The organism is Mycobacterium kyorinense (genome assembly GCF_001672775.1).
Taxonomy (GTDB): Bacteria; Actinomycetota; Actinomycetes; order Mycobacteriales; family Mycobacteriaceae; genus Mycobacterium; species Mycobacterium kyorinense_A.
On sequence record NZ_LZKJ01000116.1, the window covers coordinates 56,083 to 112,388 of the forward strand.

Here is a 56,306-nt window from a genome sequence, read left to right on the forward strand (position 1 = left end):
CGGTTGTCCGGTGAGCAACCCCGCCGCCGTCGCGATGTAGGGCGCCCGGCCGCTAGACGTCTTTCGGTGCGCGTAGAGGCGGTTTGCGCGGCGAGACGGCCCATCGAGCCGGGGAGCCGGCAATGTGATCTATGGCACAATCGAGGATGTGCCGCATCCCGCGAGCCGGGGGCCCGGTCGCCCCCCTGCAGCGAAGGCGGCCGACACGCGTAGGCGCATCATGCTTGCGGCTCGGGACGTGTTCAGCGAACGCGGCTACGAGGCCGCCACCTTCCAGGCCATCGCGCTGCGTGCCGACCTCACCCGACCGGCGATCAATCACTACTTTTCGAGTAAACGAGCCCTGTATCACGAAGTCGTGGAGCAGACCAACGACCTGCTGATCCAAGCGGGCATTGCCCGGGCGCAGGGCGAGACGACGTTGATCGGTCAGCTCTCGGCGTTCCTTGCCGCCGCGCTCGAAGCCGACTCCCAAAACCGTTCGGCCGCGAGGTTTCTGGTGACATCCGCGCTGGAATCGCAGCGCCACCCGGATCTGAAAAGCAGCCAGAACGATTCGATGCGACGGACCCGCGAATTCCTGATCCAGGCAAGCCGCGACGCGATCGAACGCGGCGAACTCACCGCCGATACCGATGCCGAATCGTTGACCGAAGTGCTGCTGGCGGTGTTGTGCGGGGTGGGCTTCTACTCCGGCTTTGTGGAAAGCGCTCACGAGATGGAAGCGGTCATCACCGAATTGGCGCGCCTGCTGGCCGGCGCGCACTGGCGGCCGCAGTAGGTGTTCACCGGCAGTGAGATAAGGCACAGCGGCATATAGGTTGCCTAACTTATTAGGTAGCATGGGCCGCGGCATGACTGATCTGGACGAAGCGCACTGCGTACGAACCGCTGGCGATAGCTGGGACATCATCGAAAGTGTCGGCGCCACTGCGGTGATGGTTGCCGCCGCCCGCGCCGTCGAGACCGAATCGGCCGATCCGCTGATTCGCGACGAGTTCGCCCGTGTGCTGGTGACGGCAGCGGGTGCGGGCTGGACGCAGTTGGCCAACCCGGACCTGGAATGGATCGGCGACGACGAGCCCGGCCGACGAGCCCACCGCGTGGCCGTCGACTACCAGGCCGTGCGCACGCATTTCTTCGACGAATACTTCACCGAGGCGGCCCAGCGCGGTGTGCGACAGGCGGTGATCCTGGCCGCCGGGCTCGACTCGCGCGCCTACCGGCTGGACTGGCCGGCGGGCACCACCGTCTATGAGATCGATCAGCCCAAAGTGCTGCAGTACAAGTCAAGCGTCCTGGAATCGGCCGGCGCGGCTCCCCGTGCTGCGCGCCAGCCGGTCGCAGTGGACCTGCGGGACGACTGGCCGGCCGCACTGGATGCAGCCGGCTTCGACCGTACCCAGCCCACGGCATGGCTGGCCGAGGGTTTGCTGCCCTACCTGCCCTCCGATGCCCAGGACCGGCTTTTCGAGAAGATCAGTGCACTGAGCGCGCCCGGCAGCCAGTTCGCCGTCGAGGTCTTCAGCTTCGACGCCACCAACGAGCGGCGCCGAGCGGCCCGACGCGCACGGTGGGCGCGCATGCAGCGGCTCGGGTTGGACGTCAACGTGGAAAGCCTGACCTACCGCGAAGGCGACCGCGCCGACGCCGCGCGGTGGCTGACCGAGCACGGCTGGCAGATACATGCAGTGGGCAACCGCGACGAAATGACCCGGCTCGGCCGACCGATCCCCCACGACCTGCTCGAAGAGAGCATCGTCAGCACGTTGGTGCGCGCGCGACTCACGCCAACCAGCTGACCGGTCACTCGCATTGGCAGAAATGGAATCACGATGAGCACCCTGCGCAGCCACGACGACACCTGGGACATCACCACCAGCGTCGGCAGCACCGCCGTGATGGTGGCGGCCGCTCGAGCCGTCGAGACGGACAGCCCCGACCCACTGATTCGTGACCCCTACGCGAAACTCCTTGTCGCCGATGCGGCCACCGGGGTGTGGGAGGCCATGCTCGATGATTCGATGGTCGCCAAGATCGAGGCCGCCGACCCGGAGACGGCGGCGATCTTCCACCACATGCGCAGCTACCAAGCGGTGCGCACCCACTTTTTCGACGCCCACTTCGCCGGCGCCATGGCCGCCGGCATCCGGCAAGTCGTGATCCTGGCTTCCGGCCTGGATTCCCGCGCCTACCGGTCGGATTGGCCGGCCGGTACCACGCTCTACGAGATCGACCAGCCCAAGGTGCTGGCCTACAAGTCCGCGACGCTGGAGGCGCACGGCGTCACGCCGTCGGTTGACCGGCGGGAAGTGCCGATCGACCTGCGCCAGGACTGGCCGGCCGCGCTGCGCGGCCAAGGCTTCGACGCCGCGGCGCCGACCGCCTGGTTGGCCGAAGGGCTATTGATGTATTTGCCTGCCGACGCCCAAGACCGGCTGTTCGCGCAGATCACCGAGCTGAGTGCACCGGGAAGCCGTATCGCTGCCGAAACCGCCGCCAGCCATGCCGACGAGCGGCGCCAGGAAATGCGGGAGCGCTTCGAGCGGGTGGCCGAGGAGCTCGGCTTCCAGCAGACGGTCGACGTCGGCGACCTGATCTACCACGACCCGAATCGCGCCGACGTCGCCGAATGGCTCAACGGCCACGGCTGGCGGGCGACGTCGCAGCACTCGCTCGACGAGATGCAGCGGCTGGACCGCGCGGTGCCGGGCGTGCCGATGGCCGACGACAAGGACGCGTTCTCGCACTTCGTTACCGCGGAGCGCACGTAGCTCCGGCCTGACCGGGCATCTGTTGCCCAACCGGGTGGTTGATTAGGATTGGGCTTCCGCCGGTCAGGAAGGGGACCCCTGTGACCACCGAAGCCGCCGCAAACACCGCCACAACGCCCGGCAGCGACGTCGCGAAAACCGTCGCTCGGCTGCGGCAGACTTTCGCGACCGGAAGAACCCGAAGTCTGGAATGGCGGCGCAGCCAGTTGCGTGGCCTCGAGCGGATGATGACCGAAAACGAGTCGGCGATCGCCGCCGCGCTCGAAACCGACCTCGACCGCAAACCGTTCGAGGCGTGGCTGGCCGACAGCGCATCCACCGCCGGGGAAGCGCGCTACGCCGCCAAACACGTCAAAAAATGGATGCGTCGCAAGTACCGCCTCCTCGAGCTCGCGCAGCTGCCGGGGCGCGGCTGGGTGGAGTACGAGCCCTACGGCACGGTGTTGATCATCGGCGCATGGAACTACCCCTTCTACTTGACGCTCGGTCCGGCGGTAGGAGCGATCGCCGCCGGCAACGCGGTGGTGCTCAAGCCTTCGGAAATCGCACCGGCGTCGTCGGCGCTGATGGCCGAGCTGGTGCCCAAGTATCTGGACAGCGACGCGATCGCGGTGGTCGAGGGCGACGGCGCGGTCAGCCAGGAATTGATCGCCCAGGGCTTCGACCGGGTGTTGTTCACCGGGGGCACTGAGATCGGCCGCAAAGTCTATGAGGGCGCGGCGCCGCATCTGACGCCGGTCACGCTCGAGTTGGGCGGAAAGAGCCCGGTGATCGTGGCGGCCGACGCCGACGTCGACGTCGCGGCCAAGCGGATCGCCTGGATCAAACTGATGAACGCCGGGCAGACCTGCGTGGCACCCGATTACGTGCTGGCCGACACCACGATCCGCGACGAGCTGGTCGACAAGATCGGCGAGGCCATCACGAAGTTCCGGGCTGCGGAACCGGGCGGGATGCGCATTGTCAACCAACGTCAATTCGACCGGCTGACCGGCTATCTGTCCGACACGAAAGGAACGATCGCGTTGGGCGGCGAGTTCGATGCCGCGGCCCTGCGCCTGCAGCCCACCGTCGTCGTCGACCCTGACCCCGACGAGCCGCTGATGACCAGCGAGATCTTCGGCCCGATCTTGCCGATCATTTCGGTGCAATCACTCGACGACGCAATACGTTTCGTCAACTCGCGGCCCAAGCCGTTGTCGGCCTACCTGTTCACCAAGACCCGGGCCGTCCGGGAGCGGGTGATCTCCGAGGTGCCGGCGGGCGGCATGCTGGTCAACCATCTCGCCTTCCAGGTGACCACCGCCAAGCTGCCGTTCGGCGGAGTCGGTGCCTCGGGCATGGGCGCCTACCACGGCCGGTGGGGCTTCGAGGAATTCAGCCACCGCAAGACGGTGCTGACCAAGCCGACCCGACCCGACGTCTCGAGCATGATCTACCCGCCGTATACAGAGAAGGCGTGGAAGTTGGCACGCCGGCTGTTCTGAGGTACCAGCGTCCGAATTAGACCGCCTGGCGACGACGTGGGCCGTGCTGCGGCCTGAGAAGGAGTCGGGTAATCGATAACCGAAAGGAAGTCCATGCCTGGAGTGCAAGATCGTGTCGTCGTCGTCACCGGAGCCGGCGGGGGACTGGGGCGCGAGTACGCCCTGACTCTTGCGCGCGAAGGCGCCAGCGTCGTCGTCAACGACCTCGGCGGAGCGCGCGACGGTACCGGTGCAGGTTCGGCGATGGCCGACCAGGTGGTCGCCGAGATCAAAGACGCGGGCGGCCGCGCGGTCGCCAACTACGACAGCGTCGCGGATGAGAGCGGTGCGGCCAACATCGTCAAGACAGCGCTCGACGAATTCGGCGCCATCCACGGTGTGGTGAGCAACGCCGGGATTCTGCGGGACGGCACCTTCCACAAGATGTCGTTCGAGAACTGGGACGCCGTGCTCAAAGTGCACCTCTACGGCGGCTACAACGTAATCCGTGCCGCCTGGCCGCACTTCCGTGAGCAGAGCTACGGCCGGGTGGTGGTGGCAACGTCGACTAGCGGGTTGTTCGGCAACTTCGGCCAGGCCAACTACGGGGCGGCCAAGCTGGGCCTGGTGGGCTTGATCAACACGTTGGCGCAAGAGGGCGCCAAGTACAACATTCACGCCAACGCGCTGGCGCCGATCGCCGCCACGCGGATGACCCAGGACATCCTGCCGCCCGAGGTGTTTGAAAAGCTCACACCGGAATTCGTGGCGCCGGTGGTCGCCTACCTGTGCACCGAGGAATCGGACGACACCGGATCGGTGTTCATCGTCGGTGGCGGCAAAGTGCAGCGCACGGCGCTGTTCCAGAACGACGGCGTCACCTTCGAGAATCCGCCGTCCGTCGACGACATCGCCGGGCAGTGGTCGACGATCACCGACCTCTCCGGGGCGCAGCAGGCCAAGTTCTCGTTATAGCGGCATGCCGTGAAAGCCTGTGTAGTACAGGAACTCTCAGGCCCGTCGGGCATGGTGTACACCGACGTCGATGATGTCTGCGGTAACCAGGACACGGTGGTCGTCGACGTCTGCGCCGCCGGGGTGTGCTTTCCCGACCTGCTGTTAAGCAGAGGCGAATACCAACTGAAGCTGCCACCGCCGTTCATACCCGGCATGGAGGCCGCGGGCGTGGTGCGCTGGGCGCCTGAAGAATCCGGTGTCCGGGTAGGCGAGCGGGTATCGGCGTTCGGGGTGCTCGGCGGCTTCGCCGAGCAGGTGGTTGTGCCTGTCGACAACGTGATCCGCAGCCCCGCGGAACTCGATGACGCCGAGGCGGTGTCGCTGCTGGTCAACTACAACACGATGTATTTCGCACTGACCCGCCGGGCTGCGATGCGGCCGGGAGACACGGTTCTGGTGCTGGGCGCGGCCGGCGGGGTGGGCACCGCGGCGATTCAGGTGGCCAAAGCGATGGGTGCCTGTGAAGTGATCGCCGTGGTTCACCGATCGGGTGCAACGGAATTCGTCGAGTCGCTGGGCGCCGACGTGGTGCTGCCGTTGACCGAGGGCTGGGCGCAGGCGGTGCGTGACGTCACTTATGGCCGCGGCGTCGACATCGTCGTCGATCCCGTCGGCGGGGATGCGTTCGACGACGCCATCCGGGTGCTGGCCGTCGACGGCAAGCTACTGGTCATCGGCTTCGCTGCCGGCGGCATTCCTACCGTCAAAGTCAATCGGCTACTCCTGCGCAACGTCAGCGTGGTGGGCGTGGCTTGGGGCGAATACCTCAACAAGGTGCCGGGCTCGGCCAAGTTGTTCGCCTGGGGTCTTAGTGAACTGGTGGCGCTGGGGCTCAAACCACCGCCGCCGCAACGCTATCCGCTGTCGGATGGGCCCGCCGCGCTGCAGCGCCTGGCTGACGGCGGCGTGCTCGGCAAGGTGGTTTTGGAGCCGTAGTGAGCACCGGTGGGGTGGTCTTGGTCGCGCTCGCGATCGCCATCGGCCTCATCGGCGTCGTTGTACCGATGCTGCCAGGGTCGGCGCTGGTATTTGCGGCTATCGCGGTGTGGGCTGCCGTCGAGCGGACGGCCACGTCGTGGGTGACGCTTGGCGTCGCTGCCGCGCTGCTGGGCGCCGGCGTGGTGGTCAAGTATCTGTGGCCGGTGCGTCGGATGCGCCGTGCCGAGGTGGCGATGTCGAGTCTTGTCGTCGGTGGATTGCTCGGCATCGTCGGTTTTTTCGTGATTCCGGTACTGGGGTTGCCGATCGGCTTCGTGGGCGGCATCTATCTGGCTGAGTTGACACACGGGCGCGACCAGCGAAGCGCATGGGTAGCAACCGTGCACGCATTGAAAGGCGTGGCGCTGTCCGTGGGTGTAGAACTGACCGCCGCGCTGCTCGCCACTGTGGCGTGGATTATCGCCGTCGCTTTCTAGGGTATCGGCGGGCACCGAGACCAAGTGGAAGTAGCGTATGGCCTGCGGGTCGACCGACTCCGCATCGGAGGTGCTGTAGATGCTGGCGGCCGGGTCGATGGTGGCCGGATACCGTATCGAACGCATCCTTGGTGTCGGCGGGATGGGCGCGGTGTACCTGGCCGCCAATCCGACCCTGCCGCGATTCGACGCACTCAAGGTCCTGTCCCCCGAGCTGTCACGTGATCCCGATTTCCGGGCCCGCTTCACCCGCGAAGCCGATGTGGCCGCCGCGCTGCAACATCCGCAGATCGTCTCGGTGTACAACCGCGGGCACACCGATGACGGCCAGCTGTGGATTGCCATGCAATTCGTCGACGGCACCGACGCCGACGACGCGCTGCGCGCAGGGACCATGACACCGCAGCGCGCCGTGCACATCATCACCGAGGTAGCCAAAGCTTTGGACTTCGCCCATCAACGTCATGTCGTGCACCGCGACGTCAAGCCCGCGAATTTTTTGCTCTCCGGGCCCGTAGGCGTCCAAGAGCAAGTGCTGCTAGGCGATTTCGGCATCGCCCGCGCCCTCGACGACGTCGGTTTGACCGCAACCGGATCGGTGATGGCCACCATCGCCTATGCGGCACCGGAAGTGTTGTCCACCTCGCGGTTTGACGGCCGCGCCGACATCTACTCGTTGGGCTGCACACTGTTTCGGCTTCTGACCGGCAAGCCCCCGTTTTCCGGCCGCAATGGGCCGGCCGCCGTGATGCTGGCTCATCTGCAACAGCCCCCGCCACGCGTCACCGATCTCGTGCCCGGATTGCCGCCCGCGCTCGACTACGTGATCGCGACCGCGATGGCAAAGGATCCCGGCGCCCGGTTCGCCACCGCGTCCGACTTGGCCCACGCGGCCGCAGCCGCGCTGCGCGACCCCACCCTGAGGTTACGAGCGCCGATGCCGGCGGTGCCGACCACCGACGTCGTTTCCTACCCGCAGATGCAGGGCAGCGACAGCGCACCGTGGTGGCAAAACGAGGCACCGCGCACCATGGGCACCCCGGCCGCACCCCCGCCAGCGCCCCAGCGGCGCCGGCGGACCGTCATCGGTGCCGGCATCGGCGCGGCGGCGCTGGTTGTGGCAACAGCAGTCGCCGTGGCGGTATGGCCGGATGCGGCCGACAGCACCCCGCGTGGTCCCGCCGCACAATCCAATCCGACACCAGCGCTGTCATCAGTACCGGCCCCAAGCTTCCAATCCGCCGCCACCGACATCGCGCCGGACCAATTGCGCTCAATTCTGCTGACCGCCGCCGAGCTTCCCCAATCCGGTGGCGCACCGATGGCGCTCGAGCAAGACACCACCGGCCTGGCCGACGACGCCGGCACCGTCGCCCCGGCTGACCAGCAGTGCCTCAACGCCTGGGCACCTGCGCAACAGTCGGTGTACCACGCAACGCGGTCCGCGCCCAACGTCGTCGTCACCGGGGCCGCGATCCAAACCCTGCGCGGCCTCAACCAGAAACCGTGGCAGGATGGCCTGGTCCAGGCCGTGGTGTCATTCGCGACCGAAAATTCGGCCAACGGCTTTTATGTCCGCCAACGTGGCGCAGTGGAGCTGTGCGGCGGCAAGACAATCACCGTCCTCCCGTCCGGCTCGCCGCCGCAAACCTGGGAGTTCACCCACCCGGTCACCACCACCGGCGTTTACACCGTGACCGCCACCCTGCACGGCGAGAATGGAACCTGCCAACACGGGATAATGCCGCGCGGCAACGTGATGATCGACATCCGGCAATGCCGGGCCGGCGGCGGCGCCGACGTCGCCGCCTTGGTTCTCGCGACCGCAGCCAAGGTGCCACACCAGTGAGAAGGTGCCCAATGTCCATGAACGCCTTGAGGCTAACCGGAGTTCTGCTGTGCGCCGCTGCGATCTCTGCCGCATGCGCGCACACCACGGGCGGTACTCCCGTCTTGCCGGATGTCAGCACATCGGCGCATGCCGGCGCACCCGGCCCGACGACGTCGCCGGCGCCCGCACCTGTCCCCACTGATGAAGAGCAGATTCGCCGAACCGTCATGGCTTTCGGAGATGCGTACAACACCGAAAACTGGGACGCCTACACGGAATTGATGTGCGCGCCGATGCGGGCCCGATTCACCGGTACGGTGATGGATTACCTCAAGAAAGATCGGACCAACACCGGGGTCACGACGGTGTCCATCACGTCGGTATCCGTCGACGGCGACAACGCCATAGTCACCATGGATTCGCACAACGAAGCCCTGGGATCGGCATCGGCCAGCTTGCCGGTGAAGCGCGACGAGGACGGGTGGAAAATCTGCCAAACCTACTGATAACCGCCACACTTTCTGCACGCCTTGGCGTTTCGGTGCTATCCAGTGCACTCTTCGTCGCGCTGGTCGGCTGCAGCACGACCACTGGCGGTGTCGCTACCACACCGCCTGCTCCACCCGCTAGCTCGGTCAACGCGTCGCTGCTGGACCCGGGCCGGTTTCCGACGACACCGCAACCACCAGCCGGCACCGCCGGCTCAGAACAGGCGGGGCGCCTGGCAGAGGGTCACCGGATGGCCAACTACACAGTCGGACCCTGGCAAGTGGATCCTGCCCTGAACTCCCACCTCAGCGGAGACGCCGCCGTCATCGACACCTACGACCAACTGGGCCAGGTGCTGTGGGCGTGGGTTGTCGGCGGCGCCTGGGGACAACCCTTCCTCGTCGGATTCACCTCCGAGCGCCACAGCACTGCGGGGCCTCAAAAGTCACTGCGCAACGCCGTGCTGCGCTTCGCCGACGACCGCGCGGCATCGGCTGTTGCGCAAGGCTTTCACGACAAAGCCATGTCTTTTCCCCGCCTCGAGGACGTCATGCCCATCGTGACCGAACCCGAACAGTCCACCCCCATACCCGGCCATCCCGACGCCCACGGGGCACTCATCACTTACCAGCAAGGCGCCGAACGCCTCCAGGAGCTGATCGTAGCCACCGCACACGGTCCCTACGTCCTCGTCCAGGTCATCCACTGCGCAGCCACACCAGATTGCCCAGTACAACTCGCCGCACACACCCTCGACTTGCAACTTCCGCTGATCGACTCCTTCACGCCCACCGACCCCAGCCAGTTCGCCACGTTGCCTCTCGATCCCACCGGCCTCGTCGCTCGCACGCTTCCCATGCCACCTGACCAGGCCACCTCCACGACAGGGGCCGCCTACGAGCCGGCCGGTGCACTGCACTTCGAAAACGACCCGGCCGCCGTCGGGCCGGCTCTCAACTCCGCGAAGGTCGACGAGGTCTCCATCAACCGCGCGACGATCTATCGCGCCGCCACCCCCGAGGCGGCTCAGAAGCTGCTGCAGGCTTACAGCGACACGCTGTCGGCGACCAAAGGCGCCCAATCCGCCGACGGTGTGCCCGGCCTACCGCAGAGCCGCTGCACGCTGATACCAGGAGCCGGCGGACTCATTCCGCACCACTGGTGTCTAGCCACCGTCGAGAAGTACATGATCAAAACCGTTGCCCGCCAACTGGACACCGCACACCAGCAAGCAGCCGCCCAGTACCGCATCCTGGTCGGCAGTTAGATTCCGAATCAGCCCAGCAGCGCTTCGCGAAGCCGATCGACATCAGACTCCGTGATGCCCGCATCGCGCAGGTAGCCATCCAGCGATCCATAGGTTTCGTCGATCGTGCGGCGCGCCGCATCCAGGTATTCCTCGCGGACACCGAGGACCTCATCGGAAAGCCGCGCTTCGGTGAATGTCATTACCTCGGGCGTCAACTCGCTCTCCGAGCGTTGCTGGATCATTTCCAGGATCCGTTCCCGAAGCTGTGCCGCGGCGTCGTTGCTGCGCAGGTAGTCGGCCAGCACCGCGTCTCGGTCAATACCGATCGCTTCCAGCACTACCGCGACCATGAAGCCGGTGCGGTCCTTGCCGGCGAAGCAATGCGCCAGCACCGGGCGCCCGGCGGCCAGCAGCATGACGATCCGGCGCAGCGCCGGCTGCGCACCGTTGTAGGTGGGGAACCGGCGGTACTCGTCGACCATGTAACGGGCAGCTGCGTCGGCGACGGATTCTTCGTCCGGCTTCTCGGTCATCATGCGCTGCCACGCATGTTCGTGCGGCGCAGCGCCATCCGTCGAATCGGCGGCGAGGTCGGGGATCGGCAGCAGGTGAATGTCGACGTCGCCGGGCACCCGGCCCGGACCGCGGCGCTCGACCTCGCGCGGCGAACGTAAATCGGCGACATCGGTGATACCCAGCCGGCGCAGCGCGTCGCGCCCGTCATCGTCGAGTCGGCTCAGCTCACCGGAACGGAACAACCGGCCCGGCCGCAGGCCGGCCGACATGGCGACGTCACGAAAGTTGACTGCGCCGGACAACTCGCGAATCTCGGTGGTCACTATGTAACCGCCGCAGCGAAAACGCTTTTCGCGCGGCCGATTTCGGCCCGTGCGATCGATCGCATGTGCACCTCGTCGGGTCCGTCGAAGATCCGCATGGCGCGGTGCCACGCGTAGAGCCGGGCCAACGCCGTGTCCTCGCTGACCCCGGCTGCTCCGTGGACCTGGATAGCGCGGTCGATGACATTACAGGCCACTTGCGGGGCCACCGCCTTGATTTGCGACACCAACAGGTGGGCAGCCTTGTTGCCGTGTTGGTCGATGGTCCATGCCGCCTTCTCGCATAACAGCCTGGCTTGATCGATCTCGTTGCGGGACGCGGCAATTGCCTGCTGGACGAGCCCTTGGTCGGCCAGGGGACGGCCGAACGCAATTCGGCTGTTGGCGCGGTGCACCATGAGTGCCAGCGCACGTTCGGCGCCGCCCAGCGCACGCATGCAGTGGTGGATGCGGCCGGGCCCCAGCCGCGCTTGAGCGATCGCGAAGCCGCCGCCTTCTTCGCCGAGCAGGTTGGTGACGGGTACCCGGACGTTGTCATAGATGATCTCGCAGTGTCCGGGCTGGTCCTGGTAACCGAAAACCGATGTCGAGCGGACCACGGTCACACCAGGCGTGTCGATGGGCACCAGGACCATCGACTGTTGCTGGTGGCTGGCCGCCTCAGGGTTGGTGCGGCCCATCACAATCAGGATTTTGCAGCGCGGATCGGCCGCCCCGGATGTCCACCACTTGCGGCCGTTGATCACGTAGTCGCCGCCGTCGCGCACGATCGAGGTCTCGATGTTGCGAGCGTCGCTGCTGGCGACCGCCGGCTCGGTCATCGAAAAGGCGCTGCGGATCTCGCCGGCGAGCAACGGCTCCAGCCACTGTTGGCGTTGTTCCTCGGTGGCGAACAGGTGCAGGGTCTCCATATTGCCGGTATCGGGGGCCGCGCAGTTGAGCGCCTCGGGCGCGATCTCCAGGCTCCAGCCGGTCTGCTCGGCCAGCGGCGCGTACTCCAGGTTGGTCAGGCCCGACTCCGCGGGCAGGAACAAGTTCCACAGCCCGCGCTCTTTGGCCTTGGTCTTCAGTTCCTCGATGACCGGCGGCACCGTGTGATCGCCTGCGCCGGCTTCGCGGCGGTAGCGGTCATACTCAGCTTCGGCCGGAAAGACATGCTCGGCCATGAAGTCGGACAGCCGCTTGTGGTAGTCGCTCGCTTTGGCTGACATCGCGAAGTCCATGCCGTCACGATAAGCCACGGTGAATCGGGCGCAGGATGAACATCATGACCGAGACACGTCCACCGCTTCCGCCGTTCACTCTCGAGACGGCGATCCGAAAGGTTCAGTCCGCCGAAGACGCGTGGAACACCCGCGATCCGGAGAAGGTCGCGGCCGCCTACACCGTCGACTCGCAGTGGCGTAACCGCGACGAGCATGTCGCGGGCCGCGACGAGATCATTGCGTTCTTGACCCGCAAGTGGCAGCGCGAACTCGACTACGTGCTGCGTAAGAGCCTGTGGGCCTTTCAGGGCAACCGCATCGCGGTGCGGTTCCAATACGAGTGCCACGACCATGCCGGCCAGTGGTATCGCAGCTACGGCAACGAGCTGTGGGAGTTCACCGACACCGGTCTGATGGCCCGGCGGGAGGCCAGCATCAACGACGTCGCGATCGACGCCGCCGAGCGCCGCTACTTCGGTCCCCGCCCGGAAGCCGAGCACGGCCGCGACATCCCGCTGTGGTGACGCGGCTGCCGTCTGCTCGCGGCGGGTCAGCGACCGCCAGTTAGGGTGAGGGCCGATCCACTGGGGTAGGGAAAACACAAGGAAGCCGATGGCAGAAACGCAGACGACCGTCGGGGTGGTCGCCGAGTCCGGAGCCGACGAGCGGCGGGTAGCGCTCGTGCCCAAGGCGGTCGCACCGCTGGTCAAAAGCGGTGTAGCCGTCGTCGTCGAGTCGGGCGCCGGGGAGCGGGCGTTGCTTCCCGACGAGCTGTACACCGACGCCGGGGCCACCATCGGCGACGCCTGGGCCGCCGACATCGTCGTGAAGGTCGCACCGCCCAGCGCCGACGAGGTGCGCCGGCTCAAGAGCGGCCAGACCCTGATCGGCTTCCTCGCCCCGCGGAACGCGGACAACCAGGTGGACGCGCTGACCAAAGCCGGCGTCCAGGCGTTCGCGTTGGAATCGATCCCCCGGATCTCCCGGGCTCAAGTGATGGACGCGCTGTCGTCGCAAGCCAATGTGGCCGGCTACAAGGCGGTGCTGCTGGCGGCCTCGGAGTCGACCCGGTTTTTTCCGATGCTGACCACCGCGGCGGGGACGGTGAAGCCGGCCACCGTGCTGGTACTCGGGGTGGGCGTGGCCGGACTGCAGGCACTGGCAACGGCCAAGCGGCTGGGTGCCCGCACGTCGGGCTACGACGTTCGGCCCGAAGTGGCCGACCAGGTCCGCTCCGTGGGCGCGCAGTGGCTCGATGTCGGCATCGATGCCTCCGGTGAAGGTGGATACGCCCGTGAGCTCACCGACGAAGAGCGCGCCCAGCAGCAGAAGGCGTTGGAAGAGGCGATCAGCGGGTTCGACGTGGTCATCACCACCGCGCTGGTGCCGGGCAAACCCGCGCCACGGCTGGTGACCGCCGCGGCGGTGGAGGGGATGAAGCCCGGCAGCGTGGTCGTCGACCTCGCCGGGGAAACCGGCGGCAACTGCGAGCTGACCGAGCCCGGCCAAACCGTCGTCAAAGAGGACGTCACGATTGCGGCCCCGCTGAACTTGCCCGCGACGATGCCTGAGCACGCCAGCGAGCTCTACAGCAAGAACATCACCGCGCTGCTGGACCTGCTGATCACCGACGGCAAGCTGGCCCCCGACTTCGACGACGAAGTGGTGGCCGCCGCGTGTGTCACACGCGCCGGCGACGATGCAGTGGGGGTACCCCCAGCCGCGCAGCGGCGAGGGGGACGAAGCGATGGGGAGGAGCGGCGCTTGACTCAGAGGGAGGACGCCTAGATGTACGACGACCTTCTGGCCAACCTGGCGATCCTGGTGCTGTCCGGCTTCGTCGGTTTCGCCGTGATCTCCAAGGTGCCGAATACGCTGCACACCCCGCTGATGTCGGGCACCAACGCCATCCACGGCATCGTGGTGCTCGGCGCGCTGCTGGTGCTCGGGCGTATCGAACACCCGACGCTGGCCCAGCAGATCATCCTGTTCGTCGCGCTGGTGTTCGGGACCCTGAACGTCATCGGCGGCTTCATCGTCACCGACCGGATGCTGGGCATGTTCAAGGGCAAGAAACCGGTGCCGGTGAAAGCCGAGACGGACGGGCAAGGCCGATGAACTACCTCGTCACGGTCCTCTACCTCGTCGCGTTTTCTCTCTTCATCTACGGCCTGATGGGCCTGACCGGCCCCAAGACGGCGGTGCGCGGCAACTGGATCGCCGCGATCGGGATGGCCATCGCGGTAGCCGCCACGCTGATCCTCATCCGGCACACCGACCACTGGCCGCTGATCATTGCCGGCCTGGTGCTCGGCGTCGTGCTCGGCGTTCCGCCGGCCCGGCTGACCAAGATGACCGCGATGCCGCAGCTGGTGGCGTTCTTCAACGGCGTCGGCGGCGGCACGGTGGCGCTGATCGCGTTGTCGGAGTTCATTGACACCACCGGGTTTTCGGAGTTCCAGCACGGCGAGTCGCCGACCGTGCACATCGTGGTGGCATCGCTGTTCGCCGCGATCATCGGCTCGATCTCGTTCTGGGGGTCGATCATCGCGTTCGGCAAGCTGCAGGAGATCATCTCCGGCCGGCCGATCGGGGTGGGCAAGGCGCAGCAGCCGCTGAACCTGCTGCTGTTGGCCGCGGCCGTCGCCGCCGCGGTGGTGATCGGGCTGCACGCCCATCCGGGCAGCGGCGGGGTTTCGCTGTGGTGGATGATCGGCCTGCTGGCCGCCGCCGGCGTGCTGGGTCTGATGGTGGTGCTGCCGATCGGCGGCGCGGACATGCCCGTGGTGATCTCGATGCTGAACGCGATGACCGGCTTGTCCGCGGCGGCGGCCGGGCTGGCGTTGAACAACACCGCGATGATCGTGGCCGGCATGATCGTCGGCGCGTCCGGTTCGATCCTGACCAACCTGATGGCCAAGGCGATGAACCGCTCCATCCCGGCCATCGTTGCGGGCGGTTTCGGGGGCGGCGGGGTGGCCCCAGGCGGCGGCGACGGCGGCGACAAGCACGTCAGGTCCACCTCCGCCGCCGACGCGGCGATCCAGATGGCCTACGCCAACCAGGTGATCGTGGTGCCGGGCTATGGGCTGGCGGTCGCGCAGGCTCAGCACGCCGTCAAGGACATGGCCGCGTTGCTGGAAAACCGCGGCGTGCCGGTGAAATACGCGATCCACCCCGTCGCCGGCCGGATGCCCGGTCACATGAACGTGCTGCTGGCCGAGGCCGAGGTCGACTACGACGCGATGAAAGACATGGACGACATCAACGACGAGTTCGCCCGCACCGACGTCACGCTGGTGATCGGCGCCAACGACGTCACCAACCCGGCGGCCCGCAACGAGTCGTCGAGTCCGATCTATGGGATGCCGATCCTCAACGTGGACAAGTCCAAGTCGGTGATCGTGCTCAAGCGGTCGATGAATTCAGGGTTCGCGGGCATCGACAACCCGCTGTTCTACGCCGAGGGCACCACGCTGCTGTTCGGTGACGCCAAGAAGTCCGTATCGGCAGTGACGGAGGAGCTCAAAGCCCTCTAGACCGGCGGATATGCCGGCGGTGGGTAGCCGTTGCCGTCGACGACGCCGCGCAAACCCCAGGGCACATAGCGGAAGAAGAACTCGACCTCGTCGGAAAAGTCGTAGTCCGGATTCGGGTCCATCTGACCATCTCTTTTCAGTCGCCTCTTGCTTCGTTGAGCAGTCTAGTCCCATCGGTCAACGCCGCGACAGACAACACTTAAACTGTCCAACTAGTTGATTGACACCCGGAGACGCTCCGGACCTGCTGATAGTGAGTAGACATGCCATCCGAGAACGGGCAATCCCGCCGCGAGGAGTTGTTGACCGTTGCCACCAAGCTGTTCGCCGCGCGCGGTTACCACGGCACAAGGATGGACGACGTCGCCGATGTGGTCGGCCTGAACAAGGCGACCGTTTACCACTATTACGCCAGCAAGTCGCTGATTCTCTACGACATCTATCAGCAGGCTGCCGAACGCACGCTGGCCGCGGTGCACGACGATCCGTCGATGTCCGCGCGCGAGGCGCTGTATCAGTACACGGTGCGGTTGCTCAACCAGATCGCCGCCAACCCGGAAGGGGCGGCGGTGTATTTCCAGGAGCAGCCCTACATCACCGAGTGGTTCAGCGAGGAACAGGTCGCCGCGGTCCGCGAGAAGGAAACGCAGGTCTATGAGCATGTGCACGACCTCATCGATCGGGGGATCGCCAGCGGCGAGTTTTACGAATGCGACTCCCACGTGCTGGCGTTGGGCTACATCGGGATGACGCTGGGCGCCTACCGGTGGCTGCGGCCCAGCGGACGCCGAACGGCCAAGGAAATCGCCGCAGAATTCAGCACTGCGTTGCTGCGTGGCCTGATCCGCGACGAGACCGTCCGCGCCGAGTCACCGCTGGGCGTCAGAACCGAAATCGATACAGCCGGTCGTAGTTCCTGACGGCAGGAATCGCGGTCAGCAGTCGGTAGACCAGACGTTGCGGCTTGAGCGGGATCTTGTCGGGGTCAAGGAACATGACCCGGTCAATCAGGCGTAGCCGTGGGTTCCACTCTGATAACTCATGGCCGTCGTGGGTTCCCCATTTGGTGATTCCCGACGTGGAAAACTTGGACAGCAGCGGAGAATTCGAGAACCGCGGGCCCCACGGTGAGAGCAGGTCGGCCAGCAGCTCGCCGGTGGCAAAGCGATCTGTCAGCCGCGTCAGCAGATCGCGTAATTCGGTTTCGGTGAGATACATCAGCAGACCCTCGGCGACGATCAACGCGGGACGATCCATTGGGACCTGGTCCAACCAGCCGGGTTCGGTGACTGACGAGCCGATCATCGTGTAGCCGGGGTAGTCGTCGTACAGCCGGCGCCTCAGGTCGATGACTTCGGGCACGTCGACGTCGAACCAGCTCACCCCGCGCGGCACGTCGAGGCGATACGCGCGACTGTCCAGCCCGCACCCCAAGTGCAACACGACGGCTTGCGGATTGTGGCGCAGGAAATCGCCGGCCCAGACGTCGAGTTGCTTGGCGCGCAACGCAACCAGGAACTGGTTGGCCCATGGCTGAGCGGTCCGGTGCATTCGGCCGAAATCGTAGTCAATTCGGTCGACTGCTTCGGCCGCCGCCCGGTCACCGAGAACCGGCTGCTCCAACCGACTTTCGTAGGCCCGTAGGTACAGCGTGCACAGATTGGTCCATTCCACAGAACCCCAGCGCACCCCGGAGAAGTCGAGCTTGTTCGTCATGGCGTTCTATCTTGAGGGGTCGGCGCGCAGCGTCGATGGCCGACCCGCAGACTGATGGCCATGACTGACATGTTTCGACTCGACGGGAAGGTCGTCGTGGTGACCGGCGGCGGTCGCGGCATCGGCGTGATGATGGCCAGGGGCCTGCTGCAGGCCGGCGCCACGGTGTATCTGTCCAGCCGTAAGGAAGCCGAGCTGGAGTCGGCGGTGGCCGAGCTGTCGGCCCACGGCACGGTCCATGCCATCCCGGCCGATCTGGGCACGGCCGACGGGGTGCAGGCGCTGGCTGGGGGGCTGGCCGGTCGGGAGGACGCCATCCACGCCTTGTTCAACAATGCCGGCGCTGCGTGGGGAGCGCCGTTCGGCGAGTTCCCGGAGTCCGGCTTCGACAAGGTTTTCAACGTCAACGTCAAGGGAGTGTTTCTGTTGACCCGCGCACTGGTGCCGATGCTGACCGCGGGCGCGACCGATGACGACCCGGCGCGGGTGATCAACACCGGCAGCATCGACGGGATCGTCGCCCCCGAACGTGGCAGAGACAACTTCTCCTACAGCGCCAGCAAGGCCGCCGTGCACATGCTCACCAAGCACCTGGCCGGTGAACTGGCACCGCGAATTCTGGTCAACGCCATCGCGCCCGGGCTCTTCCAATCCCGGATGACCAAGGAGTTGTTGCGGGCCGGACCGGACGCGGTGGGCTCGCTGCTGCCGCTGGGGCGGATCGGCCAGCCCGAGGACATGGCCGGCATCGCGGTGTTCCTCGCCAGCCGGGCCAGTACCTACATCACCGGTGCGGTGATTCCCGTCGACGGCGGCGCGACCGTCATCCGCTAAGCCGCTGGGGAGAGACTGCGCCGAGTGGGCGGTTTCATCCGCAACACGCCGCGGAAGGCGTATGAGATCGCACAGTCGGCGCCGTGACTGGTCGGTCTGGGCTCAGGCGGCCAGGTGCCGGTCGAGGAACGCGAGCTGGTCGGCGATGACGCGCTCGAACGCGTCGTCGACGTAGATCGCGAAGTGGCCCTCAGGGTAGGTCTTGACCTCGCCACGCGGCGCTTCGGCGGCGTAGCGCTGGGTGGGGCCGGCAGGAGCCACCGAGTCGGTTTCGCACACGCAGAACAGGATGGGGCAGGGGATTTTCGCGGCCAGCCGACCCGGCCGGTAGGTCATGATCTTCGGTCCGACCCGGGCGGCAACCTGATTGGGCAGCTGTGCCCCCTCGGGCACCAGCCGCATATACCCGGGATACGCGTCGGGCGTGTTCATCAACGCCACCTCGCCCGGATTGCCCGCTGTGGCAACCATTACCGGCGGTCTTCCCAGCCCGGCCGCAACCACGTCACGAACTCCCAGTGCGGTGATGCGCGCAGTGGTCAGCGGATTGAGTGTGCGCGCCGACGCGATACCGTCGGTAAACGGGCACTGCGCGACGACGGCGGCGATGCCCGGCAGTCTGGCCGCGGTCGCGATCACATGCCCACCGCTAAACGACGTGCCCCACAGCCCAATTCGATCGTGGTCGACACCCGCGAGGGTACGGGCGTACGCGACGGCGGCAATCCAGTCTTGTTGTTGCATTCTGATGTCGAGGAGCTGGCGCGGCTGGCCCTCGCTGTCGCCGAAGTTGCGGTAGTCGAAGACCAGACAGGCGTAACCGGCCGCGCTGAAGCGTTCGGCGTAGGCGTCGAGTCGCATCGTGCGCACCGCGCCCAGGCCGTGCGCCATCACCAGCAGCGGGGTGATACCGGTGCTGTCTGGCCGGTAGAGCCAGGCACTGATCCGGTCGTGACCGGAGTTGAACCACACATCCTCGCGTTGGGCCATGTGCCGCATCATTCCGTACCGTGGCGTGATACGAAAGACGGCGGAGGATGCAGTGAAATCGACCTTGCTATCCCGGCGAGACCTGGACTTCTTGCTCTTCGAGTGGTTGCGAATCGATGAGCTGACCAAGCGCGAACGCTTCGCCGAGCACTCTCGCGAAACGTTCGCCGACGTGCTCGAGTTGTGCGAGCAGCTGGCCGAGCGTTACTTCGCGCCGCACAACAAGAAGAGCGACGCCCACGAGCCCAGTTTCGACGGCTCGACGGTCACGATGATTCCTGAGGTGAAGGAAGCGCTGGAGGCATTCGCCGGCGCCGACCTCATCGCGATGGCGATGGATCAGGAACTGGGCGGCGCTCAACTGCCGGCAACCGTGGCGCAAGCGGGTTTCGCGTGGCTCTCGGCGGCTAACGTCAGCACCGCCGGTTACGTGATGCTCACGATGGCCAACGCGAACCTGATCGCGAAGTTCGGCACGGCCGATCAGGTGGCCCGCTTCGTCAAGCCGATGCTGACCGGCCGGTTCTCGGGAACCATGTGCCTGTCCGAGACGCAGGCGGGCTCCTCACTGGCGGACATCACCACCCGCGCCGAACCCCGCGACGACGGCGGCTATCGGCTGTTCGGGTCGAAGATGTGGATCTCCGGTGGCGACCACGAACTGACCGACAACATCGTGCATCTGGTGTTGGCGAAGATTCCCGGCGGTCCGCCCGGCACCAAGGGCATCTCGCTGTTCATCGTTCCCAAGTACCTCGTCGGCGACGACGGCGCGGTCGGGGAGCGCAACGACGTCGTGCTGGCCGGGCTCAACCACAAGATGGGTTACCGCGGAATCACCAACACCGTGCTGAACTTCGGGGAGGGCGCTTTCCGGCCGGGCGGGGAACCAGGCGCTGTCGGCTATCTGGTCGGCGAACCGCATCGCGGCATCAGCCAGATGTTCCACATGATGAACGAAGCCCGGCTCGGTGTCGGCATGGGCGCGATCGCGCTGGGCTACACCGGGTATCTGAAGTCGCTACGGTACGCCCGCGAGCGGCCCCAAGGGCGGCCGCCTACAGCGAAAGACCTTGCAGCACCGCAAATTCCGATCATCGAACATGCGGACGTCAAACGCATGCTGCTGGCCCAGAAATCCTACGTGGAAGGCGCCATGGCGTTGGCGCTGTACTGCGCCCGACTGGTCGACGTCCAGCACAGCGCGGAATCGTCGGACGAACTCGACGAGGCCACCTTGCTGCTGGACATCTTGACGCCGGTCGCCAAAAGCTGGCCGTCGCAGTGGTGTCTGGAAGCCAACAACCTCGCGATTCAGGTGCACGGCGGCTACGGCTACACCCGCGAGTACGACGTCGAACAGCACTACCGCGACAACCGCCTCAATCCGATCCACGAGGGGACGCACGGAATTCAGAGCCTGGACCTGTTGGGCCGCAAGGTCACCCAGCGCGGCGGTGCCAGTCTACGTGCGCTCAACGACGCAGTCTTCCAGAGCGTGCATGCTGCCGATGCGGCCGGCGGCGAACTTGCCGAGCTCGGCGCCCAGCTGGATGCCGCGATCCGCCGCCTGACCGCGGTGACGATGGCGATGTTCGGATCCGGCGATATCGACGCCGCGCTGGCCAACAGCGCGGTCTACCTCGAGGCCTTCGGGCACATCACGGTCGCCTGGATGTGGCTCGAGCAGCTGTTGGCCGCCCATGGTAAGGCCGGCGACTTCTACGATGGCAAGCGCCAGGCCGGCCGGTATTTCTTCCGGTACGAATTGCCCAAGACCGCAGCACAACTCGACCTGTTGCAGAGCCTGGACCGCACCACGCTGGAAATGCGCCCGGACTGGTTCTGAACCGATGAGTGTTCAGCAGGCGCTGGCGGCGGTGGTTGGCGCCAGCCATGTCAGCACCGATCCCGACGTGCTGGCAAGTCGCAGCGTCGACCACACCGGCCGGTACCGGGGCCGGGCCAGCGCACTGGTGCGGCCCGGTGGGGCCGACGAGACCGCCGAGGTGTTGCGGCTCTGCCGCGATGCCGGGCAGCACGTCACCATCCAGGGCGGGTGCACCTCGCTGGTGGCCGGCACCGTGCCCGAGCACAACGACGTGCTGCTGTCCACCGAGCGCCTGTGCCGCGTCGACGATGTCGACACCGCCGAGCGTCGCATCCGCGCCGGGGCCGGAACCACGCTGGCATCGGTACAGCGGGCCGCCGGTGCTGCTGGGCTGCTCTTCGGCGTCGACCTGGCCGCGCGTGACACCGCTACCGTCGGCGGGATGGCCGCAACCAACGCCGGTGGGCTACGCACCGTGCGCTACGGCAACATGTCCGAGCAGGTGGTCGGATTGGATGTCGCGCTGCCCGACGGAAGCGTCTTGCGTCGGCACAGCCGGGTGCGCGCCGACAACACCGGCTATGACCTGGCGAAGTTGTTCGTCGGCGCCGAAGGCACATTGGGTGTTATCACCGGGCTGGAACTGCGACTACGCCCCATCCCGTCGCATCGGGTGACCGCTGTGTGCGGATTTTCCGAACTGGCCGCGCTAGTCGATGCCGCACAGCGGTTTCGCGACCTCGGCAGCATCGCGGCTTTGGAACTCGTCGATGGTCGGGCCAGCGCCCTGGCCGGTGAACGGTTGGGCATCGCGGCACCGGTAGCCGGCAACTGGTTGCTGTTGGTGGAACTGGCTGCCGACCACGACCAGACCCCGCGGATGGCCGACGCCTTGGCCGACGTGGCCATGTGCGGCGAGCCTGCTGTTGGAGTCGACATGTCTGCCCAGCAGCGGTTGTGGCGGCTACGCGAATCGATGGCCGAGGTGCTCGGCATTTACGGGCCGCCGCTGAAATTCGATGTCTCGCTGCCACTTTCGGTGGTGGAGCGGTTTGCCGCCGGATCCGACGCGCTGATCCGCCGCCGCGCCGCCGACGCTATCCCGATCCTGTTCGGGCATATCGGCGAGGGCAATTTGCACCTCAACGTGCTGCGCTGCCCATCAGACGCGGAAGCCGCGATCTATCCGGCGATGATGCAGTTGATCGCCGACTGCGGCGGCAACGTCAGCTCCGAGCACGGTGTTGGAAGCCGCAAGCGCCGCTACGTCGGAATGTCTCGCGAGCCCGCGGACATCGCGGCGATGCGGGCCGTCAAGTCGGCTTTCGACCCGACGGGTTACCTCAACGCGGCGGTGTTGTTCGATTGATGCCCACCGCGTGTCGTAGCTGGGCAAGGAATTGGTCGGCGTCGTCGCTTCGCACGATGTAATGCGATATTGCCACCCGGATCGCCGTCGCGGCCTTCACCGCGCCGCCCGGCCCGGGCATCAGCCGCTGCAGGCCGGCCCGCATCACCGGTATCACACGCGAGAATTCGGCGATCACGTGCTCGGGCTCGATATCGACCATCCGCACTCCGGTGTAGGAGTGCTGGTAGTCGACGATGAAACGTAGTGCGGCGTCGAGTTTCTCGACACCTTTGAGGCCGGCGGTCGCCCGGACCAAGCCGCTGTCGAATGTCTGCCGTTCATAACGTGAGAACGCCGACAGCAATTCGTCTTTCGACGGAAACCAGCGATACAGCGTCGGGCGGGACACGCCGGCTTGGCTGGCGACGTCTGAGAGGCTCAGCTTGCGCTTGCCGTTGCGACCGAGCACCTCGGCGGTGGCGGCAAGAATCCGCTGTTGGGTCGAGGTGTCGCCCTCGGACATCGTGTCCACATCCGAACCTTTACAAAATATTGTTGAAGTGTCACGCTGTCTTGGTGCCAGCCGCAACGGCCGTTCTGAGTTTAGCCGTGAGCAGCCGCGATCTCGGCGAAAAGCGGGACAGATCGTGAGGGTTCGATGACCGAGTACAGCGCGGTCGACATCACCTCGCACGCATTCTGGACGCAGCCGTTCGCCGTGCGCGACGCGACGTTCGGCCGGCTGCGCGCAGCTGACGGGCTGAGCTGGCATCCGCCGCTACCGTCGCTGTTTCCGATGGAGGAGCCGGGGTTTTGGGCGCTGACCCGACGCGAGGACATCGTCTACGTCAGCCAGCATCCTGAACTGTTCAGCTCCGCCCAAGGCGTGGCGCTGGATCCGATGCCCGCCGAAGTCCAGCGCATCGCAACCTTTTTCTTGACGATGGACCCGCCCCAGCACACCGTGTATCGGCAGTTGATCAGCTCGGCATTCACGCCGCGAAACATCAGGCTGATCGACGACCAGATCCACAAGAACGCAGTCAGCATCGTCGACGACCTCGTCGGCGCGGGCGATATCGACTTTGTCGCGGCATGTTCGGCGCGGCTGCCGATGATGACGATCGCCGACATGCTCGGCGTCGCACCGTCGGACCGCGAAACCGTCGCCAAGGCCGCCGAGAAGCTGTTCAGCATGAGCGATGACGAGTACAGCACGCTTGAGGAGCGGGCCGCCGACACCGTCAACGAGATGCTCTTCTTGAGCAACTGCGGCATCGAGCTGGCCAAGTTCCGTCGGCGCCATCCGGCTGACGACCTGATGACCAGCATCGTCAACGCCGAAGTCGACGGTCACCGGTTGACCGACGAGGAGGTGGGCGCCTTTTTGGTGCTGCTGGCTTCCGCTGGCAACGACACCACCAAGCAGACCACCACGCACGCGATGATGGCCCTGGCGGCCAACCCCGTCCAGCGCGAGTGGCTGGTAGCGGACTTCGACGGGCGAATCGGTTTGGCCGCTGAGGAATTCGTGCGCTGGGCCACACCGGTCATGCAGTTCGCCCGGTTCGCCACGACCGACACCGAGATCGCGGGCCAGCCGATCAAAGCCGGTGAGAAGTTGGGGCTGTTCTACTGCTCGGCCAACCGGGACGAGAAGGTCTTCAGCGCACCGCACACCCTTGATCTGCAGCGCTCACCCAACCCGCACCTGGGCTTCGGTGGCGGCGGTCCGCATTTCTGTCTGGGCAACCGGCTGGCCAAAACCGAGTTGCGCCACCTGTTTCACGAATTGCTGACCCGCCTGGACCGGATCGAGTTCGGTGAGCCGGATTTCCTCTACAGCAATTTCGTGCACGGCATCAAGCGGGTTCCGGCGTTCGTCCGGTAGCTAGCTGCGGCGGCGTACCAGAACCGACTGCTGGATACCGCCGATCGCGCCGCTCTGGTCGAACAGCGTGCCGATCGTCGTGCCGATGCCGTCGGGCCCGTAACTGGTTTCGGCGCGGATGCCGATCCATTGCCCGTCGGGAACCCGGTGCACATGGACGACGAGATCGGTGTTGAGAAACGTCCACTTCTTGATGTCGAGTTTGGCGCCGATGCCGTTGGCGTCGTCGGCCACCGCGAAGAGCCGTTCCAGCTGAGTCATCGTCTCGCCCTTGACGAGATCGACGGTCGGGCTGATCCACGATTCGCCGGCCCCGTCGTTGAGCGGTGGGGTCAGCCACCGCCAGTCGAGGCTGTGCACATAGTTGCGGTCGAAATCCTTCTCGAGGTTGCGGCTGCGGGCGTCACCGAGTGGACGAAGCGGTGGTACGGCGGAGCGCGCCACATCGCGGGTGTCCTGCTGTGCTAACCGCCAGCCGCTGGCGCGGGCGACTGGGCGGGGCCGGCCGTCGGGGCCCGGAGCCAGCATTTCAGTGCTGACCAGTTCGATCTGTTTGCCGGAGCGCCCTAGTTGCGAGCGCACCCAGAAGTCGCCTTCGGCGGGAACGGGTCCGAGTAGGTCGACGGCCACCCTGCTCAGCCGGGTATCGTCGCGCTGTTCGCATCGCTCGAGGCCGCGTACCAACAGCGCCGACACCGGTGCGGCGTGCTGGATTGCCGCCGACCACGTACTGCGCACCAGGTCGGTCGCGACGAACTTCTCTCCCAATGGGTCGGCGGCGTCGATCAGTTCGTAATAGGAGTCGGTCATCGCTCCCCTTTCAGGGCAGGCCGGCGCCGGGGATGTCGACGGTGACCAGACCCTGCCTCCGGCGTCCAGCGTGATGCCGTCGGGGTCGTCGTCGAACCGCCCAACGTGACGGTGTTGCACGGCCTCGCCCAGCATGTCGGAAACCACAGCAGGCCTTCGAACCAGCGCGGTGCCTCGCCGAAGCAGAACTCCTTGGCCAGCGGTGTGACGATGCCCAATCTGGATGCCTTTCTGCTCGGCCGGCGGCCAGGCAGTCAGCTTTACATATATGTTGGAAAGTGTCACGCTGTACGCCATGACGACGGAAGCCGATCAGACCCAATGGTCAGTGTCCGGGCTGCTTGACCTGTTCGACGTGCGAACCGACGGGCCCGACCGGTTCGCCGGTGACACCGGCCTTGCCGGCGCCGACGAGCGTCAGGTGGTGGAGGGCACGCAGGTGCTCGCGCAGGTGATTGTCGCTGCGGCCAAACGGTTCCCGGAGAAATCGGTGCGGTCTGCGCATGCGGTGTTTGCCCGCGCCGTGACGGTGGGGCCACCCGTGGAGTTGGAGATCGACGTCGTCCACGAGGGCCGCTCGACGGCCACCGCGGTCGTGGCCGCCGTGCAAAACGGTCGGCGCTGCGTGACGGTGACGGTGCTGGCCGACGTCCCGTCGCCGGATGTCATCCGCCACCACCTACCGCGTCCGGAGGTCACCGCGCCCGCCGACGCCAACGTCTCGGAAATGCCGATGATCGGACGACAGCTGCGGCTGGTCGACGTCGTGGACGTCAACAGTCCCGACGAGGTGGGGCCGCCGGAGTTGTATGCCTGGCTGCACTATGACCCGATCCCGACGCGCGACGATCTGGCCAAGGCGTTGATCGCCTATTTCACCGGTCATCTGGGCATCTCCACCACGATGCGCGCCCACGCCGGTATCGGCACCAGCCAGTCGCATCTGACGGTGTCCACCGCGCCGATGACGGTGACGGTCAGCTTCCACGAACCGGTGCGCTGGGACGGCTGGCTGTTGTACGCGCACGAGAGCACACAGGTCGGCGCGGGCATGTCGTATATCCGCGGCACGGTGCACACCGAGGAAGGCGAACTGCTGGCCTCGTTCACCCAGGAAGCATTGATTCGGCCGATGCGGCAGACCGACACCGCGATCGCCGCCCAGTCGCGGATATAACGCCGGCTGGCCTATCTGGCCGAGGGCAGTTCTGCGATGACGTCGACCCGCGCCGGGTCGAAGCTGAGAAAACCCTTGATTGGCAAGCTTTCCGGCGGCGGATCGGGGTAACTCCAGGCGACGTCGTCCACCACAGTGTTGCCGATGGCCGCGGCCCAGTAGGTCGCATAGCCCTTGTAGTTGCAGTAGGTCGACGTGTCGGTGCGTTGCAGCAGATCGGTGCGGACCAACGACGGGTCGACATAGAGCCGGGGTTCCAGCGCGGTCTCGAACACGATCACCGTGTCGTCGGTGTCCACCATCGTCGTACCGCAGGCGTCGACGCGCAGGCGCCGCCGCGTCGGGCGGCAGTCGACCCGGTGATACGGGTTTGGCGGGTAGTGGACGAGCGTGCGGCCCTCCTCCACCCACGTGTCGACCACGTCCCAGGGCACCGTGACGTAGCCGGGGGCCTCGGGCTCGGGCGCGCTAGGCAAGTCGCCGACCTCGTCGGCGGGAAAGGCATAGGACAGCGGTCGATTCCGGCGGTGCACCAACAGCGCGCGTTCGGTGTCGATCACCGTGCGGCCGTCGACGACCGCTTGTACGCGGCGCGAGTGCGGCTCGACGTACACCAGACCGTCGGGCAGGGGCGCGGAGAACCGACCCGCGGGGTCGTGGCCCAGTGGTCCTTTGCCTGCAACCAGGCTCATGTCCACACCATAGTCGATAACTTGTAGTCTGGCGCCAGTGGCGCCATAATGGCGCCATGCCCAGCGTGCAGATCAAAGACGTGCCGGAAGAGACGCACCGTGTCCTGAGGGAGCGTGCTGCTCGCGCGCACCAGTCGTTGCAGGAATATCTCCGCAGCCGACTTATCGCTGAAGCAAGACAGCCGACTCTCGACGAGGTGCTGGACCGGCTTGCGACCCGAAAGGGTGGCTCTGTGTCATTTCGGGCCGCGGTAGACCACCTTCGGGGCGAACGTGATCGTCGTTGACGCGAGCATATTGGCCGTGGCCCTCGGAGATGACGGACCGGACGGGCAACGCGCGCGGCGTCGCTTGGTCGGCGAAACCCTCGCGGCCCCAGAACTTGTCGACCTCGAGGTTTTGTCGGTGTTGCGCCGCCAGGTTGCCGCGCGGGTGATGCCTGCGCGCCGAGCGTCGGAGGCGACCGCTGATTTGGCCGATCTGGCGCTTTGGCGCTCGCCTCATCGGCCGCTGCTAGACCGCATTTGGCAGTTGAGGCACGCCATTACGCCCTACGACGGCGCATACGTTTCGCTCGCGGAAGCGCTGGGCGCAGTGCTGGTAACCGCCGATGCCCGCCTGGCACGAGCGCCCGGGGCGAAATGCAGAATCGAACTGTTGACCTGACCGCAATGCCGATCAGCTGTCGCCGTTCAGCGGCGGTCTGAGCCCGACCGCGTGACGCAGCTGCGCCAGGAATTGATCGGCATCGTCGCTGCGCACGATGTAGTGCGCGACGGCGACCCGGATGGCGGTGGCCGCCTTGACCGCTCCGTTCGGCCCGGGCAGCAACCGTTGCAGCCGCGCCCGCATCATCGGAATCACGTCGGCCAGTTGGGAAATCGTGACTTCGGGTTCGATATCGATAACCCGGACACCCGAGTAGGACTGCTGGTACTCGACGATGAAGCGCAATGCGGCGTCGAGCTTGTCCGATCCGTGCAAGCCCGCGGTCGCACGGCTGATACCGCTGTCGAACATCTGCTGTTCGTAGTTGCCGAACGCGTCGAGAAGTTCCTCTTTGGACGCGAACCATCGATAGAGCGTCGGCCGGGAAACCCCGGCCTGCAGCGCGACATCGGACAAGCTGAGCTTGGTGAGGCCGTTGCGGCTGAGCACCTCGGCGGTGGCCACGAGTATCCGGTCCCGGGTGCTCACGACGACAGCGACTTCTCGAGCAGCGCCACCGTCTCCGGATCGGCCAGCGCGCGACGATATTCGTCGAGCAACTCCCGTTGGCTGGCTTGGCGGTCGACGGTCGTCATGCCGGTAATCAGGGTGTAGGCGAGCTCGCCGCTGGGATGTCCACGGCGCACAGCCTGCCAGTCAAGCAGGTCCGCCGCTCCGTTTCGGAAGTAGCCGTTTCCCGGGTGGGCGTGACCGTGCATCACCGGGCGCGGTGGCACACCCCGACCCAGGTGGATGGCCAAACCCGCGGCGGGCAGCGGGCGGCGGGTAGTCCAGCCCGCCGCCGATGAAATCCCGGAATTGCCTGCCACCGGCCGCTAGCCTCCTAGGTCCGCGAGAGTATCCGCGTAGTTTACGAACTAGTCCAGAAGTGTAAAGAGTTTTGTCGAAATCATCGGAGGTTCCGGGTGGCTGGACCGCTAGAGGGCACGAAGGTCGTCGAACTCGGCGTCTGGGTGGCGGGGCCGGCCGCCGGCGGCATACTCGCCGACTGGGGTGCCGACGTCGTCAAGATCGAGCCGCCCGCCGGTGATCCGGGGCGCACCTTCGCCCGGATACTGGGCGGTGGGCTGGACACCAACCCGCCCTTCGAAATGGACAACCGCTCCAAGCGCAGCGTGGTCCTCGATCTCACCGGCGCCCACGGCCGTGGCGCTGCATTCGAATTACTCAGCGACGCAGACGTTTTCCTGACCAACGTGCGTCCCGGCGCGCTGCACCGGTTGGGGCTGGACTACCAAACCGTGTCGGCCGTCAACCCCCGTTTGGTCTACGGCTTGATCACGGGCTACGGGCTGGCCGGGCCCGACGCCGACCGCGCCGCCTACGACGTCGCGGCCTACTGGGCCCGCGCCGGACTGGCTCATCTACTGACCCGCCCGGGAGACACGCCACCGTTTCAACGGGGCGGCATGGGTGATCACACCGTGGGCATGACACTGGCCGCCGGTATCTGCGCCGCACTGATCGCCCGCGGGCGCACCGGCACCGGTCAACTGGTGACGACCTCGTTGTACCGGCAGGGCGCATACACGGTCAGTTTCGACCTCAACACGTTCCTGCTGACCGGCCAGTCGATCGCGATCGGGCAGCGGGAGTCGATGGGCAACCCGTGCATGAACAACTACCTGGCCGGTGACGGGCGGCGCTTCTGGATCGTCGGCCTCGAGGGAGAGCGGCACTGGCCGTCGCTGTGCCGGGTGGTGGGCCGCCCGGAGTGGTTGTCCGATCCGCGCTTCGCACGGCCACGGGCCCGCGCGGCGAACGCCGCCGAGCTGATTGCCGAGTTGGACGAGATCTTCTCGACCAAGTCGCTGGCCGAATGGGCGGAAATCTTTGCCCGCGAACCGGACTTCTTCTGGTCGCCGATCAACACGATCGAGGATGTCGTGGCTGACGACCAGTTTCACGCCGCGGGCGGCCTGGTGAACGTACCGGACGGGGCCGCAGGCGTTTCCATGGTTGCGACACCGGTCGACTTTCATGGCACGCCGTGGGCGCCGCGGCGCACCGCGCCCAGTTTGGGCGAGCACACCGACGAAGTTCTCGCCGAGTTGCAATCAAGTCGAGACACCTAAGTGCTTTACAGATTCGCTTAGAAATGTCACGCTGGTGACCGATTGCGGTGCGGTCCCACTGCAGCCGCTCAGCCCCGTTACGCACTGAGGATGATGCGATGACGACGTCGACCGTGGTTAGCGTTGCGTCAAAACCCCGTTCCCGCCGAGGCGAAGACGCCCGGCAAAGCCCGAAGTATCGGCTTGATGTTGTCGCGTCCGATGTGCTCGACGTCGTGCGCTCGGCCGGCGGTTGGTTATTCGACCGCGCGATGGCCGGGTGGGAGGTCAACGCTCTGCTGCCGCGCACACAGGATGTGCGGGCGCTGCAGATCCTCGGGGTGCGCTGCGTGGATCTGCACGCTGAGCTGAGCACTCCGTTGGCGGGCGTGGGATTGGCGGTCAGCGCCGAGGCGTTGGGGGTCGACTCCCGCATCCGCGACACGGTGCTCGAGGCGCTGAACCACAGTCTGACCGAGGTGACGTTATGGGGTGACGGTTGGCCGCTGGCCGTCGATCGCCGGACGGCCGCCGCACAACATGTGCTCAGCGCGGCCGCGCGGTCTTTCAAACGCCATGCGCTCGCGGCGGCCGGGGCGGCGTCGCCGGTCGGCCCCACCGAGAGCTTGCGCAGTCACCCGAAAACGTGCTCGCCGGTCGGTTCGGAACTGATCCTGGTCGATTGATGCGCACGTACCACAGCCACACGCTGCTCTATCTGCACGAGGGACTTGTGCGTCTGCTCGCCAGACCTAGAAAGCGATGAGCTGACGCACGGCGGTGCCGTCGGCGAGCCGATCCATCGCGGCGTTGATGTCGTCGAGCGCGATCGTCGATGACACCAAGGACTCCACTGGCAGCCGGCCCGCGCGCCACATCTCGACGAACCGCGGAATATCCCGCGCAGGTACCGCCGAACCCAGGTAGCTGCCGATCAGCGAGCGGCCCTCGGCGACAAAACCCAACGGCGACACGCTGATCCGGGCATCTGGTGGCGGCAGCCCCACAGTGATCGTCCGACCGCCCGGCGATGTCAACTCGATCGCCGTCTGCAATGCCGCGGGGTGGCCGGCCGCCTCGATGACGATGGGCGCCTTGATGCCGGCATCGGCGGCCGCCCCCGGCGTGTATAGCTCGTGTGCACCGAGACCGCTTGCGGCCGTTAACTTCTCGGGTAGCTGGTCGACCGCGACGACGCGGACGTCGTCGTAGGCCAAGGCGGTCAATACCGCCGCCATGCCCACACCACCCAATCCGACGACGACCACTGTCTGACCTGGCAGCGGCTTGCCGACATTGAGCACCGCGCCTCCGCCGGTCAGCACCGCACATCCCAGCAGCGCCGCGACAGCAGGCGGAACGCCGGGGGAGACGGGAACGGCGCTGGCACGGTGCACGACAGCATGCGTCGCAAAACCTGACACTCCGAGATGGTGGTATACCGGTCGGCCACTGCGGCTCAGCCGCATCCCGCCGCCTAGCAGCGTGCCGGCGGTGTTGGCAGAGCTGCCCGGCTCGCACGGCGTCAACCCCTCGGTGGCGCAGCCCGCGCAGTGGCCGCAGCGCGGCAGAAATGCCATCACCACCCGCTGACCAATGCTCAGGTCGCTGACATCAGCGCCGATTCGTTCCACGATTCCGGCCGCCTCGTGCCCCAGCAGCATCGGCACCGGCCGGATTCGGTTGCCGTCGACCACCGACAGGTCGGAGTGGCATACGCCGGCAGCTTCGATACGGACCTGCAGCTCACCGGCTTCCGGCTCCGCGAGGTCAAGCTCGTCGACGCTGATCGGCCGCGATTGCGCATAGGGCCGAGGCGATCCGATGCGCTCCAGGACGGCGCCCCGAATGCGGAGCATGTTCGAATACAACCATGACGGTGTTCTCTGGGGGGCCGCCCGCCCCCGACGGGCTCACCAGTCGCGACTTTCCCGTGCACTGGCCGGTAGGGACCCGATGGGCCGACAACGACATGTTCGGCCACCTGAACAATGCGGTGTACTACCAACTGTTCGACACCGCGATCAACGGCTGGATCAACACCAGCATCGGCGTCGATCCGCTCACCACGCCGTTGCTGGGCATCGTCGCGGAATCGGGTTGTCGTTACTTCTCCGAGCTGCGCTTCCCGGAACCACTGATCGTCGGCCTGGCGGTCACCCGGTTGGGACGCAGCAGCGTCACTTATCGGCTAGGGGTGTTTCGCGCAGCCGACGACGAGCCGCAAGCGATCACCGCGCTCGGGCACTGGGTACATGTCTACGTCGATCGGGTCAGCCGCAAAGCGCAACCGATTCCCGAGGGAATCCGCGCGCTGCTGTCGACAGCCAGCGTCGACGCTTAGCGTCGCGCCCCGCAGCGTCGACGCCGCGGCGTCGCGCGCCGCGAACCAGAAGTGAGGGCTGCCAATCCGGCGAAATCACGACCGTGGCTTCTGTTTCGCGTCAGATAACCTAGCCCAATGCCGATCGTGAGCAAGACCGTCGAAGTCGCGGCCAACGCGGCGTCGATCCTGGCCATCGTGGCCGACTTCGAGTCGTATCCGCAATGGAACCAAGAGATCAAAGGTCTTTGGGTGCTGGCCCGCTACGACGACGGCCGGCCGAGCCAGCTGCGGCTCGACACCGCCGTGCAAGGCGTCGAGGGCACCTATATCCAGGCGGTGTACTACCCGGGCCCGACTCAGATCCAGACCGTGATGCAGCAGGGCGATCTGTTCACAAAGCAGGAGCAGTTGTTCAGCGTCGTGGAGATGGGCGCGACGTCGCTGCTGACCGTGGACATGGATGTCGAGCCTGCGATGCCAGTGCCTACGCCGATGGTCAAGAAAATGATCAACGACGCGCTGGACTACTTGGCGGACAACCTCAAGCAGCGCGCCGAGCAATTGGCCGCCAACTCTTAGCCGCGCTCGATGTGGGTGGGGGCGTTCAGTCCCAGATTCCGCTGCTGTCCAGCTTTTCGGTCAGCCGGCGCGCGCCGTCGGTGAACTGCCAATTGGTGTGTTCGACGACGGCGGCGGCGTCGCGGCGGCGCAGTGCGGCGATCAACTCCCGGTGGTTGTCGACTGCGGCCCTGCCCCAGTCCGGGTCTGCGGAATAGACCAGCAGCGGCATATACCGCGCGACGTGCAGCAAAAACCAGGCCAACTTGATCCGTCCGGTGGCGTGGTTGAACGCCCGGTGAAACGCGAACTCCAACGCCGCAATCGCCTCGGTGTCGGTGGCCGCCACCGCCGCCGAAAGCGCGTTGTTGACCCGTTCGAGTTCGTCGATTTCAGCATCGGTGATGTGTTCGGTGGCTGTCTCCGCCAGTTCCCGGGCGATGGTGGCCTGCAGCCAGAAAATGTCGTCGACGTCTTGGCGGGTCAGCGGCAGCACCACGTGGCCGCGGTGCGGCTCGAGCTGCACCATTCCCTCGCCGCGCAGCTTCAGTAGTGCCTCGCGCACCGGCGTGACGCTGACGCCCAGTTTGGCCGCCGTCTCATCGAGTCGGATGAACGTCCCGGGCCGTAGGGCGCCGGACATGATCGCCGCCCGCAAGTGGCCTGCGACCTCGTCGGATAGCTGCGCGCGGCGCAGCGGAAGCCGACTGCGGCGCGGCACGGAAGTCGGTGCGTTCACCGGCGCTTCCGCATGGTCGGCGGGGCTTGCCTCGACGGCGCTAAGACCATAATGTGACCCAGACAACACGATGTTTTATCAAATATCAACTTCTCGGTGTAGTGCGACGAAAGGGAACCGCTAGTTGACCGCGCAGCTATCGAACGAGCACACCACCGCCACCGACCAGCCTTATCTGGCCCGACGGCAGAACTGGGTCAACCAACTCGAACGGCATACGCTGATGCAGCCGGGTGCGCCCGCATTGAGATTCATGGGCAACACGATCACGTGGGCCGAACTGCACCGCCGGGTCACCGCGTTGGCCGGCGCGTTGAGCCGCCGCGGGGTCGGCTTCGGGGACCGCGTGATGATCTTGATGCTGAACCGGACCGAGTTCGTCGAGTCGGTGCTGGCCGCCAACATGCTCGGCGCTATCGCGGTGCCGGTGAACTTCCGGCTCACGCCGGCCGAGATCGCGTTTCTCGTCGAGGACTGCGAGGCGCGGGTGATGCTCACCGAACCCGTGCTGGCCGCAGTGGCCACCGGCGTCGCCACCCTCACGCCGGTGCTCGGGATGATCGTGGTGGCGGGCGGTGCCGGCGACAAGGTCGACGAGAACCTGGTGGGGTACGAGGACCTGATCAATGAGACCGGTACTGGCCCCGAGCCGGTCGACGTCCCCAACGACTCGCCTGCGTTGATCATGTACACCTCGGGCACCACGGGCCGGCCCAAGGGTGCCGTTTTGACCCACACCAATTTGACCGGCCAGACGATGACCGCGCTCTACACCCACGGGGCCGACCTGAACAACGACGTCGGCTTCATCGGTGTGCCGTTCTTTCACATCGCCGGGGTCGGCAACATGTTGACCGGGATGCTGCTCGGCATTCCGACGGTGATCCATCCACTGGGCGCATTCGATCCGGGTCAGTTGCTCGACGTGCTGGCTGCCGAGAAGGTAACCGGCATCTTTTTGGTGCCGGCCCAATGGCAGGCGGTATGTGCTGCGCAACAAGCCAATCCTCGCGACGTTCGATTGCGAGTGATCTCGTGGGGTGCTGCCCCGGCCTCCGACACGTTGCTGCGGCAAATGTCGGAAACCTTTCCCGGAGCGGCGATTCTGGCGGCGTTCGGCCAGACCGAGATGTCGCCGGTCACCTGCATGCTGCTCGGCGAGGACGCCATCCGCAAACTCGGATCGGTCGGAAAGGTGATCCCGACTGTTGCCGCACGCGTGGTCGACGACGACATGAACGACGTGCCTACCGGGGAGGTGGGCGAAATCGTTTACCGCGCACCAACCTTGATGAGCGGCTACTGGAACAATCCGGAAGCCACCGCCGAGGCGTTCGCCGGCGGCTGGTTTCACTCCGGCGATCTGGTCCGGATGGACGAAGACGGCTACGTCTGGGTCGTCGACCGCAAGAAGGACATGATCATCTCCGGCGGGGAGAACATCTACTGCGCTGAGGTGGAAAACGTCCTCGCCGCCCATCCGGACATCGTCGAAGTCGCCATCATCGGCCGCGGGCACGAAAAGTGGGGCGAAGTACCGATCGCCGTGGCGGCGGTGTCCCAGACCGACCTGCGCCTAGCGGATCTCGACGAATTCCTCACCGAACGACTGGCGCGCTACAAGCACCCCAAAGGGCTCGAGATCGTCGACGCCCTACCTCGCAACCCGGCTGGCAAGGTGCTCAAGACCGAGTTGCGGGCTCGCTACGGCGCCCCGACGCCTCCCGAAAGCACGTCTGTCTCAAGCGATCCTGGGACCGGCGCGACAAGCTGACATAACAAAAACACTCCAGGTAAAACTGACAAAAGGTCAATAGTGCAGATGCGGTGCCAGCGAAGCGAGCCATCGGGTATGGTCCTGTGGTCTCTCTTACTACCTGCCGGTAAGGAGGCGGCGGTCACACACGTTGGGACGGGACAAGGAGGACGCGTGCGACATGTTCCGCCGCTACGCCGCGAGGCCTGCGGTCCTGGTTTGAGGGGGCGCGCGTGACTGCCTCGACCGGGAACGATCTGGTCGGTTACTTCCGTGACCAGCTGCGCACGCCACTGACACTTGTCGGTGGCTTTTTCCGAATGACCGCCCTGACGGGTAAAGCACTGTTCCGCTGGCCGTTCCAGTGGCGCGAGTTCATCATGCAGTGCTGGTTCATCATGCGAGTCGCGTTCCTGCCGACCATTATGGTGTCGATACCGCTGACCGTGCTGCTGATCTTCACGCTCAATGTGCTGCTGGCGCAGTTCGGCGCCGCCGACCTCTCCGGTGCCGGTGCGGCAATCGGCGCGGTCACCCAGCTCGGCCCGCTGACCACGGTGCTGGTAGTCGCCGGCGCCGGCTCGACAGCCATCTGCGCAGACCTTGGCGCGCGCACCATCCGCGAAGAAATCGACGCGATGGAAGTTCTCGGCATCGACCCCATCCACCGGCTGGTGGTGCCCCGGGTGATCGCCGCGACTCTGGTCGCCACACTGCTCAACAGCCTGGTGATCACCGTCGGCCTGGTCGGGGGCTACATCTTCGGCGTCTACTTGCAGAACGTGTCGGGTGGCGCCTACCTGGCGACGCTGACCACCATCACCGGCCTGCCGGAGGTGGTGATCGCCACGGTCAAGGCCGCGGTGTTCGGCTTGATCGCCGGACTGGTCGGCTGCTACCGCGGACTGACGGTGCGAGGCGGCTCAAAGGGTTTGGGCACTGCGGTCAACGAGACCGTGGTGCTGTGCGTAGTCGCGCTGTACGCGGTCAACGTGGTGCTGACCACGATCGGTGTGCGGTTTGGAACGGGGCGCTGACATGTCGACATCGGCCGTATTCCGTACCCGCTTCCCCCGCGCGGCAGCCAATCTCAATCGTTATGCCGGCAGCGCAGTCCGAGGGCTGGACCAATCCGGTCAGCTGGCCTGGTTCGCGGTCACCAGCGTTGGGCATGTTCCGCACGCGCTGCGCTACTACCGCAAAGAGACGCTGCGGCTGATCGCCCAGATCGGCATGGGCACCGGCGCGATGGCCGTTATCGGCGGCACCGTCGCCATCGTCGGCTTCGTGACCCTTTCCGGCAGTTCGCTAGTCGCCATCCAGGGGTTCGCGTCGCTTGGCAACATCGGCGTCGAGGCGTTCACTGGGTTCTTCGCCGCACTGGTCAACGTACGCATCGCCGCCCCGGTCGTCACCGGCGTGGCGATGGCCGCCACCGTCGGCGCCGGCGCCACCGCCGAATTGGGCTCGATGCGCATCAGCGAGGAGATCGACGCCCTGGAAGTGATGGGCATCAAATCGATTTCGTTTTTGGCCTCTACCCGGATCATGGCCGGACTGGTGGTCATCATCCCGCTGTATGCGATGGCGATGATCATGTCGTTCCTGTCCCCGCAAGTCGTCACGACCTTGTTGTACGGACAGTCGAACGGCACGTACGAGCATTATTTCCGAACGTTCCTGCGTCCCAACGACGTTTTCTGGTCGTTCTTGGAGGCCATCATCATCACGTTCGTCGTGATGATCACGCACTGCTACTACGGGTACACCGCCGGCGGTGGTCCCGTTGGCGTCGGTGAGGCGGTCGGCCGGTCGATGCGCTTCTCCCTGATTTCGGTCGTGGTCGTTCCCCTGTTCGCCGCGTTGGCGCTCTACGGCGTCAACCCCAACTTCAATCTCACGGTGTAGGCGCCATGACGATGCCCCAAGGGAAAGAAAACAAGCCGCGAAACCCGCCGTACAAGACGGCGGGTGTGATCTTGCTGGTGGTGCTCGCGGCGATAACTGCGGTGGTGTATGTGCAGTTTCGGGGCGGATTCGAGAAGAAGACCAAGCTGACGATGGTGTCGTCGAGGGCGGGCCTGGTGATGGACCCCGGCTCGAAGGTCACCTACAACGGCGTGGAAATCGGTCGGGTGGCCGACATCTCGCCGTACACGATGCACGGCAAGCCAGCGGCGAAGTTCACCTTGGATGTGTTTCCCCGCTACCTCAAACTGATTCCGCAGAATGTGGATGCGCAGATCAAAGCCACCACCGTCTTCGGCGGCAAGTATGTGTCGTTCACCTCGCCGAAAAACCCGTCGAAGAAACGGATTAGCCCGAAGGACACCATCGACGCGACCGCGGTGACGACCGAGATCAACACGTTGTTCCAGACCATCACCTCGATCGCCGAGAAAGTGGATCCGGTCAAGGTAAACCTGACACTGTCGGCGGCCGCGGAGGCGTTGAGCGGGCTGGGCGACAAGTTCGGGCAGTCGATCATCAACGGCAGCGCCGTGCTCGACGAGATCAACCCGCAGATGCCGACGATCCGCCACGACATTCAACGGCTCGCCGACCTGGGCGACACCTATGCCAACGCCGCGCCTGACCTGTTCGACTTCCTCAACAACGCGGTGACCACCGCACACACGCTGCACGAGCACGAAAACGACCTCGACCAAGCCTTGTTGGCGGCGGTGGGGTTCGGCAACACCGGCGCCGACATCTTCAACCGGGGCGGCCCGTATCTGGCACGCGGGGCCGCCGACCTGGTGCCCACCGCCGAACTGCTGGACACCTACAGCCCAGAGTTGTACTGCACATTGCGCAACATCGCCGAGGCCGAACCGGACGTCGCCGCATTTACCGGCGGCTATGGCGGCTATTCGTTGCGCACCAATACCACCCTGTTCTCCGGATTGGGATTCATGCTGAGCCTGCCGGGGATCGGCGCCACCGCGGCGACGATGGGCCTGGCCGGCCTGGCCGGGCTGGTGGGCGGCGCGCAGTATCCGTATACCTATCCGGAGAATCTGCCGCGCGTCAACGCGCGCGGCGGCCCGGGGGGTGCCCCGGGGTGCTGGCAAAAGATCACCCACGACTTGTGGCCCGCGCCGTACCTGGTTGCGGACACCGGAAACAGCCTTGCGCCGTATAACCACGTGGACACCGGCTCACCGTATGCAATCGAATACGTCTGGGGCCGCCAGGTAGGAGACAACACGATCAACCCATGAAAATCACCGGTACCGTCGTCAAACTCGCCATCTTCTCTGTGGTGTTGATCTTCTTCACCGCGGTGATCGTGGTGGTGTTCGGTCAAATGCGCTTCGACCGAACCACCAGCTACTCCGCGGAATTCAGCAATGCCAGTGGGCTGCGGACGGGCCAGTTCGTCCGCGCCTCAGGTGTGGAGATCGGCAAGGTCAAAAAGATCAAGCTGCTCGACGGTGGACATCGGGTGCGGGTGGATTTCGACGTCGACCGCTCGGTACCGCTGTACCAGTCCACGACCGCACAGATTCGCTACCTCAACCTGATCGGTGACCGCTACCTGGAGCTCAAGCGCGGCGAGGGCGAGGGGGCCGACCGGGTGTTGCCGAAGGGCGGATTCATCCCGCTGTCGCGCACCCAGCCCGCCCTGGACCTCGACGCGTTGATCGGCGGTTTCAAACCGCTGTTCCGGGCACTCGACCCGGACAAGGTCAACAACATCGCCACGGCGATCATCACCGTCTTCCAGGGGCAAGGCGGCACGATCAACGACATCCTCGACCAGACCGCCCAGCTGACCTCGCACATCGCCGAGCGGGACCAGGCCATCGGCGAGGTGGTCAAGAACCTGAACACGGTGCTGGACACCACGGTCAGGCATCGCAAGGAGTTCGACCAGACCGTCGACAACTTCGAGAAACTGATCACCGGGCTGAACAACCACGCCGATCCGCTGGCCGCCGGTACCGCGCACATCAGCGATGCCGCCGGAACGGTGGGCGGCCTGCTGGCCGACAACCGGGACCTGCTGCACAAGACCGTCAACTACCTCGAGCCGATCCAGCAGGCGATCATCGACCAGCGTGACCAATACGACGACCAGATCCGCCGGACGCCGGAAGGGTTGAGCATCGTCGGCAACGCCGTCGGCAACTACGGAGACTTCGTCAACTTCTACTTGTGCGATCTTCTTCTGAAGACCAACGGACTGCAGCCGGGCGGTCCGGTTCGCACGGTCCGGATCTTCCAGCAGCCGACGGGTAGGTGCACGCCGAAATGAGGACGCTGGAACCGCCCAACCGGATGCGGATCGGGCTCATGGGCCTGGCCATCGTGCTGTTGGTCATCGGCGTCGGCCAAACGTTGACGAGTGTCCCGATGCTGTTCGCCAAGCCCAGCTTCTACGGGCAGTTCACCGACACCGGCGGGCTGAGCAAGGGTGACAAGGTGCGCATCGCCGGTGTGAACGTCGGCAACGTCGAGGGAATCAAAATCGACGGCGACCATGTCGTGATGAAGTTTTCGACCGGTGCCAACCCGATCGGCACCGAGAGTCGGCTGGCGATCCGCACCGACACCATCCTGGGTAAGAAGGTGCTTGAGATCGAGCCGCGGGGCACCCAGATGCTGCGTCCGAACGCCGTACTGCCGCTGGGGCAAAGCACCACCCCGTACCAGATTTACGACGCGTTCTTCGACGTCACCAAGGCCGCCTCCGGCTGGGACATCGACACCGTCAAACACTCCCTGAATGTGTTGTCGCAGACCATCGATCAGACCTACCCCCACCTGAGCGCCGCCCTGGACGGCGTCGCTAAGTTCTCCGACACCATCGGTAAGCGCGACGAGCAAATCACCCACCTGCTCGCGCAGGCCAACCAGATCGCCAGCGTGCTCGGGGACCGCAGCGAACAGATCGACCGACTGTTCGTCAACGCCAACACCCTGCTGGCCGCGTTCAACGAGCGCAGTCGCGCGATCAGCGCACTGCTGGGGAACGTCGCCACCTTCTCGGCCCAGGTGTCCAACCTCATCAACGACAACCCGAACCTCAACCACGTGCTGGAGCAACTGCGCACCGTCAGCGACCTGCTGGTCGCCCGCAAGGACGACCTGGCCGAATCGATCACCATCCTCGGCAAAAACATCGGTGCCCTGAACGACGTCGTCGGATCGGGGCCGTACTTCAAGGTGCAGTTGGCCAACCTGGTGCCGTACCAGATCCTGCAGCCGTGGGTGGATGCGGCCTTCAAGAAGCGCGGCATCGACCCGGAGGACTTCTGGCGCACCGCAGGGCTGCCGGCGTTCCGGTTCCCCGACCCCAACGGCACCCGATTCCCCAACGGTGCGCCACCGCCGGCGCCGCCGGTGCTCGAAGGCACCCCGGATCATCCCGGACCCGCGGTGGCGCCAGGCTCGCCGTGCTCGTACACGCCGACGCCCGAACTGCTGCCGCGCCCCGGCAACCCGATGCCATGCGCGGGGATCAACCAAGACCAGGGTCCGTTCGGCCCGAACGGCCCCTACCCGGCCTTGCCGGACGTGCTGAGCTCACCGCCGAACCCGAATGGGTTGCCGCCGACCCCCGGTATCCCGATCGCCGGGCGGCACGGCGACCCGGCGCCTGACGTGCCGGGCACCCCGGTGCCGGTGGCGCCCGGCCCGCCGGGGGCGCGCAGCGAACCGCAGGGGCCGGCCGGACCGCCCGCGCCGCCATCGACGTTCGCGCCCGGGCTGCCACCCGGACCGGCGGCACCGCCTGGACCTGGTCAGCAACTGCCCGCTCCGTTCATCCCGCCCGGCGAGCTGGGTAGCCAGCCCGGTGGCGGCGGCGGCAGCCTAGGGGGGAGTACCGCGCCGTGAGCACGATCTTTGATGTCCGTAATTTGCGGTTGCCCAAGCTTTCTCGGGCGTCCGTGATCATCGGTTCGCTGGTGATTGTGTTGGCGTTGGTGGTCGGTTATGTGGGTTTGCAGCTCTACAAGAAACTGACCAACAACACCGTGGTGGCCTATTTCCCGGAGGCCAATGCGCTGTATTCGGGCGACAAGGTCCAGATCATGGGCGTGCGGGTGGGCGCGATCGACAAGATCGAGCCGGCCGGCGACAAGATGAAGGTCACCTTCCACTACAACAACAAGTACAAGGTGCCGGCCAACGCGTCGGCGGTGATCCTCAACCCGACCCTGGTGGCCTCGCGCAGCATTCAGTTGGAGCCGCCCTATAAGGGTGGTCCGGTGCTGGCCGATCACGCGGTGATCCCCGAAGAGCGCACCCAGGTGCCCACCGAGTGGGATCAGCTGCGCAACACGATTACCAACATCATCTCCAAGCTGGGGCCCACCAAGGAGCAGCCCAAGGGGCCGTTCGGCGACATCATCGAGCACTACGCCGATGGGTTGGCCGGCAAGGGCAAGCAGATCAACACCACGCTGGACAGCTTGTCGCGGTCGTTGACCGCGCTCAATGAGGGCCGTGGCGACTTCTTTGCGGTGGTGCGCAGTTTGGCATTGTTCGTCAACGCCTTACATGAAGACGATCAGAAGTTCGTGGCGCTCAACACCAACCTGGCCAAGTTCACCAACAGCTTGACCGGTACTGATCAAGACCTAGCGAATGCGCTGCAGCAGGTCGACAGTCTGATCACGACCATCCGACCGTTTTTGGCGAAAAACCGTGAGGTGCTGACGCACGACGTCAACAACCTGGCCGAGGTAACCAACACCCTGCTGCAACCCGAGCCGCTGGACAGTTTGGAAACCTTCCTGCACGTCGCGCCGACGGCGTTGGCGAATGCCACCGGGATCTATCACCCGGCGCAGGGTGCCGTCGTCGGGCTGCCGACGATCGTGAACTTTGTCAACCCGATGCAGTTCATCTGTAGCTCGATTCAGGCCGGCAGCCGGTTGGGTTATCAGGAATCAGCCGAACTGTGTGCCCAGTATTTGGCGCCGATTCTGGATGCGATCAAGTTCAACTTTCTGCCGTTCGGGTTGAACCCGTTCACCACTGCCGCGACGCTGCCCAAACAGATCGCCTACTCCGAGCCGCGGTTACAGCCGCCGGACGGGTACAAGGACACCACCGTGCCCGGGATCTGGGTGCCCGACACCCCGACGTCGCATCGCAACACCCAGCAGGGCTGGATCACTGCGCCCGGAATGCAGGGTGTGCAGGTAGGACCGGTCACCGCGGGCCTGTTGACCCCTGAATCGCTGGCCGAACTGATGGGCGGGCCCAACATCGAACCGGTGCAATCCAACCTGCAGACCCCGCCGGGGCCGCCCAACGCCTACGACGAATACCCCGTCGCGCCGCCGATCGGTGTCTCGGCCCCGCAAGTGCCGGTACCGGCGCCCGGGCCTGGGCCGGGGGTGGTCGCGGGTCCGGTTGCCCCGACTCCCGCGCCACAGCCGGCGCCGGCCGGACCGGTTCCGGGCCCCGCTGGACCACCGCTGCCTGCTGAGGCGGCTTCGTCGACGGGAGGCGGAGAGTGAAGCGGGTAGCGTTCCGAGCTGGCCGCCGGGCGTGGCAGGCACTGGCTCTGCTGGTGGTCGCGCTGATGCTGAGCTCCTGCGGGTGGCGCGGCATCTCGAATGTCCCGATCCCCGGCGGGCCGGGCAGCGGAGCCGGCTCCTACACCGTCTACGTGCAGGTGCCCGACACGCTGGCCATCAACGGCAACAGCAAGGTCATGGTGGCCGACGTGTTCGTCGGCTCGATCCGCAAGATCGAGCTCAAAAACTGGGTGGCGACCTTGACCCTGGGCTTGGACAAGGACGTCAAGCTACCGAAGAACGCCACCGCGAAGATCGGGCAGACCAGCCTGCTGGGTTCACAGCACATCGAACTGGCCGCCCCGCGCGACCCGTCGCCGCAACCGCTGAAGAACGGCGACACCATCCCGTTGAAGAACTCGTCGGCGTTTCCCACTACCGAGCAAACTCTGGCCAGTCTCGCCACGGTGCTGCGCGGCGGCGGGATCCCGAATCTGGAGGTCCTGCAGAACGAGGTCAACAACATCCTGACCGGTCGGGGCCCGCAGATCCGCGCGTTCCTCGGCAAGCTGGACACGTTTACCCGCCAGCTCAACGAGCAGCGCGACGACATCACGCACGCCATCGACTCCACTAACCGGCTGCTGGCATACGTGGGTCCGCGCTCGGATGTCCTGGATCGGGCGCTGACCGAATTCCCGCCGCTGATCAAGCATTTCGCCGAAAAGCAGCAGCTGCTGATCAACGCCGTCGACGCGGTGGGCCGGCTCAGCCAAGCCGCCGACCAGTACCTGTCCGAAGCGCGTGGCCCGCTTCATCAGAACCTGCAGTCGCTGCAGTGCCCGTTGCGGGAGTTAGGCAAAGGCGCGCCTTATCTGCTCGGTTCGCTGAAGTTGCTCCTCACCGTCCCGTTCGACATCGACACGGCACCCAAGCTGATTCGGGGTGACTTCATGAACACGACGCTGACCGTCGACACGACGTTGTCGTCGGTCGACAACGCGTTCCTCACCGGGACCGGGTTCTCCGGCGCGTTGCGCGCACTCGAGCAGTCGTTCGGGCGTGACCCCGAGACGATGATCCCCGACGTCCGCTACACGTCGAATCCGAACAATGCCCCCGGCGGACCACTGGTGGAGAGGGCGGACCGGCAATGCTGACTCGTTTCGTCAAACGTCAGCTGATCTTATTCGCGATCCTGACCGTGGTGGCGATAGTCGTGTTGGGTTGGTACTACCTGCGCATTCCGAGCCTGGTGGGTATCGGCCAGTACGAGCTGAAGGCGGATCTACCCGCCTCAGGCGGGCTGTACCCCACGGCCAACGTGACGTATCGCGGCATCACTATCGGCAAGGTGACCGGCGTCGAGCCGACCGAACACGGCGCCGAGGCGACGATGAGCATCGACAGCCGCTACAAGATTCCGGCCGATGCGTCCGCGAATGTGCATTCGGTGTCCGCGGTCGGTGAGCAGTATCTGGACCTGGTATCGACCGGTAATCCGGGCAAGTTCCTCTCACCCGGCCAGACCATCACCGAAGGCACGGTGCCCGCCGAGATCGGGCCCGCGCTGGACACCGCCAATCGCGGGCTGGAAGTGCTGCCCAAGGACAAGATCGCTTCGTTGCTCGACGAGACCGCGCAAGCCGTCGGCGGCTTGGGTCCGTCGCTGCAGCGGCTGGTCGACTCCACTCAAGCGATCGTCGGTGACTTCAAAACCAACATTCGTGATGTCGACGACATCATCCAAAACTCCGGACCGATCCTGGATAGCCAGGCCAACTCCGGGGCCGCGATCGAGCGGTGGGCGCGCAACCTGAACAGTCTGGCCGCCCAGAGCGCGCAGAACGACCAGCACCTGCAAAGTGTGCTGCGCCAGGCGGCACCGACCACCGATGAGGTCAACGCGGTATTCACCGACGTCCGCGATTCCCTGCCGCAGACGCTGGCCAATCTCGAGATTGTGATCGAGATGCTGAAGCGCTACCACGGCGGCCTCGAGCAGGTACTGGTGATGTTGCCGGGGGTGGGGTCGTTGGTTCAAACCCTCACTATTGAGCCGTTCAAGAGCGAACACACGGCTCCGCTGGACCTGGGATTGTCGATCAACTACCCGCCGCCGTGCTTGACCGGATTCCGTCCGGCACCTGAATGGCGGTCACCGGCGGATGTCAGCGTGACGCCCGTGACAGAGACGAAATACTGCAGGATCCAGCAAGACCACCCCTACAACGTGGTGCGCGGCGCACGCAACATCCCGTGCGTCGACGTACCGGGCAAACGGGCCGCGACGCCGAAGGATTGCCGCAGTAACAAGCCGTATGAGCCGTTGGGCACCAACCCCTGGTACGGCGACCCCAACCAGATCTTGAACTGCCCGGCACCGGGTGCGCGATGCGATCAGCCGGTCAACCCAGGACAGGTGATACAGGCACCGTCGATCAACAATGGCATGAACCCCCTGGCCGCCGATCGGCTGCCGCCGGGTGGCCAGACACCGCCTCCGATCAGCGACCCGCTTCAGCGGCCGGGTTCGGGTACCGTCCAGTGCAACGGGCAGCAGCCCAACCCGTGTGTCTACACTCCGGGCAGCCCGACGGCGGTCTACAGTCCGTCCAGCGGCGAACTGGTAGGACCCGACGGTGTCAAGTACGCGGTGCAAAACTCGAGCCAAACAGGAGACGACGGATGGAAGGAGATGCTGGCACCAGCCGGCTGAACCCCACCGATGCCGACGAGTCGTCGTCCACGGAGGTGACGGCCGAGGATTCGCAAGAATCCGAGGTCGGAGCCGACCAGACCAGCAGCGAGGTGACGGCCGAGGATTCGCAAGAATCCGAGGTCGGAGCCGACCAGACCAGCAGCGGGGTGACGGCCGAGGATTCGCAAGAATCCGAGGTCGGAGCCGAGGAGGCGACGGTCGAAGCCCCGCAACCAACTGGGGAAGACGACGAGTCGGCCACCGGAACCGAGCCTGACACCGAATCGTCCGTCGACGCCGGCAATCCCTCACGCCTCGGGCGACGCTGGCTGGTCGGTATTGCCGCGACTCTGGTCGTCTTGGCCGCAGGCCTCGGAGCCGGTGGCTACTTCGCGTTGCGGTCGCATCTGCAGAGTAAACAGCTCGCGCGCAACGACATCGCCGCTGTCCAGGCAGCCAAAGATTGTGTGTCGGCGTTGAACGCACCGGATACCGCGGCGATGGCTGCCAGTCAGCAGAAGATCATCGAATGCTCCACCGGTGCGTTCGGCACCCAGGCGGCGCTGTACAGCAGCATGCTCGCCGACGCTTACCAGGCCGCCAACGTGACCGTGCAGATGTCGGACATGCGCGCGGCTGTCGAGCGCAACAACGACGACGGGTCGATCAACGTGCTGGTCGCCACCCGGGTCAAGGTGACCAACTCCGATGCCACCGACCGTGAAGTCGGCTACCGGATGCGGGCGACGATGGAATCCGCTGACGGACAGTTCAAGATCTCCAAACTCGACTTGGTGACGAAGTGACGGTGGTGGTCGAAGAGCCACAGACCCCGCCGGTTGTCGAAGAGCCCTCGCCGAACGACCCGGCAGGTTGGCACCTCCGCGCGGGTGCGCTGGCCGTCGATGTGCTCCCCGCGCTTGCCGTCGTGGCGACGATGGCATTGGTCGCGTTGACGATGCCGCTGCGCAGCACTTGGTGGTGGGTGTGCGTGGTCGTCGGCGCTGCCACCATCCTGATTGCCACGGCGAACCGGGTGATGCTACCCGCGGTCCGCGGGTGGAGCCTAGGGCGGGCCTTGTGCGGTATTACGGTGGTGCGCCCCGACGGGGCGCCCGTGGGTGCCGGCCGACTCGTGCTGCGCGACCTGGCCCACCTGTTGGACACCCTCTCGGTCTTCGTGGGTTGGCTGTGGCCGCTCTGGGATGGCCGACGGCGCACCTTCGCCGACATGGTGGTGCGCACCGAGGTGCATCGCCTCGACCCGGCTCGCCGGCCGGCCGACATTCGGCGGCTGGGCGCCGTCGCCGGCGCCGCGGCGACGCTGCTGTGCGTGGCGGGCGCGGCGTTGAGCACCGTGACGGTGTATCTGCCTATGCGGGCGTCGGACCACACGCGCGCCGAAATCGCGGAACAGGGCCCGAAGATCGTCACCGAGATGCTGAGCTACGACCCGGCGACCCTGCACGATGATTTCACCCGCGCCCAATCGCTGACGACCGACAAGTACCGCGAACTCTTGGTCGCCCAGCAAGAGGCAATACAGAACGGGCATCCCGTCGTCAACGAGTACTGGGCGACCAATGACGCCGTACTCTCCGCGACACCGAAGCGGGCGACGATGTTGGTGTTCCTGCAGGGGCACCGGGGCGCGGGCGACGCGGAGCGCTACATCACAGCGACGGTGCGGGTGTCGTTCGTCAAAGGGGCAGCTGCACATTGGCTCGTCGACGAGCTGACCGTGGTGACCAAGCCCAAGCCCCCGAAGGGTGAAAAGTGAGTCCGCGCCGTCGAATTCAGCCCGGCGAAGAGCCGCTCCTCACCGAGCAGCTGCCGCCGTCGACCCGGTGGTCTAGGCTGCGGCGGCGATTGGAGTTACCGGCGCAGTGGTGGAAGCCGTCGCGCCAGTGGGTGCTGCCGATCACGGTGTCCGCAGCCGTGTTACTTGTGGCGGCCTCGATCGCCGCGTCGGCGCTCATCCTCTACATGCATGAGGCGCAGCGGCGGGTGGCGATGAAAGAAGCCGTGGTGTTGAGCTCCGTTCGATCGTTCATGACGGAGTTCACGTCCCTGGATCCCTTCCACGCCAACGCCTATGTCGACCGGATCTTGGAGCGCGGAACCGGGGATTTCGCCAAGCAGTACCGCGACAACATGAACCCGATTCTGGTCCATATCGCGCAAGCGGAGCCGACCAAGGGCACGGCGCTCGACGCCGGCGTCGAACGGTGGAACGACGACGGCAGCGCCAGCGTGTTGGTGGCAACCGAAATCACCACGAAATCCCCAGACGGCAAACAGGTTATCGAGAGCACGAACCGTTGGGTCGTGACCGCTCAGCAGGAAGGGAACCAGTGGAAGATCAGCAGCCTGCTGCAAGTGATCTGACAGACGAGACCCCCGACACGCAGTCGGAGGATGGCGCGGCCGTCGAAACCGATTCTGCGGCAACCGACGACACCGCGGCGGACTCGGTTGACGGTGAGCCGGGGGAGACTGCGGCCGACGACGAGGCTGGGACCGACGCTGCCGAAAACGAGGCGGAGGAGGGTCGACCGGCAAGGCGACGCGTCGGCCGGTGGGTCGCCGTCGCGGTCGGTGTCGCCGCGGCGCTGTTCGTGGGCTCGGCAGCGTTCGCAGGCGCCGCCGTACAGCCGTATCTCGTCGATCGCGCCACCGTGAATACCAAGCTGCAAATCGCGCGCACTGCAGCCAACGCGATCACGACGTTGTGGACCTACACCCCAGACAACATGGACAAGCTGGCGGATCGCTCGGCGCAATACCTCAGCGGCGATTTCGAAGCTCAGTACCGCAAGTACATCGATGCGATCGCCGCGCCCAACAAGCAAGCGCAAATCACCAACAACACCCAGGTGACTGGTGCGGCAGTGGAATCCCTGAACGACCCGAACGCCACCGCGATCGTCTACACCAACTCCACGTCGACTAGTCCGCTGACCAAGAACATTCCCTCGCTGAAGTATGTGTCGTACCGGTTGCAGATGAAACGTGACCACTCGCGGTGGTTCGTCACCAAGATGAGCACCATCACTTCATTGGATCTGACGCCCCAGCTGTAACCCTGCCGGCTGCGCACCGCGCCGAAACGTATTGGAACTCATGGCTGCTGGCGTGATCACCTCGCCGGTATCAAACCGGTTGACGGTCGCAGCGTTGCTGTTGTTGACCTTCGCCACCGGCCTGGTCGACGCGATCAGCGTGCTGATCCTGGGGCACGTGTTCGTCGCCAACATGACGGGAAACGTTATCTTCCTGGGTTTCTGGTTCGTCCCGGGCGCCGGTATCGACCTGACCGCGGCGGTCGTCGCCTTTGCGGGGTTTCTTGCCGGCACCGTGCTGGGGGGCCGGCTGATTCGTCTACTCGGCCACCAGACACGGCGGTGGCTGACAGTGGCGCTCGGGTTGGAGGTCACCATCCTGGTGGTGCTGTCGATTTTGGCCGGCACCGGCGTCCTGGACTATCGCGCCAACACCAAACTTATTCTCATCGCCGGCCTGGCAATGACTTTCGGCGTGCAGAACGCCACCGCACGCCAGTTCGGCATCCAGGAGCTCACGACGACGGTGCTGACCTCCACGGTCGTCGGCCTCGGTGTCGACAGCCGGCTGGCCGGTGGCAGCGGTGAACGGGAAAAGCTGCGCTACAGCGTGATCGCGGCGATGTGCGGGGGCGCCATTCTGGGCGCGACGATGTCGCGGGTCACGGTGGCTCCGGTGATCGGATTGGCCGCCGCCGTGGTCGCGGTGAGCCTGTTGATCTTTCGGTTCGGCCGGCCGGAGCACGGCTAAGCATCAGTTGAACGCGAGCCAGCTGGGCAGGGCCCGTTCGCGCGAATCGCACAGGACCTGCCGGGTGTCGCAGGACCCTTTCGGCACTCCGGCGCCAGCCCACATACCACCGGTGTCACGGCGCAGCACGATCGCCGACGATCCACCGCCGTCCAGCAACACCGCAGTGTCGCTGTTCAATCCGCGGAACAAGTCCTGAATGTTGTCTGGGGTGTAGCTGCCGCCCTGGAACACATACATCTCGTCTTTGGGTTGGGAGTAGGCGATGGCCGTTCGGGCCGCGCTGGGCCCGCCGTCGTTGAGTTGTCCGGTGCTGCCGGGCGCCAATAGGCCCAGCCCGCTCACCGCGACGAACGGCTCGCCTTTGTCCACCAAGCCCTGAACGACCGGGGTGGCGGCGTCGTAGTCTCTGCCGTCCCGGCCGCCCTTGGGCCACACCACGTATGGTGCGCCTCGGGTCGGCATGATCATTGTCGCCAGCGCGCTCCAGTGTTCATTGCCACCGGAGAGGCCCTGTTTGCCGGCATAGGGCACCGTGCCGGTGACGGCTTGGTTGGCCCGGCCTTGGCCGCGGGTGTTGTCGACGTAGGCGCCCAGCGGTGAGCTGCAGCCCGTCGAACGCCACGACCCGCCCTTTTGGCCCCGCACGTCGAAGAAGTTGGCGTTGATCGCAATCGTCGGTTGGCCCAACGCCTGCCACGCTTGCAGCGGAGAGTAGATCTCGGATGCCTGCAACAGTCCGTCACCGGTGCGTGCCCCGGGTGTGCGCTCACAGCGCGACTGCGCGCCGCGGTGGCTGTCCACCAGCAAGTGCGGTGAAAGGCGTTGTGAGGCAGCCTTGATGATCATCAAATGCCCGCCGCTGGTGCCGTCGTACCAGTTGCCGCCGGCGTTGAGCATCGGCGCCGGGTGGCCGGCACCAAAGTTGTACACCAGGTAAGAGCCCCGGGTGCCGGCGATGGCGCCGGCCAGCAAATCGCGCGCCTCGGCGCGCGCAACCGGTTGCCCGGTGGTGGTCGCCAACGCCACGCACAACATCGCCGCGCCGCAGCAAGCTGCCATGCGCCGGAAGGTAGCGGCGAGAGTCGACACGGGGGGGACCTTTCGGCGCGAACGTCGATACAACAAGCACAACATTAACCACACCAGTAACAGAGTCAATTTGCATAACGATCGGATGACGCTTTGGCGGCGCGGCAATGACGTTCCGCGGCTTGAACTTCCGGCCTAGGGCCGAGCGCTACTCCGAGGGGGGCGTCGTCTCTTGGCTGGTGGACGCGATCTCGTCCGTTGCTGTCGCCGAGGCGGGCGCCGGAATCCGGTGGTAGCCGCGGCGGTCGTAGATGCGGGTGACGATGCCGCCGAGCAGCAGGCCGATCACCAGTCCAACGGCCGTCAAAATCAGGGCATGGGTCAATCCGGCGTCGGCGTGACCGTCGAGGTACAGCAGTGCACGCACGCCGAGGAAGACCTGATGCATGGGTTCGAATTTGGCCAGCCAACCGAAGAACGACGGCGCGGCCTCCAGCGGAACCGTCGCCCCCGCAGACGGCAGTCCCAGAATGACGAACAGCAGCATGCTGACGAGCAGTCCGACGGAACCCAGCACCGCGATCAGCGAGGTCGACGTCACGCCGACCGCGACGATCGCGAACACCCCGTAAAGCCACAGCGCGCGGCCATCGGGGATGGGCATGCCCAGCCCGTTGGCGATCACCATGTAGACGGCAGACGTCAACAGCGCCAGCACCAGCATCAATGCCCATTTGACCAGCAGCGTGCGGAACCGCGAGATGTTGACCTGTTCGGCGAATCGATACACCGGGCCGAATTCTGCTGGCACGTAACCGAGCATCGAGTCCACCAGTGTGCTGACCACGATGCTGCCGGTGAACCCGGCGAGCAACAGCAACAGCGCATAGTAGAACGCCGACAACCCATTGCCGGTCCCGTTGGGAAGAGGCTTGTAAACCTCGCTTTGAATGTGGATGGGGTCGGCGAGCATCGCCGTGACTCCGGCGGCCATCGGCGCGGCGTTGGTCTGCAGAGCCACCTCTTCCGAAAGCCGTTCGCCGACTTTGCGATTGACCGCTGTGGCGGCCCGAGAAAGAGTCTGGCCGGCGATGCTGGAAGCCAGCGTACCGGCCCGCGGGTTTGTCGAGACGACGATCATAGGGCGGTCTATTCGGCCCGGGGCCGCCACGTCTTTGGCGAAGGTCTGCAACTTCGACGAGAAGTCCGGTGGTATCCCCACCGCGCCGTAAAGCTTTGCGGTGTCCAGTTCGTGCAGCGCCGCTTCGCGGGTCAGCACGCGCACCTCGAATTTGTCCTTGTCCAAACCAGCGACCAGACCCTTGACGATCTGTGCACCCGTCGGGCCGGCGTCCTCGTTGACGACCGCTACCGGAAAGTGCCGCAGGCTCGTCGTCGGTTTGAGGATGCCGCCCAGATACAAGGCGGCCAGTGCCGACAGCACGGCCAACGTGACGACGATCGGCACTGCCCAGAACCGCACCGTCCGGGTCGCTTTCACGGTGGCTGCGTGGTGCTGTGGTTGAGGCATACCCGCTCCTATCGTCGGGCCTACCCTATGTCGGCGGGTGCTGGTTACGCGGCCACGTTAGGAGATCCGCAAAAGGGGGAACTCCCGGTTGACGACGGCGTCACAGGACGCTTCGGCGGCAAACAGAGGAGCAGCAATGATTGGAACCATCGTCAGCGCCATCGTGATCGGGTTGATTGTCGGCGCACTCGCACGCCTGGTGATGCCCGGCCCGCAACATATCGGCATCATCATGACAATCCTGCTCGGCTTCGTTGGTTCATTAGTCGGGTCGTGGTTGACCTACAAGCTGGGATACACCAACGCCAACGGTGGCTGGGAAGTCATTCCGTTCCTGGTCGGCGTCGCGGTCGCCGTCCTGCTGATTGCCATTTACGTCGGCATCACCGGACGCAGTGGCAGCCAGGTCGGCGGACGCCGGATGGGGCTTCGGCGCTAGCCGCCCAACCCGGTACGCATCTCCCAGACCAGGATTTCGGACGGTTCACCGGCAGTTAGCCGGCGCCCGTCGGAGTCGGTGAAGCGGACAGCGTCGCCGTCGAGGACCTCGCCGAGGCCTTCGACGTCGACGCTGCCGCGTGCGGCGAACAGGTGCACATAGGGCGCCGACGGCAGTTCGACTGCCTCACCGGGACGTAGCCGCGCGCCGTGCAGAGCCGCTGAGCGGTTGCCGATAGTGATCGCGGCGTCGTGGCCGGGGATACCGGAGGCGATGGTCACCAGGCTGCCGGTCAGCAACTTTTCGCTGACCTCTTCCTGCTGGTAGCCGGGAGCGCCGCCAGATTGGTCGGGCGTCACCCACATCTGAACGAAATGAACTGGCTCGCTAGGAGAGTCGTTCTTCTCCGAATGCATGATGCCGCTGCCCGCCGACATGCGCTGCGCCAGGCCCGGGTGCACCACTCCGGAGTTTCCCGCCGAATCACGGTGGGCCAGCACACCGTCCAGTACCCACGTGACGATCTCCATGTCGCGATGCGGATGCATGTCAAATCCCGAGCCGGGTTCGACGACGTCGTCGTTGTTGACCAGCAGCACGCCGTGGTGGGTGTTGTCCGGGTCGTAGTGGTCGCCGAACGAGAACGAGTGCCGGGAGTTCAGCCAGGACGTCTTGGTGACGGCGCGGTCCTGCGCACGTCTGATGTCGACGGTCGCAGGCATGGGCTCCACGGTACCCGCCCGATGGCGGTTACCAGTCGGCCTCGGTGTACTGGATGACGCCGCGAATGTTCTTGCCGTCGAGCATGTCCTGGTAGCCGTCGTTGATGTCTTCGAGCCGGTAGGTGTTGGTCACCATCTCGTCGACCTTCAGCAGCCCGGACTTGTACAAACCAACCAGCCGCGGGGTTTCGACGTGCGAATTGCCGCCGCCGAAGATGTTGCCTTTCAACGTTTTCTGCAACATCGTGAACAGGAACAAGTTGAGCTTGACGTCGACGTCGGTCATCGCGCCCATGCCGGTCACCACGCAGGTGCCGGTTTTGGCGGTCAGGATCATCGCCTCTTCGATCATCTCCCCGCGCATCTCGCCGACGGCGATGATGGTCTTGTCGGCCATCAGTCCGTACGACAGGTCGATCATCGGGGCGATGGCTTCGGCCATGGACGGATAGACATGGGTGGCACCGAACTTGATGGCTTGTTCACGTTTGAACTCCACCGGGTCGATTGCGATGACGTGTTTGGCGCCGGAGAGCACCGCGCCCTGCAGCGCACTCATCCCGATGCCGCCGACACCGACGATCGCCACCGTCTCACCGGGCTGCACTTGCGCGACGTTGGTTGCCGATCCGAATCCGGTCGGCACCGCACAACCCAGGATCGCCGCCGACTCGAACGGCACGTCTGGGTCGATCTTGACGACGGAATCCTTGTGCACCGTCATGTAGGGGGCGAACGTGCCGAGCAAATTCATCGGCGACACGTCATGAGTTCCGGCGCGCACCCGGGAAGTGCCGTCGGCGATGGCCTTACCGCCCAACAGCACCGCGCCGCGGTCGCACAGTGACCGGAAGCCCTTCAGACAGGGCGGGCAGGCCCCACACGCCGGGATGAACGCCAGGATGACGTGGTCGCCCTCTTCCAGTCCGGTGACACCTTTGCCGACCTTCGTCACGACGCCGGCGCCCTCATGCCCGCCGAGTGCCGGTAGCGCGATCGGGGTGGCCCCGGTGGTCAGGTGGTAGTCGGAGTGGCACATGCCCGCGGCATGCATCCTGATCTGAACCTCGTCGTCGACGGGATCGCCCACCTCGATTTCGTCGACTTTGAACGGCGAGTTCAGCTCCCACAGCAGAGCGCCCTTGGTCTTCATCCGAGCGATCTTAGCCAACGAGCCAGAACACGTTACAGTACAGCCCCGAATTTAGGGTTTTACCTGCGGGTATGCCCGGTTACATGGTCTTGTGCGGCACCCCGACGGTCAGGCCTCCGTCGATGGGAAACTCCGCACCGGTGGAATACGAGGATTCGTCGGAGGCCAGGTACACCACGCAGGCAGACACTTCACCAGGTTCGGCCGCGCGCCCCAGCGGGATCTGCAGAAAGTCCTCAGGGATGCCCGCCGTCATCGGGGTGCGGATCATGCCCGGATGAATCGAGTTGACCCGGATATTGTGCGGCGCCAATTCCAGCGCTGCGGCTTTGGCTAGCCCGCGTACCCCGAACTTGGATGCCACGTAGCCGTACAGACCCGGGCTGCCGCGAAGGCCCTCGACGGACGAGATGTTGATGATCGAGCCGCCGCCGGCCGCGATCATCGGCTCGACGGCGGCCTGCATGCCCAGGAATGTCCCGGTCAAATTGATGTCGATGATTTTCTGCCAGTCCGCGAGCGGGAAGTTCTGCAGCGTGTTGCCGTTGACGATGCCGGCGTTGTTCACGAGGACGTTGAGGGCGCCGAACTCGGCCGTCGCCGCCTCCACCGCCGCCTTCCACTGATCGGGCTGGGTGACGTCGAGGTGGACGAACCGGGCCGCCGCGCCCAGTTCCTGGGCCAACGCCGCGCCCTCGTCGTCGAGAATGTCGCCGGCGACTACCCGCGCTCCTTCGGCGACCAAGGCCCGCGCGTGCGCGGCGCCCATGCCGCGGGCGCCACCACTGATCAGTGCGACTTTTCCGTCAACTCGTCCCATGGCGGGTCAGGCTACCCCGCGGCGGATTCTCGGCGAATGTGGGCTTGATGCACGCTTTTCCACAGAAGCCGTGACGCAAGCCCACATTCGACTTGCAGATTTGCGGTTCATTGACACGGTCAGCGCATGGCAGATCGCGATTGGCCGTTCATGGGGACCGAAGCACTGAGCGCCGGTCGAGTCAGCAGGCGCGCGTTGCGCAGCCAGCACGAGCTGGTGTATCGCAACGTCTACGTGCCGAAGGGTCGAGAGCTGACAGCCGTCACACGCGGCATCGCAGCCTGGTTGTGGTCAGGACGAGCGGCCACCCTCGCGGGGTTATCTGCGGCTGCGCTGCATGGTTCACGTTGGATTGATGCCCGATTGCCGGCCGAGTTGAATCGCGCCGAACCGTGCGGCGTCGAGGGCATCGTCATTCACCGCGACAAATTGTTCGACGAGGAATCGTGTGTCGTCAAGGGGGTACCGGTTACCACCCCCGCGCGAACCGCGTTCGACCTCGGGCGACGCAAAGGGTTGACAACTGGCGTCATCCGGCTGGATGCGCTGGCCAACGCCACCGCGCTGAAAGCCGTCGAAGTCGAAGAGTTGATCCAACGACATCGGGGTGTAAGGGGCTTGGTGCAGTTGCGTCAAGTACTGGAACTGATGGATGGGGGAGCGGAATCACCCCAGGAGACGCGCACTCGGCTATTACTCGTGCGCGCGGGCTTGCCGAAACCCGAGACACAGATCGTGGTGGCGGACGGTTCCGGATATCCGTTCGCGCGCATCGACATGGGGTATCGGGAATGGAAGGTCGGTATCGAGTTTGACGGGGCGCAACATTGGACAGATCCTGCACGTCGCACGGCCGATATCGATCGCTATGCCGAGCTTGGGGCACTGGGCTGGGTGATCATCCGCGTCAGTAGTGACCTTCTGCGTTATCGCCCGGCAGTCGTTGTAGCCCGCGTCTCTGGCGCGCTAACGGCAGCAGGCTGCCGAATGTGGGTTTGATGCACGGTTTTTCGGCCGGAGCGTGACATAAGACCACACTCGGCGGTTAGAGGGAGGCGGGCAGGCCGAATTTCGCGAACAGTGACGTGTCGAGGAACGCGACGACATGACTGACGCCGGTGTCGGTGACGTCGAGCACCTGCAGTTGGAACGGGATATGGCTGTCGCCGTCGCGCATGTACATCGCCGCGGCGGGCTGGCCGTTGGCGACCAACGGAAGAAGGCGCATATCACCGGCTGCTTGCGCCGGGCACTGGTGGCGGATGAGGGTGGCGATCGCCGCCGGACCCTGATACCAGCCGAGGAACGGCGGCATCTCCCAAATCGCCTCGGCGGTGAA

At 65.5% G+C, this 56,306-nt stretch carries 58 protein-coding genes and 2 pseudogenes (1 of these 60 running past the window's edge); 42 read left to right on the forward strand and 18 right to left on the reverse strand.

All coding sequences use genetic code 11. The annotated features are described in order from the left end of the window. Positions 1-220 precede the first annotated feature (220 nt). The 10 genes from A5707_RS12430 to A5707_RS12475 all read left to right on the forward strand — a co-directional run bounded on the left by A5707_RS12430 (position 221) and on the right by A5707_RS12475 (position 10,259). Complete coding sequence (locus A5707_RS12430) at positions 221-781, forward strand: TetR/AcrR family transcriptional regulator (RefSeq protein ID WP_156657853.1); 561 nt, start codon at positions 221-223, stop codon at positions 779-781. 73 nt (positions 782-854) lie between these two features. Next, positions 855-1,802 carry a class I SAM-dependent methyltransferase gene (locus A5707_RS12435; RefSeq protein ID WP_065014842.1) on the forward strand — a complete coding sequence of 316 codons (948 nt, stop codon included), beginning with the start codon at positions 855-857 and terminating at the stop codon, positions 1,800-1,802. 33 nt (positions 1,803-1,835) lie between these two features. Continuing rightward, positions 1,836-2,774, forward strand: coding sequence for a class I SAM-dependent methyltransferase (locus A5707_RS12440; protein WP_065014764.1), 939 nt, complete (start codon positions 1,836-1,838; stop codon positions 2,772-2,774). Between the two features lie 80 nt (positions 2,775-2,854). Then, positions 2,855-4,261 carry an aldehyde dehydrogenase family protein gene (locus tag A5707_RS12445; protein WP_065014765.1) on the forward strand — a complete coding sequence of 469 codons (1,407 nt, stop codon included), beginning with the start codon at positions 2,855-2,857 and terminating at the stop codon, positions 4,259-4,261. A gap of 93 nt (positions 4,262-4,354) precedes the next feature. Then, a complete protein-coding gene (locus A5707_RS12450) occupies positions 4,355-5,215 on the forward strand; it encodes an SDR family oxidoreductase (protein ID WP_065014766.1) in 861 nt (286 codons plus the stop codon). 9 nt (positions 5,216-5,224) lie between these two features. Further along, positions 5,225-6,193: an NADPH:quinone oxidoreductase family protein gene (locus A5707_RS12455; protein ID WP_065014767.1), complete on the forward strand. Its 969-nt coding sequence runs from the start codon at positions 5,225-5,227 to the stop codon at positions 6,191-6,193. Next, on the forward strand, positions 6,193-6,672 hold the full coding sequence (locus A5707_RS12460; protein WP_065014768.1) for a DUF456 domain-containing protein: 480 nt from the start codon (positions 6,193-6,195) through the stop codon (positions 6,670-6,672). Before A5707_RS12455 ends, A5707_RS12460 begins: the two co-directional genes overlap by 1 nt. A gap of 79 nt (positions 6,673-6,751) precedes the next feature. Next, complete coding sequence (locus A5707_RS24770; RefSeq protein WP_082969425.1) at positions 6,752-8,521, forward strand: serine/threonine-protein kinase PknH/PknJ; 1,770 nt, start codon at positions 6,752-6,754, stop codon at positions 8,519-8,521. 17 nt (positions 8,522-8,538) lie between these two features. Then, on the forward strand, positions 8,539-9,009 hold the full coding sequence (locus tag A5707_RS23835; protein ID WP_156657858.1) for a hypothetical protein: 471 nt from the start codon (positions 8,539-8,541) through the stop codon (positions 9,007-9,009). 35 nt (positions 9,010-9,044) lie between these two features. Further along, positions 9,045-10,259: a DUF7373 family lipoprotein gene (locus tag A5707_RS12475; RefSeq protein ID WP_082969426.1), complete on the forward strand. Its 1,215-nt coding sequence runs from the start codon at positions 9,045-9,047 to the stop codon at positions 10,257-10,259. An 8-nt stretch (positions 10,260-10,267) separates the two neighbouring features. Here the strand turns inward: A5707_RS12475 and A5707_RS12480 are convergent, their stop codons facing one another. Then, on the reverse strand, positions 10,268-11,080 hold the full coding sequence (locus tag A5707_RS12480; RefSeq protein WP_065014770.1) for a tyrosine-protein phosphatase: 813 nt from the start codon (positions 11,078-11,080) through the stop codon (positions 10,268-10,270). Then, entirely contained in the window at positions 11,080-12,291 is a 1,212-nt protein-coding gene (locus A5707_RS12485) for an acyl-CoA dehydrogenase family protein (RefSeq protein WP_065014845.1), read from the reverse strand. Before A5707_RS12485 ends, A5707_RS12480 begins: the two co-directional genes overlap by 1 nt. Before the next feature lie 56 nt (positions 12,292-12,347). Between A5707_RS12485 and A5707_RS12490 the strand changes: the two genes are divergently transcribed. The 4 genes and pseudogenes from A5707_RS12490 (at position 12,348) to A5707_RS12505 (ending at position 15,824) form a co-directional block, all read left to right on the forward strand. Further along, positions 12,348-12,809, forward strand: coding sequence for a DUF1348 family protein (locus A5707_RS12490; protein WP_065014846.1), 462 nt, complete (start codon positions 12,348-12,350; stop codon positions 12,807-12,809). An 88-nt stretch (positions 12,810-12,897) separates the two neighbouring features. After that, positions 12,898-13,998, forward strand: a pseudogene (locus tag A5707_RS12495) (Re/Si-specific NAD(P)(+) transhydrogenase subunit alpha); the annotation flags it as partial. 75 nt (positions 13,999-14,073) lie between these two features. Further along, a complete protein-coding gene (locus A5707_RS12500) occupies positions 14,074-14,403 on the forward strand; it encodes an NAD(P) transhydrogenase subunit alpha (RefSeq protein ID WP_065014771.1) in 330 nt (109 codons plus the stop codon). Beyond that, positions 14,400-15,824 carry an NAD(P)(+) transhydrogenase (Re/Si-specific) subunit beta gene (locus tag A5707_RS12505; protein ID WP_065014772.1) on the forward strand — a complete coding sequence of 475 codons (1,425 nt, stop codon included), beginning with the start codon at positions 14,400-14,402 and terminating at the stop codon, positions 15,822-15,824. The genes A5707_RS12500 and A5707_RS12505 overlap by 4 nt, the downstream gene beginning before the upstream one ends. Here A5707_RS12505 and A5707_RS23840 read toward each other — a convergent pair. Next, on the reverse strand, positions 15,821-15,946 hold the full coding sequence (locus A5707_RS23840) for a hypothetical protein (protein WP_156657862.1): 126 nt from the start codon (positions 15,944-15,946) through the stop codon (positions 15,821-15,823). The genes A5707_RS12505 and A5707_RS23840 overlap by 4 nt on opposite strands. A gap of 141 nt (positions 15,947-16,087) precedes the next feature. Between A5707_RS23840 and A5707_RS12510 the strand changes: the two genes are divergently transcribed. Next, positions 16,088-16,744: a TetR/AcrR family transcriptional regulator gene (locus tag A5707_RS12510; protein WP_065014773.1), complete on the forward strand. Its 657-nt coding sequence runs from the start codon at positions 16,088-16,090 to the stop codon at positions 16,742-16,744. Here A5707_RS12510 and A5707_RS12515 read toward each other — a convergent pair. Beyond that, positions 16,707-17,540 (reverse strand): class I SAM-dependent methyltransferase, encoded by an 834-nt coding sequence (locus A5707_RS12515; protein ID WP_065014774.1) that lies wholly within the window; start codon positions 17,538-17,540, stop codon positions 16,707-16,709. The genes A5707_RS12510 and A5707_RS12515 overlap by 38 nt on opposite strands. Before the next feature lie 60 nt (positions 17,541-17,600). Between A5707_RS12515 and A5707_RS12520 the strand changes: the two genes are divergently transcribed. Continuing rightward, on the forward strand, positions 17,601-18,374 hold the full coding sequence (locus A5707_RS12520) for an SDR family oxidoreductase (protein WP_065014847.1): 774 nt from the start codon (positions 17,601-17,603) through the stop codon (positions 18,372-18,374). 102 nt (positions 18,375-18,476) lie between these two features. Here the strand turns inward: A5707_RS12520 and A5707_RS12525 are convergent, their stop codons facing one another. Beyond that, positions 18,477-19,364: an alpha/beta hydrolase gene (locus A5707_RS12525; RefSeq protein WP_065014848.1), complete on the reverse strand. Its 888-nt coding sequence runs from the start codon at positions 19,362-19,364 to the stop codon at positions 18,477-18,479. 52 nt (positions 19,365-19,416) lie between these two features. On the opposite strand from A5707_RS12525, the gene A5707_RS12530 reads away from it, so the two are divergent. Then, positions 19,417-21,213, forward strand: a complete 1,797-nt coding sequence (locus A5707_RS12530) for an acyl-CoA dehydrogenase (RefSeq protein WP_065014849.1) — start codon at positions 19,417-19,419, stop codon at positions 21,211-21,213. 4 nt (positions 21,214-21,217) lie between these two features. After that, the gene (locus A5707_RS12535; RefSeq protein WP_065014775.1) at positions 21,218-22,564 is read left to right on the forward strand and encodes an FAD-binding oxidoreductase; all 1,347 of its coding nucleotides are present in this window, start codon (positions 21,218-21,220) and stop codon (positions 22,562-22,564) included. Here the strand turns inward: A5707_RS12535 and A5707_RS12540 are convergent. Beyond that, complete coding sequence (locus A5707_RS12540; protein ID WP_065014850.1) at positions 22,539-23,069, reverse strand: TetR/AcrR family transcriptional regulator; 531 nt, start codon at positions 23,067-23,069, stop codon at positions 22,539-22,541. The genes A5707_RS12535 and A5707_RS12540 overlap by 26 nt on opposite strands. 135 nt (positions 23,070-23,204) lie before the next feature. On the opposite strand from A5707_RS12540, the gene A5707_RS12545 reads away from it, so the two are divergent. Then, positions 23,205-24,437, forward strand: coding sequence for a cytochrome P450 (locus A5707_RS12545; RefSeq protein WP_065014776.1), 1,233 nt, complete (start codon positions 23,205-23,207; stop codon positions 24,435-24,437). Here the strand turns inward: A5707_RS12545 and A5707_RS12550 are convergent, their stop codons facing one another. Further along, on the reverse strand, positions 24,438-25,247 hold the full coding sequence (locus A5707_RS12550) for a thioesterase family protein (protein WP_065014851.1): 810 nt from the start codon (positions 25,245-25,247) through the stop codon (positions 24,438-24,440). Positions 25,248-25,542: 295 nt separating this feature from the next. On the opposite strand from A5707_RS12550, the gene A5707_RS12555 reads away from it, so the two are divergent. Next, the gene (locus A5707_RS12555) at positions 25,543-26,424 is read left to right on the forward strand and encodes an acyl-CoA thioesterase (RefSeq protein ID WP_065014852.1); all 882 of its coding nucleotides are present in this window, start codon (positions 25,543-25,545) and stop codon (positions 26,422-26,424) included. An 11-nt stretch (positions 26,425-26,435) separates the two neighbouring features. On the opposite strand, the gene A5707_RS12560 is transcribed toward A5707_RS12555, so the two are convergent. Continuing rightward, a complete protein-coding gene (locus A5707_RS12560; protein WP_065014777.1) occupies positions 26,436-27,116 on the reverse strand; it encodes a DUF427 domain-containing protein in 681 nt (226 codons plus the stop codon). A gap of 56 nt (positions 27,117-27,172) precedes the next feature. On the opposite strand from A5707_RS12560, the gene A5707_RS24955 reads away from it, so the two are divergent. Together A5707_RS24955 and A5707_RS12565 are read left to right on the forward strand one after the other, a co-directional pair. After that, positions 27,173-27,403 carry a FitA-like ribbon-helix-helix domain-containing protein gene (locus A5707_RS24955; protein ID WP_082969428.1) on the forward strand — a complete coding sequence of 77 codons (231 nt, stop codon included), beginning with the start codon at positions 27,173-27,175 and terminating at the stop codon, positions 27,401-27,403. A gap of 16 nt (positions 27,404-27,419) precedes the next feature. Continuing rightward, positions 27,420-27,782 carry a type II toxin-antitoxin system VapC family toxin gene (locus tag A5707_RS12565; protein WP_232000710.1) on the forward strand — a complete coding sequence of 121 codons (363 nt, stop codon included), beginning with the start codon at positions 27,420-27,422 and terminating at the stop codon, positions 27,780-27,782. A 12-nt stretch (positions 27,783-27,794) separates the two neighbouring features. On the opposite strand, the gene A5707_RS12570 is transcribed toward A5707_RS12565, so the two are convergent. Next, positions 27,795-28,313, reverse strand: a complete 519-nt coding sequence (locus tag A5707_RS12570) for a TetR/AcrR family transcriptional regulator (RefSeq protein WP_065014779.1) — start codon at positions 28,311-28,313, stop codon at positions 27,795-27,797. 41 nt (positions 28,314-28,354) lie between these two features. Beyond that, positions 28,355-28,558 (reverse strand): annotated as a pseudogene (locus A5707_RS23320) (oxidoreductase family protein); the annotation flags it as partial. A gap of 192 nt (positions 28,559-28,750) precedes the next feature. Between A5707_RS23320 and A5707_RS12580 the strand changes: the two are divergent. Continuing rightward, entirely contained in the window at positions 28,751-29,920 is a 1,170-nt protein-coding gene (locus A5707_RS12580) for a CaiB/BaiF CoA transferase family protein (protein WP_065014781.1), read from the forward strand. A 98-nt stretch (positions 29,921-30,018) separates the two neighbouring features. Next, positions 30,019-30,585, forward strand: coding sequence for a hypothetical protein (locus tag A5707_RS12585; RefSeq protein ID WP_065014782.1), 567 nt, complete (start codon positions 30,019-30,021; stop codon positions 30,583-30,585). 66 nt (positions 30,586-30,651) lie between these two features. On the opposite strand, the gene A5707_RS12590 is transcribed toward A5707_RS12585, so the two are convergent. Continuing rightward, a complete protein-coding gene (locus A5707_RS12590) occupies positions 30,652-31,758 on the reverse strand; it encodes an alcohol dehydrogenase catalytic domain-containing protein (protein WP_065014853.1) in 1,107 nt (368 codons plus the stop codon). Between the two features lie 14 nt (positions 31,759-31,772). Between A5707_RS12590 and A5707_RS12595 the strand changes: the two genes are divergently transcribed. Both A5707_RS12595 and A5707_RS12600 read left to right on the forward strand, forming a co-directional pair. Further along, positions 31,773-32,243 carry an acyl-CoA thioesterase gene (locus A5707_RS12595; RefSeq protein ID WP_065014783.1) on the forward strand — a complete coding sequence of 157 codons (471 nt, stop codon included), beginning with the start codon at positions 31,773-31,775 and terminating at the stop codon, positions 32,241-32,243. Positions 32,244-32,360: 117 nt separating this feature from the next. Further along, entirely contained in the window at positions 32,361-32,804 is a 444-nt protein-coding gene (locus tag A5707_RS12600) for an SRPBCC family protein (protein WP_065014784.1), read from the forward strand. A 25-nt stretch (positions 32,805-32,829) separates the two neighbouring features. On the opposite strand, the gene A5707_RS12605 is transcribed toward A5707_RS12600, so the two are convergent. Further along, positions 32,830-33,522: a GntR family transcriptional regulator gene (locus A5707_RS12605; protein ID WP_065014785.1), complete on the reverse strand. Its 693-nt coding sequence runs from the start codon at positions 33,520-33,522 to the stop codon at positions 32,830-32,832. A gap of 124 nt (positions 33,523-33,646) precedes the next feature. Between A5707_RS12605 and fadD5 the strand changes: the two genes are divergently transcribed. From fadD5 to A5707_RS12675, 14 genes are all read left to right on the forward strand, one after another. Further along, entirely contained in the window at positions 33,647-35,296 is a 1,650-nt protein-coding gene (gene fadD5 / locus A5707_RS12610) for a fatty-acid--CoA ligase FadD5 (RefSeq protein WP_065014786.1), read from the forward strand. Positions 35,297-35,511: 215 nt separating this feature from the next. Further along, positions 35,512-36,315 carry an MlaE family ABC transporter permease gene (locus A5707_RS12615; protein WP_065014787.1) on the forward strand — a complete coding sequence of 268 codons (804 nt, stop codon included), beginning with the start codon at positions 35,512-35,514 and terminating at the stop codon, positions 36,313-36,315. Position 36,316: 1 nt separating this feature from the next. Beyond that, entirely contained in the window at positions 36,317-37,186 is an 870-nt protein-coding gene (locus A5707_RS12620) for an MlaE family ABC transporter permease (protein ID WP_065014788.1), read from the forward strand. 5 nt (positions 37,187-37,191) lie between these two features. Further along, positions 37,192-38,502: an MCE family protein gene (locus A5707_RS12625; protein ID WP_065014789.1), complete on the forward strand. Its 1,311-nt coding sequence runs from the start codon at positions 37,192-37,194 to the stop codon at positions 38,500-38,502. After that, on the forward strand, positions 38,499-39,539 hold the full coding sequence (locus A5707_RS12630) for a virulence factor Mce family protein (RefSeq protein ID WP_065014790.1): 1,041 nt from the start codon (positions 38,499-38,501) through the stop codon (positions 39,537-39,539). Before A5707_RS12625 ends, A5707_RS12630 begins: the two co-directional genes overlap by 4 nt. Further along, positions 39,536-41,122 (forward strand): virulence factor Mce family protein, encoded by a 1,587-nt coding sequence (locus A5707_RS12635; RefSeq protein WP_065014791.1) that lies wholly within the window; start codon positions 39,536-39,538, stop codon positions 41,120-41,122. Before A5707_RS12630 ends, A5707_RS12635 begins: the two co-directional genes overlap by 4 nt. Further along, positions 41,119-42,756 (forward strand): virulence factor Mce family protein, encoded by a 1,638-nt coding sequence (locus tag A5707_RS12640; RefSeq protein ID WP_065014792.1) that lies wholly within the window; start codon positions 41,119-41,121, stop codon positions 42,754-42,756. The genes A5707_RS12635 and A5707_RS12640 overlap by 4 nt, the downstream gene beginning before the upstream one ends. Then, a complete protein-coding gene (locus A5707_RS12645; RefSeq protein WP_065014793.1) occupies positions 42,753-43,916 on the forward strand; it encodes a virulence factor Mce family protein in 1,164 nt (387 codons plus the stop codon). Before A5707_RS12640 ends, A5707_RS12645 begins: the two co-directional genes overlap by 4 nt. Then, positions 43,910-45,475, forward strand: coding sequence for an MCE family protein (locus A5707_RS12650; protein WP_065014794.1), 1,566 nt, complete (start codon positions 43,910-43,912; stop codon positions 45,473-45,475). Before A5707_RS12645 ends, A5707_RS12650 begins: the two co-directional genes overlap by 7 nt. Continuing rightward, on the forward strand, positions 45,445-46,263 hold the full coding sequence (locus A5707_RS12655) for a hypothetical protein (RefSeq protein ID WP_065014795.1): 819 nt from the start codon (positions 45,445-45,447) through the stop codon (positions 46,261-46,263). Before A5707_RS12650 ends, A5707_RS12655 begins: the two co-directional genes overlap by 31 nt. Further along, entirely contained in the window at positions 46,260-47,237 is a 978-nt protein-coding gene (locus A5707_RS12660) for an RDD family protein (protein ID WP_065014796.1), read from the forward strand. Before A5707_RS12655 ends, A5707_RS12660 begins: the two co-directional genes overlap by 4 nt. Beyond that, a complete protein-coding gene (locus A5707_RS12665; protein WP_065014797.1) occupies positions 47,234-47,845 on the forward strand; it encodes a mammalian cell entry protein in 612 nt (203 codons plus the stop codon). The genes A5707_RS12660 and A5707_RS12665 overlap by 4 nt, the downstream gene beginning before the upstream one ends. After that, positions 47,812-48,540 carry a mammalian cell entry protein gene (locus tag A5707_RS12670; RefSeq protein ID WP_065014798.1) on the forward strand — a complete coding sequence of 243 codons (729 nt, stop codon included), beginning with the start codon at positions 47,812-47,814 and terminating at the stop codon, positions 48,538-48,540. Before A5707_RS12665 ends, A5707_RS12670 begins: the two co-directional genes overlap by 34 nt. A 40-nt stretch (positions 48,541-48,580) precedes the next feature. Then, positions 48,581-49,270, forward strand: a complete 690-nt coding sequence (locus A5707_RS12675) for a YoaK family protein (protein WP_065014799.1) — start codon at positions 48,581-48,583, stop codon at positions 49,268-49,270. A gap of 3 nt (positions 49,271-49,273) precedes the next feature. On the opposite strand, the gene A5707_RS12680 is transcribed toward A5707_RS12675, so the two are convergent. Together A5707_RS12680 and A5707_RS12685 are read right to left on the reverse strand one after the other, a co-directional pair. Then, a complete protein-coding gene (locus A5707_RS12680; protein ID WP_065014800.1) occupies positions 49,274-50,407 on the reverse strand; it encodes a phosphodiester glycosidase family protein in 1,134 nt (377 codons plus the stop codon). A 103-nt stretch (positions 50,408-50,510) separates the two neighbouring features. Next, positions 50,511-51,833: a YhgE/Pip domain-containing protein gene (locus A5707_RS12685; RefSeq protein WP_082969430.1), complete on the reverse strand. Its 1,323-nt coding sequence runs from the start codon at positions 51,831-51,833 to the stop codon at positions 50,511-50,513. Between the two features lie 136 nt (positions 51,834-51,969). Between A5707_RS12685 and A5707_RS12690 the strand changes: the two genes are divergently transcribed. After that, positions 51,970-52,272 carry a GlsB/YeaQ/YmgE family stress response membrane protein gene (locus A5707_RS12690; RefSeq protein ID WP_065014801.1) on the forward strand — a complete coding sequence of 101 codons (303 nt, stop codon included), beginning with the start codon at positions 51,970-51,972 and terminating at the stop codon, positions 52,270-52,272. Here the strand turns inward: A5707_RS12690 and A5707_RS12695 are convergent. The 3 genes from A5707_RS12695 to A5707_RS12705 all read right to left on the reverse strand — a co-directional run bounded on the left by A5707_RS12695 (position 52,269) and on the right by A5707_RS12705 (position 54,967). Beyond that, on the reverse strand, positions 52,269-52,994 hold the full coding sequence (locus A5707_RS12695) for a pirin family protein (RefSeq protein ID WP_065014802.1): 726 nt from the start codon (positions 52,992-52,994) through the stop codon (positions 52,269-52,271). The two genes, A5707_RS12690 and A5707_RS12695, sit on opposite strands and share 4 nt — an antisense overlap. A 28-nt stretch (positions 52,995-53,022) precedes the next feature. Further along, complete coding sequence (locus tag A5707_RS12700) at positions 53,023-54,147, reverse strand: NDMA-dependent alcohol dehydrogenase (protein ID WP_065014803.1); 1,125 nt, start codon at positions 54,145-54,147, stop codon at positions 53,023-53,025. A 79-nt stretch (positions 54,148-54,226) separates the two neighbouring features. Next, positions 54,227-54,967, reverse strand: a complete 741-nt coding sequence (locus tag A5707_RS12705; RefSeq protein WP_065014804.1) for a glucose 1-dehydrogenase — start codon at positions 54,965-54,967, stop codon at positions 54,227-54,229. A gap of 126 nt (positions 54,968-55,093) precedes the next feature. Between A5707_RS12705 and A5707_RS12710 the strand changes: the two genes are divergently transcribed. After that, positions 55,094-55,966, forward strand: coding sequence for a hypothetical protein (locus A5707_RS12710; RefSeq protein ID WP_065014805.1), 873 nt, complete (start codon positions 55,094-55,096; stop codon positions 55,964-55,966). A 46-nt stretch (positions 55,967-56,012) separates the two neighbouring features. Here A5707_RS12710 and A5707_RS12715 read toward each other — a convergent pair whose 3' ends face one another. Beyond that, positions 56,013-56,306: the final stretch of a sigma-70 family RNA polymerase sigma factor gene (locus A5707_RS12715; RefSeq protein ID WP_082969431.1), read on the reverse strand. The gene runs 777 nt beyond the window's last position; the window shows 294 of its 1,071 coding nt (coding positions 778-1,071); the start codon falls outside the window, past its right edge; its stop codon occupies positions 56,013-56,015.

What these genes read in the sequence shown, in the direction of transcription:
- A5707_RS24955 (WP_082969428.1), top strand. Translation starts at nt 27,173, where the DNA reads ATGCCCAGCGTGCAGATCAAAGACGTGCCGGAAGAGACGCACCGTGTC.
- A5707_RS12630 (WP_065014790.1), top strand. Translation starts at nt 38,499, where the DNA reads ATGAAAATCACCGGTACCGTCGTCAAACTCGCCATCTTCTCTGTGGTG.
- A5707_RS12595 (WP_065014783.1), top strand. Translation starts at nt 31,773, where the DNA reads ATGACGGTGTTCTCTGGGGGGCCGCCCGCCCCCGACGGGCTCACCAGT.
- A5707_RS12695 (WP_065014802.1), bottom strand. Translation starts at nt 52,994, where the DNA reads ATGCCTGCGACCGTCGACATCAGACGTGCGCAGGACCGCGCCGTCACC.
- A5707_RS24770 (WP_082969425.1), top strand. Translation starts at nt 6,752, where the DNA reads ATGCTGGCGGCCGGGTCGATGGTGGCCGGATACCGTATCGAACGCATC.
- A5707_RS12555 (WP_065014852.1), top strand. Translation starts at nt 25,543, where the DNA reads ATGACGACGGAAGCCGATCAGACCCAATGGTCAGTGTCCGGGCTGCTT.
- A5707_RS12525 (WP_065014848.1), bottom strand. Translation starts at nt 19,364, where the DNA reads ATGGCCCAACGCGAGGATGTGTGGTTCAACTCCGGTCACGACCGGATC.
- A5707_RS12560 (WP_065014777.1), bottom strand. Translation starts at nt 27,116, where the DNA reads ATGAGCCTGGTTGCAGGCAAAGGACCACTGGGCCACGACCCCGCGGGT.
- A5707_RS12490 (WP_065014846.1), top strand. Translation starts at nt 12,348, where the DNA reads ATGACCGAGACACGTCCACCGCTTCCGCCGTTCACTCTCGAGACGGCG.
- A5707_RS12620 (WP_065014788.1), top strand. Translation starts at nt 36,317, where the DNA reads ATGTCGACATCGGCCGTATTCCGTACCCGCTTCCCCCGCGCGGCAGCC.
- A5707_RS12520 (WP_065014847.1), top strand. Translation starts at nt 17,601, where the DNA reads ATGACTGACATGTTTCGACTCGACGGGAAGGTCGTCGTGGTGACCGGC.
- A5707_RS12515 (WP_065014774.1), bottom strand. Translation starts at nt 17,540, where the DNA reads ATGACGAACAAGCTCGACTTCTCCGGGGTGCGCTGGGGTTCTGTGGAA.
- A5707_RS12440 (WP_065014764.1), top strand. Translation starts at nt 1,836, where the DNA reads ATGAGCACCCTGCGCAGCCACGACGACACCTGGGACATCACCACCAGC.
- A5707_RS12705 (WP_065014804.1), bottom strand. Translation starts at nt 54,967, where the DNA reads ATGGGACGAGTTGACGGAAAAGTCGCACTGATCAGTGGTGGCGCCCGC.
- A5707_RS12675 (WP_065014799.1), top strand. Translation starts at nt 48,581, where the DNA reads ATGGCTGCTGGCGTGATCACCTCGCCGGTATCAAACCGGTTGACGGTC.
- A5707_RS12655 (WP_065014795.1), top strand. Translation starts at nt 45,445, where the DNA reads ATGGAAGGAGATGCTGGCACCAGCCGGCTGAACCCCACCGATGCCGAC.
- A5707_RS12690 (WP_065014801.1), top strand. Translation starts at nt 51,970, where the DNA reads ATGATTGGAACCATCGTCAGCGCCATCGTGATCGGGTTGATTGTCGGC.
- A5707_RS23840 (WP_156657862.1), bottom strand. Translation starts at nt 15,946, where the DNA reads ATGGACCCGAATCCGGACTACGACTTTTCCGACGAGGTCGAGTTCTTC.
- A5707_RS12700 (WP_065014803.1), bottom strand. Translation starts at nt 54,147, where the DNA reads ATGAAGACCAAGGGCGCTCTGCTGTGGGAGCTGAACTCGCCGTTCAAA.
- A5707_RS12680 (WP_065014800.1), bottom strand. Translation starts at nt 50,407, where the DNA reads ATGTTGTGCTTGTTGTATCGACGTTCGCGCCGAAAGGTCCCCCCCGTG.
- A5707_RS12435 (WP_065014842.1), top strand. Translation starts at nt 855, where the DNA reads ATGACTGATCTGGACGAAGCGCACTGCGTACGAACCGCTGGCGATAGC.
- A5707_RS12485 (WP_065014845.1), bottom strand. Translation starts at nt 12,291, where the DNA reads ATGTCAGCCAAAGCGAGCGACTACCACAAGCGGCTGTCCGACTTCATG.
- A5707_RS12505 (WP_065014772.1), top strand. Translation starts at nt 14,400, where the DNA reads ATGAACTACCTCGTCACGGTCCTCTACCTCGTCGCGTTTTCTCTCTTC.
- A5707_RS12545 (WP_065014776.1), top strand. Translation starts at nt 23,205, where the DNA reads ATGACCGAGTACAGCGCGGTCGACATCACCTCGCACGCATTCTGGACG.
- A5707_RS12625 (WP_065014789.1), top strand. Translation starts at nt 37,192, where the DNA reads ATGACGATGCCCCAAGGGAAAGAAAACAAGCCGCGAAACCCGCCGTAC.
- A5707_RS12450 (WP_065014766.1), top strand. Translation starts at nt 4,355, where the DNA reads ATGCCTGGAGTGCAAGATCGTGTCGTCGTCGTCACCGGAGCCGGCGGG.
- A5707_RS12635 (WP_065014791.1), top strand. Translation starts at nt 39,536, where the DNA reads ATGAGGACGCTGGAACCGCCCAACCGGATGCGGATCGGGCTCATGGGC.
- A5707_RS12650 (WP_065014794.1), top strand. Translation starts at nt 43,910, where the DNA reads ATGCTGACTCGTTTCGTCAAACGTCAGCTGATCTTATTCGCGATCCTG.
- A5707_RS12585 (WP_065014782.1), top strand. Translation starts at nt 30,019, where the DNA reads ATGACGACGTCGACCGTGGTTAGCGTTGCGTCAAAACCCCGTTCCCGC.
- A5707_RS12710 (WP_065014805.1), top strand. Translation starts at nt 55,094, where the DNA reads ATGGCAGATCGCGATTGGCCGTTCATGGGGACCGAAGCACTGAGCGCC.
- A5707_RS12535 (WP_065014775.1), top strand. Translation starts at nt 21,218, where the DNA reads ATGAGTGTTCAGCAGGCGCTGGCGGCGGTGGTTGGCGCCAGCCATGTC.
- A5707_RS12500 (WP_065014771.1), top strand. Translation starts at nt 14,074, where the DNA reads ATGTACGACGACCTTCTGGCCAACCTGGCGATCCTGGTGCTGTCCGGC.
- A5707_RS12430 (WP_156657853.1), top strand. Translation starts at nt 221, where the DNA reads ATGCTTGCGGCTCGGGACGTGTTCAGCGAACGCGGCTACGAGGCCGCC.
- A5707_RS12540 (WP_065014850.1), bottom strand. Translation starts at nt 23,069, where the DNA reads ATGTCCGAGGGCGACACCTCGACCCAACAGCGGATTCTTGCCGCCACC.
- A5707_RS23835 (WP_156657858.1), top strand. Translation starts at nt 8,539, where the DNA reads ATGAACGCCTTGAGGCTAACCGGAGTTCTGCTGTGCGCCGCTGCGATC.
- A5707_RS12590 (WP_065014853.1), bottom strand. Translation starts at nt 31,758, where the DNA reads ATGCTCCGCATTCGGGGCGCCGTCCTGGAGCGCATCGGATCGCCTCGG.
- A5707_RS12510 (WP_065014773.1), top strand. Translation starts at nt 16,088, where the DNA reads ATGCCATCCGAGAACGGGCAATCCCGCCGCGAGGAGTTGTTGACCGTT.
- A5707_RS12685 (WP_082969430.1), bottom strand. Translation starts at nt 51,833, where the DNA reads ATGCCTCAACCACAGCACCACGCAGCCACCGTGAAAGCGACCCGGACG.
- A5707_RS12600 (WP_065014784.1), top strand. Translation starts at nt 32,361, where the DNA reads ATGCCGATCGTGAGCAAGACCGTCGAAGTCGCGGCCAACGCGGCGTCG.
- A5707_RS12550 (WP_065014851.1), bottom strand. Translation starts at nt 25,247, where the DNA reads ATGACCGACTCCTATTACGAACTGATCGACGCCGCCGACCCATTGGGA.